Source organism: Collimonas rhizosphaerae (genome assembly GCF_038896935.1).
Classification (GTDB): Bacteria; Pseudomonadota; Gammaproteobacteria; order Burkholderiales; family Burkholderiaceae_D; genus Collimonas; species Collimonas rhizosphaerae.
Map to the genome: position 1 here is coordinate 1784 of NZ_JBANDC010000025.1, position 57671 is coordinate 59454.

Below are 57671 nucleotides of genomic sequence, written 5' to 3' on the forward strand. Positions count from 1 at the left end.
ACGAAGAGACATTACTGTTGGCGGTGCTCAAGCCCGTTGACAAGGAGGCTTCCGCCACCCGTGACGTGCTGATACCCGTTGAAGTGGATGTGGATAACGACGAAACGCTGCTATTGGTAGTGCTCAACCCGGTCGATGTAGACGTCGATAGCGAAGACACGTTGCTATTAGTCGTACTCAAGCCCGTCGAGGTGGAAGCCGACAGCGACGCCACGTTGCTGTTGGTAGTGCTCAGACCGGTCGATGTTGATGTCGACAAGGAGGCGATACCGGTTGACGTGGATGTCGACAACGATGCCACATTGCTATTGGTCGTGCTCAAGCCTGTCGACGTTGATGTCGACAATGAAGCGATCCCAGTTGACGTAGATGTCGATAGCGACACCACATTGCTGTTGGTGGTGCTCAGGCCAGTGGAAGTCGAAGTAGACAACGATGAAACATTACTGCCGACAGTGCTCAACCCCGTAGACAAGGAGGCTTCCGCCACCCGTGACGTGCTGATACCAGTTGAAGTGGATGTAGATAACGATGAAACGCTGCTATTGGTCGTGCTCAGGCCGGTCGATGCCGATGTCGACAGCGATGAAACATTGCTGTTAGTGGTACTTAGACCAGTCGAAGTTGAAGTCGATAGCGAAGCAATACCGGTAGATGTCGAAGTCGACAACGATGAGACATTACTGTTGGTGGAGCTCAGGCCCGTAGACGTCGAAGTGGACAGCGACGAGATATTGCTATTTGTCGCGCTCAAACCAGTCGAGGTTGAAGTCGACAGCGAAGACACGTTGCTGTTAGTCGTGCTCAGACCGGTCGAAGTCGAAGTCGACAGCGAAGCAATGCCCGTAGATGTCGAAGCCGACAACGACGAGACATTGCTGTTAGTGGTACTCAGGCCAGTCGAAGCTGAAGTCGACAGCGAGACGATGCCGGTAGATGTCGATGTCGACAACGATGAAACATTGCTGTTGGTGGTGCTCAAGCCGGTAGATGTAGACGTCGATAGCGACGAAACATTACTGTTCGTTGTACTCAGGCCGGTCGATGTCGATGTCGACAGCGACGAAACATTGCTATTAGTCGTGCTCAACCCAGTCGAAGTTGAAGTCGACAACGAAGTCACGCTGCTGTTGGTCGTGCTCAGACCGGTCGACGTTGACGTCGACAGAGAAGCTATGCCAGTCGAAGTCGATGTGGATAGCGAAGAGACATTACTGTTGGCGGTGCTCAAGCCCGTTGACAAGGAGGCTTCCGCCACCCGTGACGTGCTGATACCCGTTGAAGTGGATGTAGATAACGACGAAACGCTGCTATTGGCAGTGCTCAACCCGGTCGATGTAGACGTCGATAGCGAAGACACGTTGCTATTAGTCGTACTCAAGCCCGTCGAGGTGGAAGTCGACAGCGACGTCACGCTGCTGTTGGTCGTACTCAGACCTGTGGAAGTCGATGTAGACAAGCTGCTGATGCTGCTTGTCGTAGTACTCATTCCCGTACTCAGCTGGTTAACGGTTACGGCATCCTGAGCGGCAGAACCATCTGCTACATTGGTGATGCGACGCAAAGCGGAGGCAGCGCCAACTGATATTTCAGACAGGGGCGCTGTGGTTCCGGTCAAAAAGCCAACACCGGTAGGCGCGGCCGTTCCGGTGACACTGCCCTGTCCAAGAGCCACGCTGTTGGTATATTTTGCATTTGCCCCGACACCAATAGCAACAGCATTGGCGGCGGTGCTAGATACGACCGATAATTGACCAATCGCAATGGATTGCGCTCCTGCAGCACTTGCTCCACCACTGCCGGTACCGGCCCCGCCGCCAATCGCGACCGACGAAGCACCGCCGGCGATGGCATCATCACCCAACGCAAATGCTCCGATACCGCTCGCCTTGGAACCGGATCCAATCGCAGTTGAGCTCCCTCCCGTCGCCGACGAGTTGTTACCGATGGCGATGCTATAGGCGGTAGCCGCGTTTGCTCCATTACCTAACGCGACAGCGGCCGTGTCTCCGGCAATTGCGCCATTTCCCACGGCAGTAGCTTGCTGGCCAGTCGCGGTCGCAGCGCTACCAATTGCAGTACCCCCGGTATTGTTTGCCGATGCCTGTCCACCCGAGGCAGCAGTCCCCGAACCGATAGCGATACCCGTAGAGCCAGTTCCAGTAGTCGTGCCGGAAGTACCGTTGGTATAACTCGCAAATGCAGCTGGGGACATCAATACGGTTGCCCCCAATACCGCAGCGGCAATTGCAGCCCCCACTTTCGAGCTGCTGCGCTTGCCGCGCGCTGCGGTATTTTCGGAAACAGCAACCCAGGCACCAAGTGCTTCGCTGTAGACGGTACGGTAGACTTTATTCATGAAAAGCTCGATTCAAGATGTGGTGAGGCTTGCTGCAAGGGATCAGACTGATCGCGCAAGCGAGATCACATGGAAAAAAATAGGGAAATAATTGAGCGCAGCCAAAGGGATGCAGGCACGGCGTCATTTCGCAGCGGTCTCTGCCGGACCATACTGGTAGCCGACCGGGACCCAGCGCTGGTTCTGCCAGACCAGCGCGACCTTTTCCCAGGCACGTGCTTTGGCATAACCCGATATAAAGGTGACGCTGGAAAATTCGCCGCGAGGCAAGCTGGGGTGATCGATCTGATGCTCCATCGCTTGCCAGATGCGCTTGTCAGGTGCCGCACCGTACTGGCTGTGGGCGGTGGCGATATAGGCGACCCAGGTTTTCCGGTCAGACTGGTCTTTCATCAAGGCAGCGCTTTGCTCCCACATCTGCCCCGCCTGGTCGGCATCGGCCAGAGCCAGCCATTGTTTCGCTGTCTCAATGGCGGCGTCGGCAGATTGCGCCATTGCGGCCGCCGAAAACAGCATGCCGGCGGCAAACAGCGCGGCCAGTTTCACCATCCTGAGTGCGCTGCAGAACCCGCCGCACAAGGGCCGTGCGCCATTGAGCAAGGATTCGATCGATGTCCTCTGATGCAATTTACTCATTTTCCACCTTGAAAATTTGACGTTTCATAACCAAAAAGAACTCGGCTTCATCGCATCAAAGGCAGGGAGTTCAAGTGACTTGGGCACTTGCCTCGGACCTCGATTGAAAAATTTGGAGCTCAGACGACTTGCCAGGCGAGCGGAATCCAGTTCCGCAGTTGCCTTTTTTAAATTAACAATATTGGACTTTAAGTAACATTCGTTGCTACTTTGAGTCCTTCTTGCCAATCACTTTGCTGCATAAAAAAAACAGCCAATTCAAACCGCTATCCGGCTTGTCCTGTCAAAATTGCCGACAAGCAAATGAAGGCGCCGCGATTTGCGCAATACCCATTTTTCCAAGACGCTCAGCACTTCATCCAATGATGTAATTTGGACATCAATAAATGTCCAGATTCATAATTTGATGGAAGTGCCAAATGTTAATTTCAATTAACATTTATGTCATCAAAATAAGTTCCCTAAAGTCGCCAATAAACAACGAATAAATTTGTATATGATGATGAAGTTTTTCAGAAAAATTTCTACTTTTATTGCCTTATTTGCATTATTTTTTCCAAAAAAAACCATACCTCCCTATATAGATAGGGATTTATAAGTTATATAGATTTTGAATATCAAAAATGAGGGGGTTCCTGGAATCAAGGAAAATAGATCGAATTAATTCTCCGCCTTGAAATATAAACTTGCTCAATAGAATCAAATTTGCCATTTATTTCTTCGTGGAAATGATAAATAATGTTTCTTATAATTAATAAATTACAAATGAGAAATTATGTGAACAAACATTAAAATCTGATCATCACAAAGCGATCTGTCGATCGCAGGAAATATCATTTCATCTAGCTTAAATTGCAATTTTTTCCAGAAAAATTAGACACTGCTTCAAAGCTTGACATGACATATGAGGCCAGCAGAGGAACAAAGCTGCGCAGCGTGTTAACGTTGCTTGAGAATTTTTTGTCGTAGCGCAGTGAAATCCTGTACGACAAATGGAAATGTAAAGTTGATTGCCAATTCGACAGCAAAATCCGCCCTATCCTATAACCGCCCGCAGACCGCCCAGGCAATAAAAAAACCCGCAATGACATAGTCATTGCGGGTTCATTGCAGAGCTGGAGCAAGCTACCTGGTATCGTCCTGCCCGTCGCTTTCCGCCTCCGCCTCGGCTTCCGCCTGGCGCCGCGCGATTTCTTCCTGGTGGCGCGCCAGCAAGGCGGCGCGCGTTTGCGGCGTTTCCAGGCTGATGCGGCCTAGCGCTCCGGTACGGTAATCTTGCAGCAAGGTATGCGCGGCCTTTTCCAGATCCAGGTCGCCGCCCTTGAGACGAAATCCCCGCCGCACCGCCACACCTTCGATCACGCTGACGCCGTCGATGCCTTCCGTCTTGATGCCGTAACGCGCAGCCAGCAAGGGCGCGTAGCGAACCAGCAGTTCATCGGCCAGGAACGTGGCGACCTCTTCCTCAATCAATGCGTTGGTGCCTATGGCATGGCTGGCGGCAAGCATCAGGCCGTCGCTCGGGTGGGCAATCTTCGGCCACAACATGCCGGGAGTATCGATCAGCACCATATTGTTGCCCAGGTACAGCCGCTGCTGCACCTTGGTCACGGCCGGCTCATCGCCTACCGCTGCCACACGGCGCTTCAGCAAGGCGTTCATCAATGTCGATTTGCCGACGTTGGGAATGCCCATGATCATCATGCGCAAGGGCTTCAAGGGCGTGCCGCGGTGCGGCGCCAGGGTCAGGCACAAACCCGGGATCTTGGCCACGTCCGAAGGTTTCTTGCAGCTCAGCGCCACTGCGTGGACATTCTTCTGGCTGTTGTAATAGGCAAGCCAAGCCTGCGTCACGGCCGGATCGGCCAGGTCGCTCTTGTTCAGGATCTTCAGGCAAGGGCGCTGACGAAACACGCGCAGCTGTTCGATCATGGGATTGCAGCTGGCTTGCGGCAGGCGGCCGTCGAGCACTTCGATCACGAGATCGACCTTCTCCATGGCTTCCGCCGCCTTCTTGCGGGCGGCGTTCATGTGGCCGGGGAACCATTGTATGGACATGCGTAGTCTTGTCTGGCTAAAATAAACCGCTATTGTACGGACTTATTCCGGTCCTACCTCAATCCCGAGGCCGCGCATCGCATGGCGCAGGACGCAGAACGTCAAACCGCCGCACCTGGCCGGGCCCTCCCGAAGCCTTTTCCCATGCCCCTGCAGCAACATGGTTATTCGAGTTCGGCCAGCACTTTCATGTGCGCGACCACGCTGCGGCCCAGCGCCGACAGGTTGTAGCCGCCCTCCAGGCAGCTGACGATGCGGCCCTCCGCATGTTCTGCGGCGACTGCCATGATTTGCCGGGTAAGCCAGGTGTAGTCTGCCTCGACCAGCCCCATCTGCGCCATATCGTCTTCCCGGTGCGCGTCAAAGCCGGCCGAAACAAAGACCATTTGCGGCCGGTGCGCATTCAACGCCGGCAGCCATTGCTCCGTCACCAACTTTCGTACCACGGCGCCATCGCTGTAGGCCGGCACCGGGATGTTGACGGTATTGTCGCCTTCCGGCTCGGTACCGCAATGCGGGTAAAACGGGTGCTGGAAAAAACTGACCATCAGCACCCGTGGATCATGCGCAAAAATCTCTTCGGTGCCATTGCCGTGATGGACATCGAAATCGACAATCGCCACCCGCTCCAGCCCGTGCGCCTCCAGCGCGTGGCGGGCGGCAAGCGCAATGTTATTGAACAGGCAAAATCCCATGGGGGTGCGAGAGGTAGCGTGGTGCCCTGGCGGACGCACCGCGCAGAAGGCATTGCTGACTTCGCCTGCCAGCACGGCGTCGGTCGCTGCCAGTGCCGCGCCGGCGGCGCGCAGCGCGGCTTGCCAGCTATACGCGTTGACCGACGTGTCGGGATCGAGCGGATAGCAGCCCGCCTTGCCGGCCAGCGCCAGGCTATGCTCTTTGACCAGGGCAATCATGGCAGCGCTATGCACGCGCGCCAGGTCGCTCTCTTGCGCCAGCGGCATGCCGCGGTAATCAAGCAGCTGGTCGATGCGGCTGGCAATCAGCTGGTCTTCGATCGCCTGCAGCCTTGCCGGCGATTCCGGATGACCGGCGCCCATGTCGTGCAGCTTGCAATCGTGATGGGTATAGAAAGCAGTAGTCAATTGATCTCGCCAAAAGTCTTGCTGAAAATGGGGCTGCGATCCTGTTAGTGTACCCAAGAACCGGGGGATGGGTCAGCGTATCCGCCCAATCCCGTCGAATCGGCCCACTGAAATCGCGACTGCTTGAAAAAAACACCGCATTTCTTCAAAGGAACTAGGATAACTCCGGGGAAGTTTGTATGATTCTCTCTCCGTTACGCTACCCTCACCAGACAAACCCATGTTCGCAAAAATCCACGCAGTTGCACAGCAGGTCGGCCAGATCGTCGTCGGCAAGGACCACCAGATCCGCCAGGCATTGGTATGCCTGCTGGCAGGCGGCCACCTTTTGATCGAGGACGTGCCCGGGGTCGGCAAGACCACCCTGGCGCATGCGCTGGCCATTTCCCTGGGCCTGCGCTTTAACCGGCTGCAATTCACCAGTGACCTGCTACCGGCGGATGTGGTTGGGATTTCGGTTTTTGATCGCGAGAAGAGCAGCTTTGTATTTCATCCAGGCCCGGTATTCACCCAGGTGCTGCTGGCGGATGAAATCAACCGGGCCACGCCCAAGACCCAGTCGGCGCTGCTGGAAGCGATGGAAGAACGCCAGGTCACCGCGGAAGGCGTGACGCGCGACCTGCCGGAGCCGTTCTTCGTCATCGCCACCCAGAACCCGGCGCACCAGGTCGGCACTTTCGCCTTGCCGGAATCGCAGCTGGACCGCTTTCTGATGTGCCTGTCGCTGGGTTATCCGGACGCCGCCGCCGAGCGTGCGCTGCTGATGGGAGAAGACCGCCGCGTCTTGCTGAAATCGATCGCGCCGGTGATGCAGGCGGCGGAACTGATCGAAGCCAGGCAAGCATTGAAGCAGATCCATACCTCCGCTTCCTTGATCGACTACGTACAAGCGCTGGCCCATGCCTCGCGCCAGAACGGCCTGTTCGCGGAAGGCATGAGCCCGCGCGCCGCCATCGCACTGCTGCAGGGCGCGCGCGCCTGGGCTGCCATGGAAGGACGCAACCATGTCATTCCAGAGGATGTGCAGGCGGTCCTGGTGCCGGTGACGGCGCATCGCCTGCGCCCGCTCAAGGCGCATGCCGGCAGCACCCTTGGCGCACGCGACCTGGTGCTGCAGCTGATGAAGTCGGTCGCGGTTTAACCGGCGTTTTCATGGCTGCCAGCCTGCCCCCGCCACTATGCTGACATCTCTCCGCCAACGATTCCGAAACTGGCTCGACCAGTCTCTGTTCCAGCTACGCGACGCCGAAGCGGGTGAAGTATTGCTTACCCAGCGGCGCGTGTTCATCGTACCGAGCCGTCCCGGGCTGGCGTTTGCGGTCGTGCTGGTATTGCTGTTTTTGTGCTCGGTCAATTACAACCTGAGCCTCGGTTTTGGCCTGACCTTCTTGCTGGCTGCCTGCGCTGTCATCGACATGCACCTGACTTTCCGTAACCTCGCCTATCTGTATCTGACGGCAGGCAAGGCAGCCGCGGTATTTGCCGGCGAGGACGCGCTGTTCGAGCTGCACCTGACAAACCGCCGCAAGCATGCCCGTTACGCGATCATGCTCGGCTTCATCGGACGCGGCCTGCCCGCCATAGAACGCGCGATGGATGTCTCGGCCCATAGCACCAGCCACCTGACGCTGGCGCTGACCACCACCCACCGCGGCTGGCAGCCGGCTCCCAGGATACGCTTGCGAACCCGCTTTCCGCTTGGCTTGCTGCGCGCATGGAGTTACTGGCAGCCGGACAGCCGGGCCCTGGTCTACCCGCAGCCGGAAGCGTCGGCATCGGCGCCGCCGTTGCCGCTGGCGCCGATCGAAAAGAGCGACGGCAACGGCGTTGCCGGCCACCAGGATTTTGCCGGCGTGCGCACCTACCAGAGCGGCGACTCGCTCAAGCACCTGGCCTGGCGCCAGATCGCCCGGCTGGACACCGATCTCGACGCCAAGCTGATCACCAAGCAATTCGAAGGCGGCGCAGTCAGCGACCTGGCTATCGATTTTGCATCCCTGCCCTATGACATGGCGCTCGAGGACAAACTCTCGCGCATGACGCGCTGGATACTGGAGGCGGAAGCGCGCCAGCTGGCCTATGCATTCCGCCTCGGCGACAGCGTTTATGCTGCAGCGCTGGGGCCGGCCCACCAGCGCGCCTGCCTGCGTGCGCTGGCGCTTTACCAAGGTGCGCCATGAACACCAGGTCCATGCAGCAGATCAAGGCTGAGCTTGAGAGCAAACCCTTGTACCGCATCTCAAGCACATATGTGCACTCCCTGTCGCGCGACAAGAGCGACACCGTATTGCTGCTCAGCGCCTGCGCCATGGTGCTGCTGCCGCATTTCCTGCATCTGACCTGGTGGAACTCGCTGGTCTGCGGCGGGCTGCTGCTGTGGCGCGCCTGGATCACCTTGCGCGGCCAGCGCCTGCCGCCGCTATGGCTGCTGCTGCCGCTGGCGGCGCTCACCATGGGCGGAGTCTATATCGACTACCGCACTTTATTCGGACGCGATGCCGGGGTGGCGATGCTGGCGCTGTTGCTGACGTTCAAACTGCTGGAGATGCGCGCGCGGCGCGATTTGTTCGTGGTGCTGCTGCTGACTTTCTTTTTGCTGCTCACCACTTTCTTCTATTCCCAAAGCATGCTGTCCCTGCTGTGGATGATGGCAACCCTGGTGCTGGTCCTGACGGCGCAGCTTTCTTTCCAATATACCGGCATGGTGCCGCCGCTCAAGCAGCGGCTGCGCCTGGGCGCCACGATACTGGCCATGGCGCTGCCGCTGATGCTGATCCTGTTCCTGCTGTTTCCGCGCATCCAGGGACCATTGTGGGGCTTGCCTGGCGATGCGCACAGCGGACACAGCGGCATGTCGGACAATATGACGCCGGGGAATATCGCGCAACTTGCCTTATCCGACGATATTGCGTTCCGCGTCAAATTCTCCGGCACGCCGCCGGCTCCTGCCCAGCGCTACTGGCGCGGCATAGTGCTGAGCGATTTCGATGGCCGCACCTGGACCCAAGGACGAGCGAGCCGCAATACGGCTGACGCTGAAACCCAGATCCAACCCGTGGCCAGCCCTAACCCGGCAACCGCTGTGCAACAGCAAATCACGATGGAAGCCAATGGCCAGCGCTGGCTGTTTGCCCTGGAAACGCCGCAGCTGGCGCCGACCCTGGATGGCATCCCGGTACTGATGACTGCCGACCACCAGCTGCGCGCAGCGCGAGCGATCAATGAGCGTGTCCGCTACGATGTCGTATCGAACCTGAGACCGGCATCGCCAGACCCGATCACGGCAAGCGGCATGCAGCAGGCGCTGGCATTGCCGGACAACTTCAATCCGCGCACGCTGGAATTTGCCGCCAGCCTGCATGAAAAATGGCCGGACAATGCTGCCTTGGTGAAGGCGGTGCTGAGCTTCTTCCGCAATGAAAATTTCAGCTATACGCTGGAGCCGCCGCTGCTCGGCAAAAATAGCGTCGACGATTTCCTGTTTTCCAGCCGTGCCGGTTTTTGCGAACACTACGCCAGCTCCTTTGTGGTGCTGATGCGTGCGGCAGGCATTCCGGCACGCGTGGTGACCGGTTACCAGGGCGGTGAAATCAATCCGGTCGACGACATGATGACGGTGCGCCAGTCCGACGCCCACGCGTGGGCCGAAGTATGGCTGCCGCCGCGCGGCTGGGTCAGGATCGATCCTACGGCTGCTGTGGCGCCGAACAGGATCGAGACCCAGCTCGGCAATCTGCTGCCGCGTTCCTTCTTCGGCAACCTGCTGGGAGGGCCTGCCGGCCAGGCCAGCTGGTGGTCGAGCCTGAACAACGCGACGGCTCTGCTGCGCGCCAATTGGGAAGCGCTCAGCAATGGCTGGAACCAATGGGTCCTGAACTACACGCCGGCGCGGCAAATGGGATTGATGCGTTGGCTGGGACTGGGTGAGCTGGACTGGCGCAGCCTGGGCGTCGTGATGCTGGCCATAGGCGCGGTGGCAGCCGGCAGCGTCACCCTGCCCTTGCTGCTGGCGCGAAACAAGAGCAACCCGCTCGATACGGTATACTCTGCGCTGTGCGCGCAGATGGCGCGGCGCGGCATGGCGCGCAACAAGCATGAAGGGCCGGCCACTTACGGCCGTCGCCTGTGCGCCGGCGACTCGCCGCTGTCGCCCTCCGTCAAAATGGCGGTCAAGCGCTTCATGGATTTGTACGAGGCCCTGCAGTATGGCGCCGACTACGGGCCGCACAATAAACCGCCGGCGCCTTTGATGGCACAACTAAAATTACTGCTTTCCCAATGTCGATGAAATCAACTCCAGGTCTCCTTACCGTCGCCCAGCTTTGCGCTCTTGCCCTGGCGATCTCTGCCAGTCCCGCTCTGCAGGCCCAGCAAAACAGTTCCGGCAAAGTTACTTCGGCAAAAATCCGCAAAGCGAGCAGCGTTGCCGACGATGGCGAGTTCGCCAATTTCGCCGACTGGAAAGAGGTCTCGGCATTCATCGACCAGATGGTCGAAAAAAACGGCTTCGACCGGAATGAACTGGTCGCCATGTTCAACAAGGTGCGTTACGTCGACAGCGCGATCCAGCTGATGAAGCCGGCTCCGGCCAGCAAACCCAAGAACTGGGCGGCTTACCGTGCCCGCTTTGTCGAGCCGGTGCGGATCCAGGCCGGCGTCGATTTCTGGAATACCTACGCTGACGCCCTTAACCGGGCCGAGGCGCAGTACGGCGTGCCGGCGGAAATCATCGTCGGCATCATCGGCGTCGAAACCGTGTACGGCCGCAATGTCGGCAGCTTCCGGGTGATGGACGCCATCACCACGCTGGCGTTCGATTATCCGAATACGCCAACGCGCGAAGCGCGCATGGCGTTTTTCCGCGGCGAACTGGAAAGTACCCTGCTGTACGCCCGGGAGTCGGGCATCGATCCGTTTACCTTGCTGGGCTCATACGCCGGCGCCATAGGCTGGCCGCAGTTCATGCCGAGCAGCATCCGCCAGTACGGCGTGGATTTTGACGGCAAGGGGAAAATCGACTTACGCAATTCACCGGTCGATGCGATCGGCAGCGTGGCCCATTACCTGGCTGAACACGGCTGGAAAACCGGCCTGCCGGTGGTCTTCCCGGCGACGCTGTCGACCGACACCAGCGCCGAAAACCGCTGGCAGGCTTTTATCGGGCAAGGCCTGGAAGCCAAATATCCGCTGGATGAACTGACCGCGGCCGGCGTAGTGCCTGGCGTAGTGCCGCCGAACGACATACGGTACGGCCTGATCGACTTGCAAAACGGCCAGGCGCCGGCCGAGTACTGGCTCGGCACCGATAATTTCTACGCCATCACGCAGTACAACCGCAGCTTCTTTTACGCGATGTCGGTAGTGGACCTGGGACGTGCGGTGCGGGTGGCGCGCACTGCGCAATAAATCAGGGATTGCTGACGCTGAGTTCGACCTCGACGGTCTGGCCGTTGGCGCTCAGCCAGATCTGCGCATCCTGGATAGTGCACTGCAATTGCATGCTGCGCTGGGCGAAACCGGTCAGGGCCTCGCTGCTGGCGGCAGCAATATTGATGACGGTCAGGTTGCGGGCGCGCGCTACCTTGCTGCTGATCTGGTTCCACCAGATGTGGCTGGTGCTGCTGTAGCTGTAGACCACCACTTGCGCGGCCCGTCCACAGGCTTTGAGGATGCGCTTTTCGTCAGGCTGGCCGACTTCGATCCAGAGATCGATGGCGCCGGTCAGGTCCTTGGCCCACAAATCAGGCTCCTCGGCATCCGATAAGCCTTTGCCGAATACCAGCGCAGCCGAGGCGTGACGGGCGAACGCCAGCAGGCGCACCATCATGCGCTCGTCGGTTTCCGACGGATGGCGGGCCAGCGTCAGCGCGTGCTCCTGATAATAATGACGGTCCATATCCGCAATTTGCAGATCGGCTTTGAAAATAGTTGCTTTAAGGGCCATAACGCCTATTGTTATATATAGTTGAATCAAACCCGGTGTGTCGCAGTCACGGGATCGGAAGAATAACCCGATTTGCGCCGCCTGGAGCACATATATGGGCGCCGGAAGTGCCTGCGGCAACGCTTGATGCCGCCGGATTCATCCTTATATTCATCTAAATTGTTTGTAAATAATGCTTCCCAATCTCATGAAAACTGCTTCATCCACTACCTCCTCAACAGATATGATGCCGTTTTCCGGCGAAGTAATCGCTCACACAAAATTATGGCTGGAGCGTGCCGTGATCGGGCTAAACCTTTGCCCGTTTGCCAAAGCGGTATTTATCAAGGATCAGATTCGTTACGTCGTCAGCAGTGCACAGACGCCGGAAGAGTTATTGGTGGACCTGATGGCGGAGCTGGAATTGCTGCAGCAGGCAGATCCAGAAGCAATCGACACCACCCTGCTGATACATCCTGATGCACTGCGTGATTTCCTGGACTACAACGACTTCCTGGATGTCGCCGATGCAGCGGTCGAGGAGCTTGAACTGGACGGCGAAATCCAGGTTGCCAGTTTCCATCCCGAGTATCAGTTCGCCGGCACCGACATAGACGACATCAGCAACTATACCAATCGCGCGCCTTATCCTACCTTGCACCTGTTACGTGAAATCAGCGTCGAGCGCGCGGTTGATGCGTTCCCCGAGGCCGCCCAGATATTCGATAAAAACATGCGGACCCTGCAACAATTGGGATTAGATGGCTGGCGGAAACTACTTGGGGAGGGGGATCAACAAAAACAGTCTTGATTATTATTTTAACAATATTAGAATGTTGTAAAAATGGTGTTCCTTGCAATTTTTACGGAAAGTTACTAAATAGTAATAGACATCGTAATAAGAAAATTTTAAATTGAGCTTGTGCAACTTATTTGTATATTTGGTCACTAAACAAAGGTAGGTTGTTTGTTACCAATGTAATGTACAACATGCTGTGCAATGTACTTAGCGGTATCAGCTGTCCCATGAAGAAAAAGATAGGGAGTTTCTTTATGATAAATATGTGCTCAAAATCAGTATAAAATACGGCAAGTTGTAGTTTCGCCAATAAAACTGGGAGGTGCACTTGGTAATAGTTCGCTACATATTGCACAAACACTTCCCATATATCAACTAGGATAACGGAATCAATTGATTATGACTAACACTACCCCAGACGCACCGACCAGCAACAAGCTCGATGAGCAGGTAACTTACGATCCGAACCATCTGCTCGACTCTTTGATCGACAAGTTGCACTTGAAAAATGATGCCGCACTCTCGCGCTCGCTCGAAGTAGCGCCACCGGTCATCAGCAAAATCCGCCATCGCCGCTTGCCGGTTGGCGCATCGCTGCTGATCCGCATGCACGAAGTCAGCGACCTGACGATTCGTGAACTGCGCGCCTTGATGGGCGACCGTCGCGAGAAATTCCGTATCAGCGACAAGCAGTTCAAGCCAAAGAGCAAGATCGAAGCCGAAAAGCTGAAGTAATCGGCATGCCAGCCGCGTCCCTGCTTGAAGCCTGCTTCAGGCAGGGAAAACGCCGGTAGACAAATAGCGGTCGCCACGATCGCAGACGACGAAAACGATCGTCGCGTTTTCTACCTGCTGCGAAATCCGTAACGCCACCTCGCAAGCCCCCGCCGCAGATATCCCGCAGAAAATCCCTTCTTCGCTCGCCAGCCTGCGCGCCATATGTTCCGACGCCGCCTGACTGACTGATTCAATCTGGTCTACCCTTGAATGCTCATATATCTTGGGCAAATAGGCTTCCGGCCATTTCCTGATGCCTGGAATCTGCGAGCCCTCTTCCGGCTGCGCACCGATGATGCGGATAGCCTGGTTCTGCTCTTTCAGGTAAGTGGAAACGCCCATGATGGTGCCGGTGGTGCCCATCGCGCTGACAAAATGCGTGATGCGTCCTTCCGTGTCGCGCCAGATTTCCGGGCCGGTGGTTTCGTAGTGCGCGAGCGGGTTATCCGGGTTGGCGAACTGGTCGAGAATCAGTCCGTCACCGTCTTTCTGCATTTTTTCCGCCAGGTCGCGCGCATATTCCATGCCGCCGGTCTTTGGGGTAAGGATGATCTTGGCGCCGTATGCCGCCATGCTCTGGCGCCGCTCTTCGCTCAGGTTTTCCGGCATCAGCAACACCATCCTGTAGCCGCGCATGGCTGCCACCATCGCCAGGGCGATCCCGGTGTTGCCGCTAGTTGCCTCAATCAGGGTATCGCCGGGCTTGATCTGGCCGCGCGCTTCGGCATGTTTGATCATCGACAAAGCCGGCCGGTCTTTCACCGAGCCGGCAGGATTATTGCCTTCCATCTTGCCTAGGATTACGTTATTCCTCTGCTCGGCTTCGCTGCCGGGGATACGTTTGAGTTGTACCAGGGGCGTATTGCCGATTGTGTCTTCGATAGTCAGATAAGGCATAGTGTGATCAAACGTCTTGTGCAAAGAGCCCATTTTAATATGAGACTTTGTTATGCGTATGAAAGCCTGACAAACCGTATGCAACCGCGGCCAGGCAAGCGAGCGAGCGGTCCCGGAAACGAAAAAGCCCTGGAATCCAGGGCTGGGCAAGGCATTTTATCTCCCGGCGGCCACCCGGCCGCCGCTACTTGCCCTTGGCAGCCGGCTTGGCGGCAGTCTTGGGCGCCGCGGGTTCAGCGTCGCCGGTCTTCGGCTTGCCATTCACCAGTAAACCGGCTTGCGACAGCTTGAGCGCATTTTTCTCGCCGATGCCTGATACGCGGCTTTCGAAATCGGCCCAGTCCTTGAAGTTGCCGCCTTTGCCGCGCTCGTCGACTATACGCTTGGCGGTGGCGGTACCGATGCCCTTGATGCCGTGCAGGGCAGTCAGGTCGCCTTTGTTGACATCGACCTGGGCAAAACTGGCGGTGGCCATCAACATGCACAATACCAGCAGTATTTTTCTCAGCATTTCGTCTTTCTCCCATAGGTGTGTGGATGACTGAAAAATTCAATCAGACGCGAAAACGTCCAATTAATTATAGTCAGCCACACATGGAAAATTGACATTTGAACCACAAACAAGACTTCGCTTAACCAGGCGCTCTCGTCATCGATAAAGCCTGTTTACGCAACGCTGCCCAGCAGTTCTTCGCGGCTGACGGTAGCCGTACCGAGCTTGCCGACGACGATACCGCCGGCGCGATTCGCCAGGGCCACGGCGTCGGCAATCGGCAATCCAGCTCCCAGCATCACGGCCAGCGTGGCAATCACGGTATCGCCGGCGCCGGAGACGTCGAACACTTCGCGCGCCATGGCAGGGAAGTGGCGGATTTCATTCTCAGTGTACAAACTCATGCCCTCTTCCGAACGCGTCAGCAGCAGTGCTTCGAGCTGCAGCGAGGCACGCAGTTTTTGCGCTTTTGCGGTGAGCTCTTCTTCATTCTTCCAGCTGCCGACAATGCGGACCATCTCTGACTTGTTAGGCGTGAGGACGGTGGCACCGACGTAACGCGAAAAATCCTCGCCCTTGGGATCGACCAGGATGCATTTGCCGGCTTGCCTGGCGGCGGCGATCATGTCCGCTACGTTGACCAGGCTGCCTTTGGCGTAGTCGGACAAGACCACCACCTGGTATTGCGGCAGCAGGGTGTTGAAACGGGTCAGCTTGTCGCGCAATACGGCGTCGGTAGGCGCTTCTTCAAAATCGATGCGCAGCAATTGCTGCTGGCGGCCTATCACGCGCAACTTGATGATGGTCGAGATAGTCGGATCCCGTGTCAGGAAACTGCTGACGCCCATCTCGCCCAGCATGCTGTCGACGGTGTCGCCGGCCTCGTCCTGCCCCACCACTCCCAGCAATCCCGAGCTGCCGCCCAAGGTAGCGATATTACGCGCCACGTTGGCCGCGCCGCCCAGCCGTTCCTCGCGCTTTTCAACCCGCACCACCGGCACCGGCGCCTCTGGCGAAATCCGGCTGACTTCGCCGAACCAGTACCGGTCCAGCATGACATCGCCGACCACCAGAATCTGCACATGCTCGAAAGAGGCCGGCAACTTATAGGTATGATTAGTCATCGTCTTATCCACGCGCCAGCACCGAACGGCCAATGCCGTAATACTCAAAGCCCAGCTCGCCCATTACTTCCGGCTCATACAAATTGCGGCCATCGAATACGATAGGCGTCTTGAGCAGCGTCTTCACCTGGTCGAAATCGGGACTGCGGAAAGTTTTCCACTCCGTCACGATCACCAAGGCGTCAGCGCTTTGCAGGGCCTCGGTCTGGTTGTCGCAAAACCGTATGCGTTCAAAGGCGCCGGGAGCGCCGGCGAAATCCAGCGCCAATACCCGCTTTGCCTCGGCCATCGCGACCGGATCGTGCACCGCCACCGTCGCGCCGCGTGCAATCAGTTCGCCAAGCAGTACCCGCGATGAAGCTTCGCGCATGTCATCGGTATTCGGCTTGAACGCCAGGCCCCACAGCGCGAAGTGCTTGCCGCTCAGGTCCGCGCCAAAACGCTCGCTGATCTTTTGTCCCAGCACATGCTTCTGGTTGTTATTGACCTGCTCCACTGCGCGCAGGATATGCAATTCCTGGCCATAAGCGCGCGCGGTGCGCTCCAGCGCCTGCACATCCTTCGGAAAACAGGAACCGCCGTAACCGCAGCCGGCATACAGGAAGCTGTAGCCTATGCGCGGATCGGAGCCGATCCCGTGGCGCACGGCTTCGATATCGGCGCCCACCTTGTCGGCCAGGTTGGCCAGTTCGTTCATGAACGAGATGCGGGTCGCCAGCATCGCATTCGCTGCATATTTGGTGAACTCGGCGGAACGCACGTCCATCCAGAAGGTACGCTCGTGGTTACGGTTGAAAGGCAGGTACAGCTGCTTCATCAGCGCCTGCGCCTGCTGGCCTGAAGTGCTTTCGTCGCAGCCGATGACGATGCGGTCCGGCCGCATGAAATCTTCTACTGCGGCGCCCTCTTTCAGGAATTCCGGATTGGAGACAACCGAGAATTGCAGGGGCGCGCCGGCCAGCTTGCGCGCATCCAATTCTTCCTGGATCGCGGCGCTTACCTTGTCCGCAGTCCCGACCGGCACAGTCGACTTATCGACGATCACCTTGAAACCGGTCATGTATTTGCCGATATTGCGAGCCGCCGCCAGCACGTATTGCAGGTCGGCCGAGCCGTCTTCGTCCGGCGGTGTGCCCACTGCAATAAACTGCACCTGGCCATGGGCTACGCTGGCGGCGATATCGGTAGAAAAGTGCAAACGTCCGGCAGCGCGGTTGCGGCCGACGATTTCAGCCAGGCCGGGCTCATGGATCGGGATGCCGCCGCTGTTCAGCAGCGCGATCTTGCTTTGATCCAGGTCGAGGCAGAATACATCGTTGCCCAGTTCGGCCAGGCAAGCGCCTGTGACCAAGCCGACGTAACCGGTACCGATAATAGTAATTTTCATGTTGTTCCGTGAATGCGCTGCACAGCCCGATTGTTTATGGCGGGCCGGCGGGTTTTAGTTCATGACGTTCAGTTCTTCGGTGCGACGCGGCGGATAGGTTTCCCAGCGGCTGCAGCCAGGGCATTGCCAATAGAACTGGCGCGCCTTGAAACCGCAGTGGCTGCACTGGTAGCGCGCCAGCTTCTGGGTATAGCCGTGCACCAGGTTCTTGACCACCGACAGTTCGGTATGCATTTCCGGCGTTATTTTCATCAAGCGCGCTTCCAGCAGCTTATCCAGTCCTAGCAGGGTCGGTGTGCGACGCAGTTCATCGCTCACCAGCTGATTGGTAGCTTCGACGCCATCCAGCTCCAGCACCGCCTTGAACACCACTTCCAGCAAATCGATGGAAGATGCTTCCGCCAGGTAGGAGCGCAGCAGGCTGACGCCTTCATGCGGCCGTCCAACCGCGCGATAGCCATCCATCAGGCGCTGCGCCACCAGCGCCACGTGCGGCACGCTTTGCTGCTCGACCCGGCGCCAGACCTGCAGGGCCGCTTCGACGTCGCCCTGCGCCAGGTGCACGTCGCCCAGGAGCATGGTGGCGCGCACGCTGTTGCGGTCGTTGCTCAATGCTTTTTCCAGCAGGGACATGGCGGCTTCGGGGTGGCCGTCCACCAGTTCATCCTGCGCCAGTTCGCAATAAAACTGTGCGATTTCCTTTTGCCGTCCGCCAGCGCCCGATTGCTGCAAAGTCTGGGCCGCTTCGATCGCCCGCAGCCATTCTTTTTCGCGCTGGTAGATTTCCAGCAGGGCACGTCCGGCCTGCGCGCCGTACTGGCTGCCGGCGAGCAGGTTAAAGCTCTCTTCGGCCCGGTCCAGCAAACCGGCTTTCAGGTAATCCTGGCCCAGCTCATACTGGGCGTGCAAACGATGTTCCTGCGCCAGGTCTGGACGCGCCAGCAGGTTCTGGTGGACCCGGATCGCGCGCTCGGTCTCGCCGCGGCGGCGGAACAGGTTGCCCAGAGCGAAATGCAGTTCCGCGGTTTCGGGATCCAGCTTGACGATTTCGATGAATGCATCGATAGCCTTGTCCGGCTGTTCGTTCAGCAGAAAATTCAAACCCTTGAAATAACCGCGGGGCAAACTGCGTGATTCGGATATCAGCTGATTGATATCGACCCGTGCGGCGATCCAGCCTAATCCAAAAAAGACCGGGATACCGAGTAACCACCAAATTTCAAATTCCATACGGGCTGTTGTGCTTTATGCGTGACCTGAATCTCAGGTGTGAAAATGCCGGCAAGCTGCCGCCGTGACATTACGGCGGTGCAGCCAGTTAGATACCTAGCGGCATTATATATTCTTGATGCTGTCCGGTTGCGGTGCTTGTGACTCTGCCAGACGCTGTGCTTCTTGTTCTTTTTGCATCGATGTCAGGGCTTTTTTGGTTTTTGATGCATTGCGGCGGTGCCGGAATACGGACGGCGCCATCGCCAGCACGCCAAGGATCGCGCCAAAGACAAAGAAGCCCAGCAGAAACAGCACCAGCGGCCCTTGGATGGTTGTGCCGGGGAAGAATTGCAGGTCGACGTTGCCTTTGTTCTGCAAGGCGAAGCCGAAAAATACAACAAAGAGCAAGATCGAAAGAATTCGGGAAATGATTTTCATGATGCCTTTCCGTTTGATTGGGTAACAGTGGGCAGCATACGAGCTGTTCTGCAGTTGGCTGATTTTACTCTTGCCATTTTCGCAAATCCACGACTCACACAAACAATATTAACTTTAAATGATGCGAAATTGTACGTGAAAAAAAACGGCATCCGAAGATGCCGTTTCGATTTTGCTTACGCACAAACTATAACTCAGTCCTCTTGAATCGGTTGCCCGACCATCGCGTCGACTCGTTCGCGCAATTCCTTGCCTGGCTTGAAATGCGGCACCCGTTTTTCGGGCACCATCACTTTGTCGCCGGACTTGGGATTGCGCCCGATCCGCGGTGGCCGCCGATTCAGCGCAAAACTGCCGAATCCACGAATCTCGATACGCTGTCCGGTCGCCAAGGCATCGGCCATCGCATCGAGTATGGTTTTCACCGCGTAATCCGCATCCTTAGCTACCAGTTGCGGATAACGTTCGGCCAAGCGGGCAATCAGCTCCGACTTTGTCATTAGCTTTACTCGATTACTCTGCTTAGTTCTTGTTGTCGAGTTTTGCCTTCAGCAACGCGCCCAGGCTGGTCGTGCCGGAAGCTGCATTGGAGTCCGAAGCCGAAGACAGCTTTTGCATTGCTTCCTGGGTTTCAACATTGTCTTTCGCCTTGATCGACAGCTGGATGCTGCGAGCCTTGCGGTCGATGTTGATGACCATGGTTTCGACGGTGTCGCCAACCTTCAGGTGGGTACCGGCATCTTCCACGCGGTCGCGGGAGATTTCGGATGCACGCAGGTAGCCTTCGACTTCTTCCGACAACTGGATCACTGCGCCCTTAGGCTCGACCGACTTGACCGTACCGGAAACCAGTGCGCCCTTGTCGTTCATTGCAGCGAAGTTGTTGAATGGATCGCCTTCCAGCTGCTTGACGCCCAGGGACACGCGCTCACGCTCAACGTCGATTGCCAGAACGATGGCTTCCAGCTCGTCACCCTTCTTGAAGCGACGCACGGCTTCTTCGCCGGTTTCAGTCCAGGACAGGTCCGACAGATGCACCAGGCCGTCGATGTTGCCGGCCAGGCCGATGAACACGCCGAAGTCGGTGATCGATTTGATTGCGCCCTTGACCTTGTCGCCCTTCTTGTGGGTAACAGCGAAGTCATCCCAAGGATTAGCCTTGCATTGCTTCATGCCCAGGCTGATACGGCGGCGGTCTTCGTCGATTTCCAGGACCATGACTTCAACTTCGTCGCCCAATTGAACGACTTTGTTTGGCGCCACGTTCTTGTTGGTCCAGTCCATTTCGGAAACGTGGACCAGGCCTTCGATACCTTGTTCGACTTCGACGAATGCGCCGTAGTCGGTGAGGTTGGTGACTTTACCGAACAGACGGGTGCTTTGCGGGTAACGACGCGACAGACCGGTCCAAGGATCGTCGCCCAGTTGCTTGACGCCCAGGGAAACGCGATTCTTTTCTTGATCGTACTTCAGAACCTTGGCAGTGATCTCTTGACCGACTGTCAGCACTTCCGAAGGATGACGCACACGACGCCATGCCAGATCGGTGATGTGCAGCAGGCCGTCGATACCGCCCAGGTCCACGAATGCGCCGTAGTCGGTGATGTTCTTGACCACGCCGGTGACGATGGTGCCTTCTTTCAGGGTTTCCATCAGCTTTTGGCGCTCTTCGCCCATCGAAGCTTCGATAACCGCGCGACGCGACAACACGACGTTGTTACGCTTGCGATCGAGCTTGATGACCTTGAATTCCATGGTCTTGCCTTCGAACGGCGTGGTGTCCTTGACCGGACGGGTGTCGACCAGCGAACCCGGCAGGAAGGCACGGATGCCGTTGGTCAGGACAGTCAGGCCGCCCTTGACCTTGCCATTGACAGTACCGGTAACGATCTCGCCGGACTCCATCGCTTTTTCCAGCGAGAGCCACGATGCCAGACGCTTGGCCTTGTCGCGCGACAGGATGGTGTCGCCGAAACCGTTTTCCAGCGATTCGATAGCGACGGAGATGAAATCGCCGACAGCTACTTCGAGTTCGCCGTTGTCATTTTTAAATTCTTCGATTGGAATGAAGGCTTCCGACTTGAGGCCTGCGTTGACGATAACGAAGTTATGGTCAAGGCGCACGACTTCAGCAGAAATCACTTCACCAGAACGCATGTCTTGACGTGACAGCGATTCTTCAAACAGCGCGGCGAAAGCGTCAGCGCCGGCAGATGCAGGGGACAGAACAGTGATGGACATAGTTTTGACTAGTTGGCCAGTATTGCCGCGCAAGGTGCTTACTAGGATGCGGTCAATAAAGGGTTAGGTTTTTCAACGTCCGGCCAGACTTTGCGTCAGGCCGAACACCAAGGTGCAGCAAAAAAACAACGTATTTGCATGTTTTTATTCATGCTTGAGACTCAACACCTCTCGCATAACTCATTCAGGCAGGCTTGGAAGCGGCATACCACCCGAGCACTTGCGCGACCGCCTGATCGACAGTCATTGCAGAAGTATCCAGCAAATACGCCCCTTCCGCGGCCTTTAACGGCGCCGAGCTGCGGTTGCTATCGCGCGCGTCACGCTCCGTCAAATCCTTTGAGAGGTCTTCCATATTAGCAGAAAAACCCTTGTCAATCAATTGCTTATAGCGCCGCTGGGCCCTGGCCTCGACACTGGCGGTCAAAAACACTTTCAGGCCTGCATGCGGGAAAATCACCGTGCCCATGTCGCGGCCGTCGGCAACCAGCCCGGGATGTTGCCGGAAACTCAACTGCAGGCCAAACAAGGCTTGCCTGACAGTTGGTATTGCAGCAATTTTAGAAGCCAGGTTGCCCACTGCCTCGGCCCGGATATCGTTCGATACGTCCTCGTTCGCCAGGAAAATGTGGGCGCCGTTGAAATGGCAATGCAGATGCTCGGCAGCCTTGGCCAAAGCGTGCTCATCGTCGAGCGGGATATCGCGCCGCATCACGGACAGGGCCGTCAGGCGATACAAGGCCCCCGAATCAAGATAATGAAAACCCAGGTGCTGCGCAACCTTCTGCGCGACAGTGCCTTTGCCGGATGCCGTCGGACCATCGATCGTGATGACAGGGATGTGGGGATTGGGCATAGGAGTACTCGATGGTTATGAATGAAATTATTGCCCGTGCAGAACTTGTCCGTCACTCGGCCAAGGGCGCAAAGATTGCCTGCAAGTCGTCTTGCGTCAATCCGATATTCTGGGTTTCGCCTTCGGGGGACAGCATGGCTTGCGCCAGGTCGGCTTTCTTCTGCTGCAGCAGCTGGATGCTTTCCTCTACCGTACCCTTGGCGATCAGCTTGTACACAAACACCGGCTTGTCCTGGCCGATGCGCCAGGCGCGGTCGGTCGCCTGGCTTTCCGCCGCCGGATTCCACCAAGGATCGTAGTGGATCACGGTATCCGCCGCGGTCAGGTTGAGGCCGACGCCGCCGGCCTTGAGGCTGATCAGGAACACCGGCACTTCGCCGTCCTGGAAGCTGCGCACCGCCTCTGCCCGGTCCAGCGTGGCGCCGGTCAGCATGGCGTAGCCGATATCGCGCTGGCGCAGCTCGGCGGCGATCAGCGCCAGCATGCTGGTAAATTGCGAAAACACCAGGATACGCCGGTCTTCCTGGCGCAGTTCGTCCACCATTTCCAGCAGTTCCTGCAGCTTGGCCGACGGCACCTCGGCCGCTTCTTTCCCGTCTTCCGCTTCCGGCACGCCGGTCTTGAGCAGGCGCGGGTCGCAACAAGCCTGGCGCAGTTTCAGCAAGGCTTCGAGGATCACGATATGGCTACGCGCGACGCCCTTCTTGGCGACTTCTTCGCGCACCTTCTTGTCCATCACCAGGCGCACGTTTTCGTACAGGTCGCGCTGCGCCCCGCTCAGCGTCACCGAGCGCAGCATTTCGGTTTTCGGCGGTAACTCCTTGGCTACCTTGTCCTTGGTCCTGCGCAGCAGGAAAGGCTTGATGCGGCGGCCCAGCAACGCGCGCCGGGCGGCGTCGCCATGCTTCTCGATCGGCTGCCGGAAATCGCGGTTGAAAGCTTTTTCGTCGCCCAGCAAACCCGGCAGCAGGAAATGGAATTGCGCCCACAGTTCGCCCAGGTGGTTTTCCACCGGCGTGCCGGTCAGGCAGAGGCGATGGCGGGCATTCAGCAACGCCGCGCTTTGCGCCACCTTGGAGCGGGGATTCTTGATGTAATGCGCTTCGTCCAGTATCAGCAAATGGAACTCATGCCGGCGCCAGTGCTCTTCGTCGCGCGGCAGCAAGGCATAGGTGGTCAGGACCAGGTCGAACCGGCCGATCTGATCAAACTGCTCCAGCCGCTGTTTTCCTTGCAGCACCAGCACCCGCAGTTCAGGCGCAAAACGCAGCGCTTCCTGCTGCCAGTTATCCATCAGGCTGGTAGGCGCGACCACCAGCGCCGGCGCAGTCAGGCGTCCGCTTTGCTTCTCGACCAGGATATGCGCCAAGGTCTGCACCGTCTTGCCCAGGCCCATGTCATCGGCGAGGATGCCGGCCAGCTCGTATTCGCGCAGGAACTGCATCCATGCCAGGCCTTCCAGCTGGTAATCGCGCAGTGTCGCCTGCAGGCCGGCTGGCGCCGCAATCTTCTTGACGCCGCCAAAGGTGTGCAGTTTTTGTCCCATGCTGCGCAGACGGTCGCCGCCCACCCAGCGCAGCTTGGCGCCAGCGTCCAGCTCCGCCAGGCGGGCGGCGTCGAGCGCCGATAACCGCACCTGGCTATCCGATTTTTCGGCGAAATACAGCTCGCCCAGGGTATTCAGGATGGGCTTGATGCGGCCCCATGGCATGGCGACATGGATGCCGTCGGACAAACGCACCAGCAGCTCGTCCTGGTCGTCGCGCAGCGCCATGTTGCGCGGATCGAAATCCTGGGGGGCGTGGCGGATCAGGTCGACCAGCAAGGGCAGCAAAGGCACGCGCTGGTGATTGACGACGATGCCCAGCTCAAGGTCAAACGCCGCATTGGCAGGCTGGTCTGCCGCCTCGTCGATCTCGGCATACCAGTCTTCCACCGCGGCCACGTCAAAACGGTATTCCGCCCGCTTGTCGATCTGCCAGCCCTGGCTCGCCAGGCTCGGCAAACCTTCTTTCGCAAAACGCAGCCAGGACGACTGGTCCGACTGCATGAACATGCCGGGCATCATCGCCAGCGGGTGCTGCGTGCCCTCGAGCGGCAGCATGCCGAGCGCGATCAGCGCCTGCCTGAAAACCGTTTCGGCGTCCTGGTCGCGCACGATCTGTTCGATGCCGGCCGGCGTGTTGCGGCTCAGCGTCGCGGCAAATTGAGTGGATACGATTTCACCGTCATAACGGAAATGCAGTTCGGCGAAATCCTGCATCAGCGGATTGCTGACGCTGGGCAAACTCCCAAGCACCAGCAGCGGCTGCGGCCTGATGTCCTTGCGGATCGTCTGCGGCACCTGCGGCGGGAACGGGATCACATCGTTCAAGCCTTGCGTCAGCAATTGCTGGGCAACCGCCAGACGATCGTCGGGATCCAATAGCGGCGCCTGTATCACCAGGTCGTTGAGCGCCTTGCTGGAAATCCTGGCGTCGCGCTGCGGCAGCACCAGTTCCCCGCATGACAGGTTGTCGATATACCAGGGCGGCTCGGTCGGCAACAGGTAATCGACATGCTTGCGCGCCTGGCTGGACTTCCCTTCGGCTTCTGGCTCCGCTTCGAATTGCCAGCCCAGCTGCCACATGTCGCGCACCACGTCGCGGCTATCCTCCACCGTTTCATACCAGGCCAGGCTGGCCCGGCGGGTGGCGGCAAGCTGCAACGGATAGGCGGTGCCCTTGGCCAGGTCAGCCAGCGAATTGGCCCATAACAGGCGCTGTTGCTGCAACAGGGCGCGCAGCAGTTGCGCGCCGAGCTTGCCGCTCAATTCGCAAGCCGCATGCTGCGCATGGTTGCCGTCGTTCTGGGCGACGAACAAACCAATCAGGTCACGATCTTCCGGACGCAAGAACACTGCGGGATCGGACAACAGGCGCGGCACGTCGGTCGCCGGCTGGGCAGAGACAAACTGGCCGTTCGGACGCTGCTGCGCCTTGCATAAATGCAGCACGGCTTTCTTGCCGTTATAAGCGGCAGACAATACGAACAATACCTGGTGGGTAGCTGCTTTCTGGCGCAAACCCGAGGGCTGCGCCGGCGCTGACCCGGCCGCGGAGACTTCGCCTTCTACCCGCGTCAGCCAGGCTTCCATAGGCCGCGCCAGTGCTTGCACCTGTGGGGTTTTGGGCGCGGCGGCCGGCTTTACCGCCGCCGGTTGCGGCGGCGCGGGCCTGGCGGCAGGGATTGCCAGCTGGTCGGTGGACGGCCGCTGCAGGTATTCAATCAAGGCCGCTGCCACATGCTTGCAATTGGAGCCGACCGGGCAAGAGCATACGCTGTCGATATCGGGCGTATCGCGAAATACGGACAGCGTGATTTCCTGCTGGTAGACGTTGCTGCCGCTGCCCTGGACCGTCGCGTTGAGGACGTCGCCATCCTGCTCCACCGCAAGCACCCGGCGCTGGCGGACGTATTCCTGGCCGCGATCATAGGTTGCCTGGTGCAACACGTCGCGCACATCGGCAAGTGTCAGATTCATGCGCGGCCCGCTACCTACAATAAAATCTGCTCGGCGATCTGCCCGAACACGGTGAAATAATCAGGGAAGGTCTTGGCGACGCATTGCGGATCATTGATGCGCACCGTGGTGCCGCGCAATGCGGCGCCATCCAGCGAAGCCAGCGAAAAACACATCGCCATGCGATGGTCGTCATAGGTATCGATGGTTGCCGCATGCAATTGCGCCGGCGGCGTCACGCGCAGGTAATCGCTGCCCTCTTCAATCGTTGCTCCCAGCTTGCGCAACTCGGTGGCCATGGCGCTGAGCCGGTCGGTTTCCTTGACGCGCCAGCTGGCGATATTGCGCAAAGTGCTAGGGCCGTCGGCATACAAGGCAGCGACAGCAATCGTCATCGCGGCGTCGGGGATATGGTTGAAATCGGCGTCGATGGCTTTCAATACGCCGCTCGAAGACGCTTCAATCCAGTTGTCGCCCATCGTGATGACGGCGCCCATCTGCTGCAGGGCTTCGACAAACCGGACATCGCCCTGGATACTGTTGCTGCCGACGCCTTCGACCCGCAGCGGCCCGCCGGTTATCGCTCCGGCCGCCAGGAAATAAGACGCGGAAGAAGCATCGCCTTCGACGTGGATGGTCTTCGGGCTCTGGTACTGCTGCCCGGCCGCGACGGTAAACGACTGCCAGCCATCGCGCTCTACGCTGACGCCGAAACGCTGCATCAGGTTCAGGGTAATTTCAATATAAGGCTTGGAGATCAGCTCGCCGACCACCTCGATCGTCACCGCCTCATGTTTCGCCATCAGCGGCGCTGCCATCAGCAGCGCTGTCAGGAACTGGCTGGAAACGTTGCCGCGCACCTGCATACGCTGGGTGTGCAACTGGCCGCGCTGGATATGCAACGGCGGATAACCGGCAACGCCGGTGTAGGCGATACGGGTGCCGACGGCATTCAAGGCGTCGACCAGGTCGCCGATCGGCCGCTCATGCATGCGCGCCACGCCGTGCAAGGTATAGTCGCCGCCCATCGCAGCCAGGGCCGCGGTCAGCGGACGGATCGCGGTGCCGGCATTGCCCATGAACAGGTCGGCCTGGTGCACCGGAAAACTGCCGCCGCTGCCATGCACGGTATAAGCCTGCGTGCCTTCTGCCTGTTCCCATGCCACGCCCAATTGCTTGAGCGCCATCAGCATGACCAGCGTATCGTCGGATGCCAGCAAATCAAGAATCCTGGTAGTACCGTTGGCCAGCGCCGCCAGCAGCAAAGTGCGGTTGGAAATGCTTTTGGAGCCCGGCAGCCGGACCGTGCCCTGCACCCGCGCTACCGGATGCAGATCGATGTATTTCGGATAGTGCTGCTTGCGTTGCATAGTCATTAGTCGCCGCCTTCTTTATTCTGTTGTTCCGCCGCCTCTATGGCGCTGATCCAGTTGTGCCTTGCCTGTTGCGCATTGCTGTAGACGGCTTCCAGCGCCTGGCCGTCGCCGGCCGCCAGCAAGCCGCGCAAGCGGGTCAATTGCAGCAGGTAAGCATCCAGTTCGCCGAGCAAGGCTTCCTGGTTTGCCAGTGAAATATCGCGCCACATTTCCGGCGACGAGCCGGCGATCCGGGTGAAGTCGCGAAAACCGCTGGCCGCGTATTGAAACAGCGATGCCGCATGCGGCTTGTTGGCGATATCGTCCACCAGCGCATACGCCAGCATATGCGGCAGATGGCTGACCGCGGCAAAAATGGCGTCGTGCTGTTGCGGCGACAAGCGGTGAATCAAGGCGCCGCACTGTTGCCACGCGGCGGCGACCTTGGCCACATCCTGTTCGGCATTTTCCGGCAGCGGCGCCAGCACCACTTTTTTGCCGGCATACAGCTCGGCCAGTGCTGCTTCAGGACCATTCTGCTCGCGCCCGGCAATCGGATGCCCTGGCACAAACTGGGCAATCTTGGCGCCCAGCGCCGTCCGCGCAGCCAGCACCACATCGGACTTGGTGCTGCCGGCGTCGGTAACGACAGTGCCTGGCTGCAGATGCGGCTCGATGCTGGCGAGGATAGCGCCAGTCTGCGCTACCGGCGCCGCGATCAGGATCAGGTCGGCGCCGGCAACGGCGTCGGCGGCAGACGTGGCAATGACATCGATGATTCCCAATTCGCGCGCGCGCTGCAAGGTCGCGAGCTGACGGCCTGCCCCGACCACCTGTTCCGCCGCGCCGGCTTTTTTCAAAGCCAGGGCAAATGAACCGCCGATCAGCCCCACACCAAATATTGCGATTTTCTTGAACACGAATGATGCTTTAATAAAAATTAGTCGAAGCTAAAGTTAACGTCGATGTCAGCTCAGCAGTTTTTTCAGCGCATCGATGAACGCCGCGTTTTCATCCGGCAAGCCGATCGTGACGCGCAGCCACTGCGGCAAGCCATAGTTGGCGACCGGACGCACGATGATGCCCTGCTTCAGCAGCGCCAGGTTGACACGGGCGCCGGCGCCCTCGTCTTCACCTACCTTGACCATGACGAAGTTGCCGAACGACGGCACGTATTCCAAACCCAGTGCGTCGAAGGTCTGCGTCAGCTGGCGATAGCCGTCGCGGTTCAGCTGCGCGCTGCGCTGCAGGAAAGCGGTGTCGTTCAAGGCCGCCACCGCGGCGGCTTGCGCCAGCGAGTTGACGTTGAACGGCTGGCGGATCCGGTTCAGCAGGTCGGTTATCGCCGGCTGGGCGATGCCGAAGCCGATGCGCAAGCCGGCCAGTCCATAGGCTTTCGACATCGTGCGCGAGACCAGCAGGTTCGGATACTTGCGCACCCAGGAGATCGACTCGTATTGCAGCTCCGGCGGCAGGTACTCGTTGTAGGCTTCATCCAGCACCACCACGATTTGCGGCGGCACGCGCGCCAGGAAAGCCTCGAGTTCGGCGGCCGGGATGAAACTGCCGGTCGGGTTGTTCGGATTGGCGATGAAGATCAGCTTGGTATCATCGGTAATGGCGGCAGCCATGGCGTCGAGGTCATGGCCGTAGTCCTTGGCTTTGACCACGATGGCGCGCGCGCCCACGGCCTGGGTCGCCAGGGCGTACACCACAAAAGAATATTCCGCATACATCGCGGCTTGGCCCGCCTGCACGAAAGCGTGGGTAGCCAGTTCAAGGATATCGTTGCTGCCGTTGCCCAGCGTAATCCACTCAGCCGGCACATCGTATTTGGCGGTGATCGCGGCTTTCAGGTCGAAACCGTTGGCGTCCGGGTAACGGCCGATATCGGCGACTGCCTTTTGCATTGCAACCTTGGCGGATTCCGGCATGCCCAGCGGATTTTCATTGGAGGCCAGCTTGATGATCTTGGCTTCGTCCAGGCCAAACTCGCGCGCGACTTCGGCAATCGGCTTGCCGCCCTGGTACGGGGCGATAGCGCGTACATATTCTGGACCAAATTTAATTGACATTGTCTGCTTTCGAAATGTGTTGTTGATTGCTTATCGGCTACTTGCTCAGAAACTGCGCGGATACGATCCCAGCAGCTTGTAGAACGCGGCGTTTTGCTGCAACTCCGCCAGCGCCTTGGCTACCTTGTCGTCTCCCGCATGTCCCTCGACGTCGACATAGAAATAATATTCCCATGCGCCCATGCGCGCCGGCCGCGACTCGAAGCGCGTCATTGAAACGCCGTGCTTGGCGAGCGGCGCCAGCAACTTGTAAACGGCGCCGGCCTTGTTCGCCACAGACAGCACCAGCGACGTCTGGTCTTTGCCGCTGGCGCCGTTTTTCAGGCGGCCGACCACAGCGAAGCGGGTGCGGTTGTGCGGATCATCCTGGATGTGGGCACTGACGATTTGCAGATCGTATTTTTGCGCAGCGATTTCGCCGGCAATTCCCGCCACCGTGGCGTTTTCACTGGCCATGCGCGCCGCCTCGGCATTGGACGCAACCGCCTGCCGTTCGATATTCGGATAGTGCTGGTTGAGCCAGGCATTGCATTGCGCCAGCGCCTGCGAATGCGCGCAAATGCGGGCCACGCCATCCATCGTGCCGGCTTTGCTCATCAAGCTGTGATGGACCGGGATCGACACTTCGCCACTGATGCTGAGCGTGGTCTGCAACAGCAAATCAAGGGTGCGGTTGATCACGCCCTCGGATGAATTCTCGATAGGCACCACGCCGAAATCCGCTGTGCCGGCTTCGGCCGCACGGAACACTTCGTCGATCGACACGCAGGCCAGGCCTTCCACTGCGTGGCCGAACTGCTGGTACACCGCCTGCTCGCTAAACGTGCCGGCCGGCCCCAGGTAGGCAACCGTGACGCGTTTTTCCAAGGCGCGGCACGCCGACATCACTTCGCGGAAAATGGTTTGCACATCGCTGCCTTGCAGCGGGCCTGGATTGCGCTCGGCGACTTTTTGCAAGACTTGCGCCTCGCGCTCCGGGCGGAACACCGGCGCATTGTTCTCGGCCTTGACGTGGCCGACTTCTTGCGCAATCTGGGCACGGCGATTCAGCAAGGCCAGGATTTCGGCATCGATCGCATCGATCTGCTGACGCAGCGGGAGGAGTTTGTCTTCGCTCATATTTCTATCTTTGGTTCTGTTGCTTGGCTAAGCAGGTCATCAAAACAAGCTGTGGTCGGCAACGGGCTAACCGTGCTGCTTTTCGAATTCTTTCATGTAGGCCACCAGCGCTTGCACGCCAGCCAGCGGCATCGCGTTGTAGATCGACGCACGCATGCCGCCAACCGACTTATGCCCCTTCAACTGCAGCAAGCCGATCTCTTTGGCGCCGGCCAGGAAAGCGTCGTTCAGCGTTTCATCCGCAAGAAAAAAGGGTACGTTCATGCGCGAGCGGCAGTTGCTGGCGATCTTGGTCCGATAGAAACCGGTCGAGTCCAGGTAGTCATACAACAGCGCTGCCTTGGCGATATTGCGCTGTTCCATCGCAGCCACGCCGCCCTGCTTCTTGAGCCATTGGAACACCAGCCCAGCGATATAAATCGCATAGGTCGGCGGCGTGTTGTACATGGAATCGTTGTCGGCCACGATTTTCCAGTTGAACGCGGAAGGACAAGCCGGCAAGGCATGGCCAAGCAAATCTTCGCGCACCACTACCAGGGTCAGCCCGGCCGGCCCGATATTCTTTTGCGCGCCGCCGTAGATCACGCCGTATTTGGAAACATCCACCACACGCGACAAGATGTGCGACGACATGTCGGCAACCAACGGCGCGTTATTGGTTTCAGCAGCGATATCGGGCGTGAATTGATATTCAACGCCGTCAATGGTTTCATTGGTGCAGATATGGACGTAGGCCGGATCTTTGGACAGCCGCCAGCTGTCGCGCTCAGGTATCTGCGCGAAATGGCTATCTTCGGAAGAGGCGGCGACGTTGACGTTGCCATAGCGCCGCGCTTCCTTCAGCGACTTGGTCGACCAGGAACCGGTATTGATGTAATCGCTGGTGGCCGGCTGGGCACGGCCGTCGCGGCCCAGCAGGTTGAGCGGCACGATCGCGTTCTCGGCAATCGCTCCGCCCTGCATGAACAGCAGCTTGTAATTGTCCGGCACGGCAAGCAGCTCACGGAAATCGTGCTGCGCCGCCGCCAGGATAGACATGAATTCTTTGCCGCGATGGCTCATTTCCATCACGGACATGCCGCTGCCCTGCCAGTCCAGCATTTCGGCGGCAGCTTGCTGCAGCACCTCTTTCGGTAACACAGCGGGGCCAGCAGAAAAATTATAGATAGGCATGATGAATAGCGTCAGATAAAAAACCGAGATTGACTACGAACCAACAGATGGCGTTACTGTGCTGCTACTGCTACAAATATTCAAATCCAAACCATGCGCGCCCCGCCTGCGGGCCGGGGCGCGGTGCTGTCTTTACTCCGCAGCCGGATCGGTCGGGCCGCGATCGGTCGGGCCGCCACCTTCTTCGGTGTTGCCGCCGGCATCGGCGTCTGCTTCGGTTTCCACCTCGGCGTCAGACTCGACCACCCGCTGCAAACCGCTCAGCTTGTTGCCGTCTTCCACCGCGATCAAGGTCACGCCCTGGGTCGCACGACCCATTTCACGGATCTCGGCAACCCGGGTACGGATCAGGATGCCGCCGGTGGTGATCAGGATGATTTCATCGCTAGGCTCAACCAGCGTGGCGGCGACTACCTTGCCGTTGCGCTCGCTGGTCTGGATCGCGATCATGCCCTTGGTGCCGCGGCCATGGCGGGTGTACTCGGTGATCGGGGTACGTTTGCCGAAGCCGTTTTCAGTGGCCGTCAACACCGATTGCTGTTCGTTTTCAGCGACCAGCAAGGCGATCACCTGCTGGCCGTCTTCCAGGTTCATGCCGCGCACGCCGCGCGCGGTACGGCCCATCGGACGCACGTCGTTTTCGTCGAAACGCACTGCCTTGCCGGAATCGGAGAACAGCATGACGTCATGCTGGCCGTCGGTCAGCGCGGCGCCGATCAGGAAATCGCCCTCATCGAGGTCGACCGCGATGATCCCGGCCTTGCGTGGATTGCTGAAATCCGACAACGGAGTTTTCTTGACTGTGCCCAGGCTGGTCGACATGAAGACATAACGGTCTTCCGGAAAACTGCGGTTGGCGCCGGACAGCGGCAACACCACGGTGATCTTCTCGCCATCCTGCAGCGGGAACATGTTGACGATAGGCTTGCCGCGCGAGTTGCGCGAACCTTGCGGCACTTCCCAGATCTTCAGCCAGTACAAACGGCCGCGGTTGCTGAAGCACAAAATGTAATCGTGGGTATTGCCGACGAACAGCTGGTCGATCCAGTCGTCGTCCTTGGTGGCCATGGCCTGCTTGCCGCGGCCGCCGCGTTTTTGCGCACGGTATTCGGACACCGGCTGCGCCTTCATGTAGCCGGTATGCGACAAGGTCACCACCATGTCTTGCGGCGTGATCAGGTCTTCGGTGCCGAGATCGGTAGGATTGTGTTCAATCTGCGAACGGCGCTCATCCTTGTTGCCGATGCCGTATTCATTCTTGGCCGCGGTCATTTCGTCGGTGATGATGACGGTGACGCGTTCCGGCTTGGCCAGGATGTCCAGCAGGTCGGCGATCTGCGCCATCACGTCTTTGTACTCGTTGACGATCTTGTCTTGTTCCAGGCCGGTCAGGCGCTGCAGGCGCATCTGCAGGATTTCCTGCGCCTGGTCGTCCGACAGCTTGTATAAGCCGTCAGTCTGGATGCCGTAGTGCTTAGGCAGGTTTTCCGGACGGAAGGATTCGATGCCGCCGATGTTCTCGTCGCCGGTGCGGGCCAGCATTTCGCGCACCATGGACGAATCCCAGGCGCGCGCCATCAGCTCGGTTTTTGCAACCGGCGGCGTCGGCGCGGCTTTGATCAGGGCGATGAAATCGTCGATATTGGCCAGCGCCACTGCCAGGCCTTCCAGCACGTGGCCGCGTTCGCGCGCCTTGCGCAGTTCGAACACGGTGCGGCGCGTAACGACTTCGCGGCGGTGCGACAGGAAGCATTCCAGCATCTGCTTCAGGTTCAGCAGTTTCGGCTGGCCGTCGACCAGCGCCACCATGTTCATGCCGAAGGTATCCTGCAGCTGGGTCTGCTTGTACAGGTTGTTCAGCACGACTTCAGCGACTTCGCCGCGCTTGAGCTCGATCACCACGCGCATGCCGGATTTGTCCGATTCGTCGCGCAGGTCGGAAATGCCTTCCAGCTTCTTGTCGCGCACCAGTTCAGCGATGCGTTCCAGCAAAGCCTTCTTGTTTACCTGGTACGGCAGTTCGTCGATGATGATCGCGGTGCGGCCTTCACGTCCGAATTCTTCGAAGTGGGTCTTGGCGCGCATCACCACGCGGCCGCGGCCGGTGCGGTAGCCATCGCGCACGCCGGACACGCCGTAGATGATGCCGGCGGTCGGGAAGTCCGGCGCCGGGATGATCTCGATCAGCTCGTCGATGGTGCAATCGGCATTGCGCAATACATGCAAGGCGCCGTCGATCACTTCAGTCAGGTTGTGCGGCGGGATGTTGGTCGCCATGCCGACCGCGATGCCGGACGAACCGTTGATCAGCAGGTTCGGGATGCGCGTCGGCAGCACCGACGGTTCTTTTTCCTTGCCGTCATAGTTAGGCACGAAATCGACGGTTTCCTTGTCGAGGTCGGCCAGCAGCTCGCCGGCGATCTTGTCCAGGCGGCACTCGGTGTAACGCATCGCTGCCGCGCCGTCGCCGTCGATCGAACCGAAATTGCCCTGGCCGTCGACCAGCATGTAGCGCAGCGAAAACGGTTGCGCCATGCGCACCAGCGTGTCGTAGATCGAAGCGTCGCCGTGCGGGTGGTACTTACCCATGGTCTCACCGACCACGCGCGCGCACTTCACGAACGGGCGATTCCAGACATTGTTCATTTCGTGCATCGCGAACAAGACCCGGCGGTGCACCGGCTTGAGGCCGTCACGCACATCCGGCAGCGCACGGCCGACGATCACGCTCATCGCGTAATCGAGATAGCTCTTGCGCATTTCTTCTTCGAGGGAAATTGGGATTGTTTCTTTAGCGAATTGATCCATTAGCGAGTCGGCGAGTCTTTAATTTTTCTAATTGCGGGACAGAGCCGCCCGGGTAGGGTTTAAGAGCCACCGCAGCGTGGCGAATTACCCTACCCGGGCGGCTCTGTCCTCAACTAATCAGATAAAACGGTTAAGTTGCAAAGAACAGCAATTGTGGCCAGAGTCGTGACCAATGCAGCGCGGCGGATTTCTCCAGTACTCTGTCCCCTATTACCAAGGCTACCCAGAATGATAGCCATAAGACATACGATTTTAGCACGCGGGGCGGCCGGTTCAGGCTTTTCAGGGAGCGCGCAAGATCCTGGGCGGCGCGGCAGAAAATCTGGCCGCCGGAAAAAATATGTTTAAATGCCGCCTTGCCCGGCAATCAGGCGATTTTGAATATAGTCCCGCCTCGACATTTCTTTCAGGAAACAATTTATGCGCCATACCATCGTGCTGAGTCTATTAATAGGCTCGGCTTCCGGCTTCGCAGCCAATCCCGGCTTCGCCCAGACCGCCCCGGCTCAGGCTGCTCCTGAAAACAGCGCTTATCTGCAGGACGGACGCGGTCCGGTCGTGCGCAGCCAGGATGGTTTGTGCTGGCGCTCCGGCTACTGGGACCAGAATGACGCGATCACCGGTTGCGACGGCGCCCTGGTGGCGCCGGTCATGAAGGCCAGTGCGCCTGCCCTGGTCGCCGATCCGATGATCGCCAGCAATGAAATCGCTCCTGCTGCCGTGACCGCGCGATGCAATGCCAGCGTGACGCTGGCGAGCGACCAGACTTTTGGTTTCGGCAAGGCAATACTGACCAATGCCGCCAAGCAGCGCATCGACCAGCAAGTAATTACCGAACTGACAAACTGCGGCAGCGCCGACCTGATATTGGTTACCGGCCATACCGACCGCCTCGGCTCAGAGAAATATAACCGGAAGCTATCGATGCAACGCGCCGCCAACGTCGCCAGCTATTTGAAGAGCAAAGGCGTGACCAGCAAAATAGAGATTGCCGGCGCCGGCGCATCGGATCCGATATTGCAATGCAGCAATAAACTGAGCCGCAAAAAACTTGTCAATTGCCTAAGCCCTAACCGCAGAGTCGTAATAAAAATGCAATCAAATTAAAATAAAATAGATAGTTCTGTTGCGCCGATGTAAGATGACGCCCGTGGTGATGTTTTCATAGTGTTATGTTGTATGAAAACAACGAAGCAGGCAAAACGTGGGCTGGATCATTTGGCATCCTTCGCTAGCGCTTGCAGCCTGTGGCAGAATGGTGGTCAAGTTCATTGCGTGTGGTCAATCCCACATGTAACGGCCTGAACCACGTGGTACTATCCAATTTTTGATGTCGTATATTAGTTGCGCAGTTAATCTGCGGATATCTCAACCGAGAGGAGAAACATGAATAAATTAGCAAAACTCGTCTTCGCTGCGTCCGCAGTCGTCGCACTCTCTGCCTCTGCGCAGGAAATCAAAGATATCCAGGCAAACACTCCTAACAGTGCTTACGTGCAAGATGCACGTGGTGTAATCGCACGTGACCCGTACGGTCTGTGCTGGCACACCGGCTACTGGACACCAGCTGACTCGGTTCCAGGTTGCGACGGCGAAATCGCTCAAGCTGCTCCAGCTCCAGTTGCTCCAGCTCCAGCACCAGTCGTCCCAGCTCCAGCACCAGTTTCGCAAAAGGTTACTTTTGCTGCTGACGCATTCTTTGACTTCGACAAAGCTGTCCTGAAGCCAGAAGGCAAAGCAAAACTGGATGACCTGACATCGAAGCTGGGCGCAATCAACCTGGAAGTCATCATCGCTGTTGGTCACACTGACTCGGTCGGTTCTGTTGCTTACAACCAAAAACTGTCGGTCCGCCGCGCTGAAGCTGTCAAGGCATACCTGGTACACAAGGGTATCGAAGCTAACCGTGTTTACACCGAAGGCAAGGGCAAGTCGCAACCGGTCGCTGATAACAAGACCGCTGCTGGCCGCGCTAAAAACCGTCGCGTTGAAATCGAAGTTGTTGGTACAAGCAAGTAATCGACCCAACCTCGTCGACTAAACCTCGATCAAAGAACCCCGCCTCGGCGGGGTTTTTTTTCGTACAAAAAACCAGCGCCAAGGGCCAGTCCGGAAACTTTCGGCGATGGTTTTTAATCAGACAACAAACCGCAACGCTGTACTTCCAGCTATGATTCAACCTATGAACGCAGACCCATCAGAACTCAAGAAATTCAGCGACCTGGCGCACCGTTGGTGGGATCCGGAATCGGAATTCCGCCCTCTGCATGAAATCAATCCCTTGCGCCTGGAGTGGATCAACTCGCGCGCCGCGCTGGCCGGCAAGAACGTGCTGGATATCGGCTGCGGCGGCGGCATCCTGGCCGAATCCATGGCGCGCAAAGGCGCTACCGTCACCGGCATCGACCTGTCCGACAAAGCCCTGAAGGTCGCCGACCTGCACAGCCTGGAATCGGGCATCCAGGTGCGTTACGAGAAAATCGCCGCTGAAGAGATGGCCAGCCGCGAAGCCGGGCAATTTGACGTGGTGACCTGCATGGAAATGCTGGAGCACGTACCCGATCCGGCATCCATCGTGCGCGCCTGCGCCACGCTGGTGAAACCTGGCGGGCAAGTGTTTTTCTCCACCTTGAACCGCAACCTGAAAGCCTACCTGCAAGCGGTACTAGCGGCCGAATACCTGCTGCGCATGCTACCCAAAGGCACGCACGACTACGCCAAGTTCATCACACCGGCCGAACTGGCGCAGTTCGTCCGCAACACCGGACTGGCGGTGGATGTCATGCGCGGCATGAGCTACAACCCGCTGACCCGGATCTATTCGCTCAACCAGGACACCAGCGTCAACTACCTGATGGCTTGCACCCGGCCAGGCTAATTGCTTCGGGCCGGCGCTGTACTCGATCAGCGCCGGCCGTTTTCTCGTACTTTAGGAACCACCCATGCCCTTGCCAATGCCGCGCGCCATCCTGTTTGATCTTGACGGTACGCTTGCCGACACTGCTCCGGACCTGGCTGCCGCACTGAACCGATTGCGCCGCGACCGCGGCTTGAGCAGCACCCCATACGAACAACTCCGGCCGCATACCTCGGCCGGCGCGCGCGGCATGATAGGCGCCGCCTTCGGCCTGAAGCCGGGCGATCCCGACTATGAAGAACTGCGGGTCGGTTTCCTCGACCACTACGCCGCAGCACTGGCGGTCGACAGCACCTTGTTCGACGGCATACCTGCCTTGCTCAACGACCTGCGCCAGCGCCGCCTGGGCTGGGGCGTAGTCACCAACAAGGCCGCCAGGTTTACCGATCCCCTGGTTTTCCAGATCGGCCTGGCCGATGCGGATTGCGTCATTTCCGGCGACACTACCGCCCACGCAAAACCCCATCCGGAACCGCTGCTGGAAGCCGCCCGGCGCCTCAAGCTGCAGCCGCAGGAATGCTGGTATGTCGGCGACGACCTGCGCGATATCCAGGCCGGCCGCGCGGCCGGCATGGTGACCGTTGCGGCGGCCTGGGGTTATTGCGGCGAGAGCGCACCGGAATCCTGGGATGCGGACGCCCTGATCGATGCTCCACATCAATTGCTGGCTTTGCTGCCGCAAGCAGTCTCGAAGAATTGAATTAATCAGCGGGCAATACTGTCTGGCGGTATATTGTGGACATGCTTGCCCATAAGGAATAAAAATGGCAAATATCCCTCGTCCTTCCTGGCTGCCGCGCGCAATGCGCTGGACCGGCATCACAGTCATCGTGCTGCTGGTGCTGGCGCTGATCAGCTGGCTGGCGGTGCCGCCTGTCGCCAAGCACCTGGTCGAACAACAGATCGAAGCCCAGCTCGGGCGCAAGGCAACGGTCGGCAAGGTCGCCTTCAACCCTTTCAACCTGGCGCTGACGGTATCTGATTTCACGCTCTACGAGCAGGACAAGACTACCACCGCATTCTCGGCAAAAACGCTGCTGGTCAATGCCTCGTCAGCCTCGCTGTTCCGGCTGGCGCCGGTGCTCAATGAAGCCAAGCTGGTCGATCCCAGCCTGCATGTCGTGCGCACCAGCGCCGACGGCATCGGCCGCTACAATTTCTCCGACATCATCGACCGTATCCTGGCGATGCCGAAGAGCGACAAGCCGACCCTGTTTTCGGTGTCCAACATCCAGCTCGAAAACGGTAGCATCAAGTTCGACGACAAGGTAACCAACAAGCTGGTCGACATCCAGGCGCTCAACATCGGCGTGCCCTATGTCTCGAACTTCCCGAGCAAGGTCGACACCTTTGTGCAGCCGCACCTGTCAGCCAAAGTCAACGGTACGCCGTTTGACCTGAGCGGCCGCAGCAAGCCATTCGCAGGCAGCCTGGAAACCTCGCTGGCGATCGATATCGACCAGCTCGATGTCGCCAGCTTCGTGGCGTTTTCTCCGGTGGCGCTGCCGCTAGCGATCCAGAGCACCAAGCTGTCGACCAAGCTCGACCTGACTTTCGTGCGCAACAAGGACAAACCCGAAGTATTGCTGTCGGGCGCCATCAAGCTGGCCGACGTCGCCCTCGCCGACAAGAATGCAGCGCCGCTGCTCAAGGCACAGGCGATCAATGCCCAGATCAATAAACTCAACGTCCTGACCGGCGCCGCCGCACTTGACCAGATCGACATCCAGCAACCGGAAGTCTGGGTCAACCTGAACGCCAACGGCAGCCTGAACTGGGCGGCGCTGAGCACTCCGGCTGCGAAGCAGGAAATCACCAAGGATGCCGCCAAGGACGCGCCGAAAAAACCAGCCGGCCCGGCACCGCAGATGACGCTGGCCAAACTCAGCATCCACGACGGCACCGTCAACTGGCTGGATGCCGCCAACGCCTCGCCGGCGCTGAACCTGCAGGTCAAGAACGTCGCGCTGGATGCGAGCCGGCTGTCGCTGGCCGCTGACGCCAAACCGGCGACCGTGACCCTTTCCAGCGGCACCGAAAACGACCAGCGCATCCAGTTCATCGGCCAGATCACTCCTGCCAAAGGCATCGTCGCCGGCAAGGCCAGCATCAACGCCTTGTCGCTGGCGCCGTACCAGCCTTATGTCAACCGCTCCCTGGCGGCGGTATTGTCCGGCCAGCTGTCGCTCAGCACCTTGCTGGCGATCGATGGCAGCCGCATCCGCCTGCACCAGCTGGGCATCGATGTAGATGATCTCAAGGTAGCAGCAAAAACCAGCGCGGGCGGCAGCATAGGGGCCAAGAAAATCAGCCTGGAAAACGCCAGCGTCGACACCGAAGCTCACACTTTCAACGCCGATGCATTGCACCTGGCAGGCATACAAGGCGATGTGCGGCGCGACGCCCAGGGTAAACTCAACCTGCAGCAATTCATTGCCAACACCGGCGGCGCCAGCAAGGCTGCCCCTGCCGCGCCCGCCAAGCAGAGCGGGCCTGACTGGGTCGCTACCCTGGGCAAGTTTGCCATCAGCGACAGCAGCCTGGCTTACCAGGACGACGCGGTAAAACCGGCCGTCAAGCTGCGCGCCGACGGCCTCAACCTGAGCGCCGAAAACATCTCCAGCAAACTCGATAAACCGATCAAGGTTTCCCTGCGCACCCAGCTTAACAAGACCGGCAAGTTGTCGGCCGACGGCAGCGTCGCCGCGCAAATGAAATCCATCGCCCTCGACCTCGACGCGCAAAACCTGCCGGTGGCCGCTTTCCAGCCGTATTTCACCGACTACGTGAACGTTAACCTGACTTCGGGCCAGGCCAGCACCAAAGGCAAGTTGTCGCTGACGCCGCCCAGCGGCCGCCAGGAACTCGCCACCAGTTATAACGGCAACCTGCGCCTGGCTAATTTCCGCGTGCTCGACAAGGAAACGTCGGCCGATTTCCTGAAATGGAAACTGCTCGACGTCAGCGGCATCAACGCCAATATCGGCGGCCCGCGCCAAAACGTCACGCTGGCGAAGATTGCGCTGACTGATTTCTATGCGCGCATCATCTTGTCCGAATCGGCCAAGCTGAATTTGCAGGATATCGTTGTCTCGAAAAACGCCCCGGCCGGCGCGCCGGCGCCATCCCTGACTTCCGCGGAGGCCGGTGAAGGCATGGGCCAGGGGACGCAAAAAGTCACCAAGTCCACTGCCGAAGGCAAGGTCACCGTGGCCCCCATCGCTGCCGCGCCGCCTAAAGAGAACGCACCGGTGATCAAGATCGGCCAAGTGGTCATCAAGGGCGGCAACATCAACTACACCGACAACTTCGTCAAGCCGAACTACACCGCCAACATGACCGGCATGAACGGTACCGTCGGCGCGATTGCTTCCGACAAGCCGGCGCCGGCGCCGATAGACCTCAACGGCAAGATCGACAACGACGCTCCGGTCGCCATTTCCGGCTCGCTCAATCCTTTGTTCAAGCCGATGTTCCTCGACATCAAGGCCAGCGCCAACGGCGTCGAATTGCCGCGCCTGACCCCGTATGCCGCCAAGTACGCCGGCTACGCCATCGAAAAGGGCAAGCTGTCGATGGATGTCAGCTACCACATCGAAAACGACAAGCTGGTGGCGCAGAACAATGTGCGCATCGACCAGCTCACTTTCGGCAACAAGATCGACAGCCCTACCGCCACCAAGCTGCCGGTGCTGCTGGCCGTCGCCTTGCTGAAAGACCGTAACGGCCAGATCAACATCAACCTGCCGATTTCCGGCACCTTGTCCGATCCGGAATTCTCGATAGGCGGCATCATCGTCCGCATCTTCATCAACCTGATCGTCAAGGCTGTCACTTCGCCGTTCGCGCTGATCAGCTCGGCCTTCGGCGGCGCCGGCGGCGACGATCTCGGCTACGCTGAATTCGCGCCCGGCTCGGCTACCCTCACAGCCGCTACCCAAAGCAAGCTGGACACCCTGGCCAAGGCCCTGACAGACCGCCCGGCGCTGAAGCTGGACCTGATCGGCCGGGTTGATCCGAAAAGCGATACCGACGGCGTCCGCCAGCAAATCCTCAACCGCAAGCTGAAAGCGCTGAAGCTCAAGGATTCGGTTGACGGCAGCGACGATACGCAATCGGACGACGTGGCCTTGACCGATGCCGACAAAGAGAAATACATGGGCAAGGTATATGGCTCGGAAAAATTCGACAAGCCGCGCAACGTGATCGGCCTGTCGAAATCGCTGCCGACCGCGGAGATGGAAAAACTGATCGTCGCCAACACCGCGGTGACTCAGGACGCCTTGAGCGCGCTGGCGACCCGGCGCGCCGAAGCCGTCCGCAAATACCTGGAGACCAAGGGCCAGATCCCGCTGGAACGGATCTTCCTGATCGCACCGAAACTGACTGCCGACGGCATCAAGGACAAGGGCCAGCCGAACCGGGTCGATTTTGCGCTGAAATAGAGAGATTCCGGCAAGAGGAAAATTTCCTCTTGCCGGAAGAACGACGGGAACATCACACGCGTTGCAGTCCCAGTGAAAACACCACGCCGTCCGCCACATTCAATGCCGTAATGGTTCCGCCCATCTTGGCCATATACGTCTTGGCCACAAAAAGCCCTTGTCCCCGGCTGCCGTTCGCACCAGCCTCAAGCTGATCCGATACGCCGTATTCGAAAATCTTGTCGATCAGTCCTTCAGCGATATTCGGCCCGTAGTTATGGATGGCGATGGTGGCTGCGGTTTCCGTGGTTTTGAGGTCGATGGAAATCATGGAACCCGGCTGGCGGCAGCGATCGGCATTGCGCAAGACATGCGTTACCACATCCTCCAGCGAGTAATCATCGGCCCTGACCATCACGCCCTCCTGGCCGCCGAAAAACCTGACGTCTGCGATCCCGACCAGCGGCGCATTGTCCGCCACGTTGCCGAGAAAAGCGCCGATGTCGATCGCCGTCACCTGCAACACCGTGGATTGAAACGCTTCGCTGGGAGAGGCGCTGCCATACAGCACCCGCACCGCCTGCTGCATGCGGTTGATGTAGCGGCTGCTCTGGCTGTCGGCCGTGCCGTGCAAGGCCATCAGCGACTGCAGCGGCGACATGATTTCATGGCCCACCGCATGCCACATTTCCTTTTCCTGCTCGGCGCGGATTTCCTCCCGCTCGACATCTTCCTTGACGCGCCTCAGCAGGTCATGCAGACAGCTTGCCAGCACGCCAAGCTCATCGGCGCCGCGCAGGTCGGTCAGGTTGAACTGGTCCAGCCCGCCTGAACCCTTGACGATCTTCGACACCTTGGCGGCACGCCGGGTCAGCATCGTGATGCGGCGAATGATGCCGATCTCGATGATCAGCCAGGCCACGAACAAGGCCAGCAGCATCGCCCCGACAAACCACAATACCCGCGCCGCCACGACGCCCAGGCTGCGATTGACGCTGCGTTCGTCGCCGATCAGGGTCACGTCATAGATCCCCGCCGACGTCACTACGGATTCCCTGCTTTCGTTCGGCGCGCCGATTTCGTCCACGGGAAGACGGCGCACCAGGCGGCTTAGCAGGCGCGAGGTATCGTCCGGGTGATCTTCGGCGCCGGTCAGGCTGACCAGGTCAGCGCCGCCTGCCGCGCCGCGCTTCCTGATGCGCAAGCTCTCGCCCGGCAACAGCAGCGAGGCCAGGTCGCCCACCGAAAATGCCCGTGCCGCAGCGGCGCTTTTACTGTCGAAAAGCAGCGGGCCATCGCCCGGGGGCAGGACCTCGATGCGCACCTGGATGTTATCCAGGTCGGCCGGCGGCCAGACCGGATTTTTTTCCTGGAACAAGGCATCCTGCAAGACACCCACCGGCAGGCGCAGCGAGAAAAATGAACTGCGCGGACAATCGGCATCGCCGTCGCCCTCCCCGGGCTTGCTGCATAAGGTGCTTTGCCAGATCCAGCCGCGGAAATCCTTGACCGGCCTGGATCCCACACGGCCGCTATCGTCATCGAGAAAACCAGTCAGGCGGCCATGCGCGCCACGCGTTTGCACGGCATTCGGATCGCCGTTCTTTTCAAACGGCGCAATCCAGCGATAGGTCTGCCCGCGCAGCGTCACTGTCACCCGCACGCGATGCGCGTCGCCGATATCCTGCTCGCCGCGCTGGTGCGGCATCAGTTCGCCGCTGACGAAACTGCCGGCAACATAAATGAAACCGCCGGCCCACGGGTTGTTGCCGACGGCCACGCATAGCGCGCCGTCGTCGCCATACTGCACCAGGCAGCCAGACATGGTGATGGCTTGCCGCACTTTGTTCTGGTCGTCGAAATCAAGCGAGGGAAACGGCAGCAATACCGGGTGCAGCACAGCCGCGCCGCCATTTTCAGTGCGTGGATTCAACAGCGCCAATTGTCCGGCAGGATGGCGCAAGGTCGCCAGGATCTGGTCGCCGGTCTTGCGGAAACTGGCCTGGTAATTCTTGTAGCTCAGCTGCTTTTCCTGCTGCAGCACGTACAGCGCCAGCGCAACGGTAGCCACCGCCAGCAGCAGGAAGGCGCCGCGAAACAGGATGCGCAAACGGTATTGGGCGATATTCGGAAAGCTGATCTTCATGTGCAGTCATCCCCGCGGTTGAAGTGGCCGCACATCATTTTTCCTGGTCAACCCAGCGAAAGCCGCGCATCGGGATATTTTCAATGCAGGCAAACTCTGCGTCGACCTCGCGGAATGCATCGCGGATGGTGCTGACGTGCTTGCGGATATTGTCGCGATTGCGCCCGCTCTTGACCACCTGGAACAGCTGCTCATAGGTCACAACCTGGCCGCGATGCTCGTACAGCGCGGCCAGCAGGCGCTGCGCCGTCAGCGGCAGGTTGATGCGTTGCGCGCGCCAGATCGGGGTCTTCTGGCGCAGCGGGTCGATCGACAGTTCGTTGCTGCTGGCCGCGGGCGCACTCTCCCTCGTGCTGTTGCGGTCCTTTGCGGCGCGCAGGATTTCCAGGAAGGTATCGATGAAATCGGATTCTTCGAAGGTTGCCTTTTGCAGGTAATCCCAGGCATCCAGCGCCTTCATGATGCTGCGGTAGATGGTGGCCGGCATGGCCGACACCACCAGCACCGGCGTTGCCTGGCCCTTGTTGATGGCATTGATGATGGCGACGCCGGCATGGCGCTCGCGCCCCAGTTCGATGTCAAGCACTACCAGGTCATAGTTCTCGCGCGCCAGCGCCGCTTCGGCGTCGTCGCGCGTATACCACTGGTCGACGTGGATGCCAGGCTTGGCCGATTCGATCCAGCCCTTGAGCTGGTTGCTGGTCGGGATGTCGTCTTCGATCACCGCTACTTTTTGTGCCTGCTTTGACATTTTTTCTCCGCTACATCCGCTATCAATGACGCCCCTCGTCCCGCCCCTTTTCACGGCTTGCCCGCTGCCCCTGTGCATCTGCAGGGAGAGGGCGCCCGCTTGCAGGACGCAGGGTCATGAAAGTATCCACGCTTTCCCATGAAATGTCTGCGCCGCGCTGTGAGTATTTCTTCACACGGCTTACCTGACTGCGACGTTGCGGAGCATTCACCGCCCCCGGATAACGCGACTGCCCCGGCCTGGCCATTGTTACTTCCGCTGCCTGGAGCGCAAGATTCTTCCCAGGGAAAAGCATTGCGTGCCGCTCCCAACCATCGAATTACTACATCAACCGGGGGAAATATCATGTCTGAACGGCTCGAATCACTGGCGCAGGGCTTGCTTGCACTGCTCACCACAACCATTTCGGCAATCGGCGCTGCGCTGGTCGGCCTGGCCCGCGCTGCGCGGCGTGCCTGGATACTGTTGCTGGCGCTCGCGCTGATAGGCGGCAGCGGCTACGAATTGATTACCCACCCGCCGTTCAAGACCTTGGAACCCGGCGAAGTCGGCATCCGCGCCAACAAGCTCACCGGCGGTACCACCGAAGTAAAAGACGGCCTGGTGGTGGTCATCCCCGGCCTGCATGAACTGCGGCGCTACTCGCTGCTCGATCAGGTCTACCGCCCGGTCCGCAGCAGCAAAGCGAATGGCGAAGCGCCGTTCCAATCGATCGAGGGCCTGTCGCTGGGCGTGGACCTGACCATACGCTACGCCATCGACCCGGCCAGGCTGGCCGCTATCGCAGAAAAACTGCCTGCCGACATCAACGGCGAGATCGTCGAGCCGATGGTGCAGGGCGTGATTTACAAATCCTTCACCCGCTATTCGGTGCGAGACATCTTTTCCACCAAGCGCGGCGAAATCCAGAAAGAAATAGAAAACGAATTGAAACCGAAACTGGCGGCCGACGGCATCATCCTGCGCGGCGTACAGATGGGCCAGGTCGACCTGCCGCCTGAGTACCGCCAAGGCATGGAAAAATTGCTGGCCGAAGAACTGGAAACCGAAAAAATGAAATACACGCTGGAGCTGAAGAGCAAGCAAGTACGGCAAACCGAGCTGGAAGCCGAAGCCGACAAGGTCAAGCGCGAAAAATCGGCGGAAGCGGCCGGCAACGAACAAATCATCGCCGCCAAGGCCCAGGAAGAGGCCATGAAGCACGTGTTGCCGTTCAAGCAAAAGCAGATCGAGCAGCGCCAGTATGAAGCCGAGGCAGAAAAGGTATCGCGCATCAAGACCGCCGAGGGCAGCGCAGAAGCGCGCCGCATTGAAGCTACCGGCGAGGCCGATTCACGCCACAAGCTGGCCGACGTCGAAGCCTACCGCCTGGAAACCATCGGCAAGGTCACCAGCGCCCAGCTTGAACGCGACGGCGCGCTGATCTCGAAGAACCCCTTGCTGATCCAGAAAACCATGGCCGACAAACTGTCCGACAAGATCTCGGTGATCATCGCCGCGCCCCCGGCCAACGGCGGCTTCATCGGCTCTGCCTTGCTCGGCGGCGGCCAGGCGGTTGCCTCGCAAAACTCGCAAACCAGCGTTACCGCAGCTCAGGAGACACAGCAATGATGCTCGCCGCCCTGGCCTTGGTCGCCATCGTCACCCAGGATAGTGCCGCCCTGCGTGCCGCCCCCCGTGAATCGGCCCAGCAGCAAGCCGTGCTCTGGCAAGGCGACAGCCTGGAAGTGCGCGGCGAGAAGATGGACTACCTGCAGGTGTACGATCACCGCCGCGAACGCGGCGGCTATATCCGCGCTTCGCAAGTACGCACCCAGTCGCTGGAACCGAAAGACGCCCCCGACCTGCTGGCGGTGGTACGCTTCCTGCGCGACACGCCGGGAGCCGAGGCGCTCGGCATCAGCTACGCGGCGGCCTACCTGAAAGCGGCGCCGGCCGAAGCCATCGGCCCCGAGCCATTCGATGCGCTCGGCACCATGGCAGAACGGCTGGCGCGCCGCGCCTCAGCCAAACGCGGAAAAACCGACGACACCGTATTGGCGGCCCATCTTGAAGTGGCATCCAGCTACGGCATCAGCATGCAGGGCTTCGAGCGCGAAGGGCGCATCCAGCTTTGCTACAACGGTGAAGCCTTCCGCCGCGTATTGGCCATGAAATCGGACGATGGGCAGCGCGCCCGCGCCGCCCTGGCGCTGACCCGGCCCGAGTGCGTAGACCCCAACCTCACCCCCACCGACCGCAACAGCCTCGACGCCTGGCGCGGCGACATCCTCGACCGCGTGCAATTGACCAACCTGCCCGAATACGAAAAAAACCTCCTGCGCCTGCGCCGCGCCGGCGTCTGGGCCAGCATCGCCTTCGAACGCGCCAGGCAGCGCCTGCCGGCCCAGGAAGCCGCCAACCGCGCCTTGCAGGAACTGGCCGGCGTCAACAAGGAAGAAATCGCTGAACCGGACGCAGCCGCCTATACCGATGCCGCCGTGCGCGTCGCTGCCTCGCGCTGGGCGGCAGAACCGGAACCGGCGACCGGCAGCGGCCTGGCGGTCCTCACCGCACCAGGTGAAACCGGCGAAACCTGCGTCACGCTGGTAGACGCCAAACACGATCAAAAGAACCCGCTCTTCAAGCGCTGCACCTACGGCCTGGTCTGGAAAGCCTCGGCCAGCGTCAACGCCCAGCAAACCGCATTGGCGCTCGCGGTGCAACCGCTCGACTCATGGCGCGAGCTCTGGGTATTCCATCAAGGAGATAAGGGCTGGACCATCGACATCCTGCCGCCGGCCGCGAACGCGCCCGATGTCGGCTACCTGGAATTCGCCGGCTGGGTGCCGGGCAGCGCGAAGATGCTGGCGGTACGCGAAGCGCGCGTGGACGGCCGCTTCAAACGCAGCTTTGAAGTGATCCGGATGGATACCATGGATGTCGAGAAACAGGCTGACAGCCCGCGCTCCCTGAGCCTGTTTTACCGCTGGCAGGACCCGGCCTGGAAGAGAGGGACCTTGAGCATGCGGTGACGGCGGATGCGCAAGCCGGGCTGGAAAGCCCGGCATGGCGCCAGGCAAGAGCCGGGATGCGAGCTGGAAATCCGCGCCATTGGCTCCAAGCCAGTCAGGCGCTCGGGATGCCCGTCTCGGATCGAGCGATAAAGTGCTATACTGACAGCTGCTTTACCGTCGGGGGCGACCTGGTTTCGACGTGGGTTACAAAGCAGCGCAGGGCATACCGAGGACCGACTACCTCGTAAATACAATCGGAATAGATCTAACTGCAAACGATAACTCGTACGCACTAGCCGCTTAATAACCGGTTAGCTCTACACCATCTCGTCCCTGGGGTGGGCTGGTAAAACAGCAGTAGAGTCATTTACAGGGAATCGCTTTTAGTCGGGTTACTTGGCTGAAAGTTAAATTTAGGTGACTCGCCTGAACGAAGCGTGTGCGTCCGCGTCGGCTGGGTTAAATCAAATGACAGCACTAAGTATGTAGAACTGTCTGTAGAGGACTTGCGGACGCGGGTTCGATTCCCGCCGCCTCCACCAATATATCGTTTCAAATCAAAGACTTAAAAATATAATGCTGTCATGTGTGTGGTGTTTTGGAGCTGTTTTGGCTCCAGAATGACAACATAATGACAGCATTTCTTTTTTCATCTAACGAGGCGGATTCGATTTCCGCCACCTCCCCTATTACAAACCACGCCAGGCCACCGCAAACCTCGTAAATACTGGGGGTTACAATGACTGCGAGGTCTGGCGATGGCTCAAATAGTCTCCATTTCCGCCCAAATTTCGCCCACGTTTGCGACTTAGCGACAACGCTGTTACCCATCTCGCACACACCAATAATCGCACTCATGAATCGGCGTCAGTCAATACTGACGCCGATCGTCATTTTGGGCCGGCATTTTTTTTGACAATATCGGCATGTGTTGTTTATTTACAATATTTGAATGTCAAATATTGTCACATATTGTCATGTGGCAATGTAATCCTGAGAAAATTAATTGTTAAATCAAATTCAGATTTAACAGCATATCCGAGGATTTTTAGAATTCAAAACGTTAAATATCATCTTGCATTGTTAATTTTTCAATGTGAGCCACAAACACGAAATGTTAAATCTATAAGCGCCAACAAAAAAAATGCCCCAACCTATTCACTATCGTCTAGTTCTTTCTGCCGCCTCTTCCCTTGTGCTAATACCTGCGCTGAGTGTGGTACCGGGAACAGCCTACGCAGCGTGCAACACTTCTGGTCAACTCACAACCTGCGATGCCACCGCGACCAATCCCTGGATTACGACAGTGGGGACCGGCAATCTGCCCGCCGAGGATGGTCGAACCGTCACCGTCGGGACAGGCAGCCAGCTCGCAGTCGGCGATGCAAACGCCATCAGCCTGCGTGACAATGCGAACGTAACGGTCCAGAACGGCGGTACGGTGAGCGCCAAGGGGGTCAACAACAATGGGCTGTACAGCACCGGCGCCAATACAGTCGAATTCCGCAACAACGGCACATTGACGATCGATCAAGGAGGCCAAGTTCTCGCAACCGGCACGCAAGGCAGTGCGGAAGCCATCAATCTGCAAGGCGCAGGCAACGTCATCACCAACAATGGCACGATCAAGGCAGATCATGCCGCCGCCATCTGGTTTCAGAATACAAGTGGCCTGAACACGATCGTCAATAATGCAACGGGAATCATCCAGGCGCCAGGCAATGTGATCGGCGCGTCAGGAAACGGTGCGGTCGACTTTACCAATAGAGGACAAGTCATCGGCAATCTCGTTTTTGCCGGTGGCAATGATACGTTGCGGCTCTATACGGGGTCGGTCATTACGGGCAATTTCAATGGCGGCGGCGGCAATAACACCATTTTCTTGAGCGGCACCGGAAGTTCGTCTCTGTCTGGCAATATGGTTAACTTCTCATCGCTTATCAAAAACGATACGGGAACCTGGACGCTAACCGGCACCATCACGGGGGCCACTGTCGCCGAGGTTCAGCAAGGCACACTGGCGCTCACCGGCAACAACAGCGCGTATACCGGCAAGATAACCGTCGATGCGGCAGGCACGCTTGAGGCGCGGGCGCAGAGTTTGCCGTCTAGCGTCATCGACAATGGCCTGGTGCGCTTTGTACAGCCTGACAGTGGCACTTATGCCGGTCTCATTTCAGGCACCGGTGCGGTCGAAAAGACCCAGGGCGGCACCTTGGTGCTGGCGCCGACAGCTGCCGGCGGCAATACCTATTCCGGCGGCACCACGCTCACCGCCGGCACCGTTGCCGTCGGCGCCGACAACGCACTGGGTGCAAACACCGGTGGACTGACATTCAACGGCGGCACACTTCAGCTTCAGCAGAGTTTTGATCTCGCCAGCACACGTGCGGTAACCATCAATGCGCCGGGCGGCACCATCGACACACAAGGATTTGCATCCACGCTGTCGCAAGGCATGACCGGTTCCGGCAGCTTCAACAAGGCAGGATCTGGCAGCCTGACGCTTGCAGGAGACAATACCTATGCCGGCGGCACGACAATTTCGGCCGGTACGCTACAGCTGGGTAACGGCGGCACCACCGGCAGCATCGTAGGCGATGTTGTCAATAACGGTTCTCTTGTCTTTAACCGCTCCGACACACAGCCGTTTTCTGGAACGATTTCAGGCACAGGCGCGGTTAGCCAGGCTGGCAGCGGCACCACGGTGTTAACCGGGAACAGCACCTATAGCGGAGGAACCAGTATCTCGGCCGGTACGCTGCAACTTGGCGGCGGTGGTACAACAGGTAGCATCGTGGGCGATGTTACAAACAATGGTGCGCTGGTCTTCAACCGTTCCGACGACGTCATTTTCCCTGGCACGATTTCCGGCACCGGCTCGGTTACGCAGGCCGGCGCCGGCATGACCGTGCTGAACACCGACAATCCCTATACCGGAGGAACGATCGTCGCAGCCGGAACACTGGCAGTGGGCGACGCCTCGCACACTGCGGCGGCATTGTCCGGCGGCGGTAATACAACCGTCGCCTCAGGCGCCACGCTCGGCGGCTACGGCAGCGTCACAGGAACGGTGACCAACAACGGCACGATTGCGGTGGCCAATGCCTTGCCTCAGTTTGCCGGCTCGGGCAACGGCAGCTTTACGATCAACGGACCATTGACCAACGCCGGCCTGCTGCAAATCGGCGGCCAAGGAGTTGGCAACCGGCTCACTGTTGTCGGCAACTATGTCGGCCAGAATGGCAGCATCGCCCTGAACACCTACCTCGCAGGCGATGGCGCAGCGTCGGATCGCTTGGTGATCAACGGTGGTGCCGCCAGCGGATCGTCCAGCTTACGTATCACGAATGTCGGTGGGCCCGGCGCGGCCATAGTCGCCGACGGTATTGAAGTGGTGCAGGCCGTGAACGGCGCGACGACCGCCGCAAGCGCTTTTGTGCTGGCGGGACCGGTCAAGGCTGGCGCCTATTCCTACTATCTCGCCAAAGGCGGCGTGAGCGGCGGCACCTCGGAAAACTGGTATCTGCGTAATACCGTGGCGCAAACTCCAACACCGCCCGTCGTTGTGCCTCCAAGCACGCCCACAGGTACGCCCCCGGCCGGGGCGCCGACCACCCCGTCGGTTACTCCTGCAGACCCAACGCCGTCGGCCGGCTCTGGAGCAATCCCACTGTATCGCCCCGAGGTCCCTGTCTATGCGGCAGTTGCCAGCGTCGCCCGGCAAGTCAATATTCAGCAACTCGATAATTTTCATGACAGGCAGGGCGAGCAGTCGCTGCTGATCGAGAACGGCGAACTGCCGGCGGCCTGGGGGCGTGTCTGGGGCAGCCATACCAAGCAACGTCAGGATGGCACTGTCACGCCCCAGTTCGATGGCTCAATGACGGGAATGCAGGTCGGTCACGACATCTACGCAGACACCAGCGCCAGTGGCCAACGCAACCATTACGGTCTGTTTGTCGGCTTCGCGCATGCCACCGGCAAGGTCAACGGTTTTGCGATGGCTGTGCAGAATCTTGATGTCGGCAATCTTGCTGTCGACGCATACAGTCTTGGCGGCTATTGGACCCACGTCGGCCCGAGCGGCTGGTACACGGATGCAGTCCTGATGGGAAGTTCACTATCGGCGGATCCGCGCTCGCACGATGGCGTGGGCGCGCACACCCACGGCAGCGCGCTTATCGGATCGATTGAGGGCGGCCTTCCCATTCCACTCGGCGCGGATGTGATCATCGAGCCTCAGGCGCAAGTGATCTGGCAAAATCAATCCTTCAATAACTTGAATGATGGTGTCTCGACTGTGAGCTTCAACAACGGCAATACCTTCCTCGCTCGCCTCGGAGTGCGCTTGCAAAGCCGTTTTGACGCAGCTGCCGCGATCTGGCAGCCATATCTGCGGCTGAACCTGCTGCGCAGTTCCGGCTCCCATGACACCACCACTTTTGACGGTACTACCGTGATTTCCAGCGGTACGAATCAGACAGCAGGCCAGCTGAACGCGGGTCTGGTTGCCACGATCAACAAGTCGACCAGTGCGTTTGTGACCGGAACTTACACGACCAATCTCGGCGGAGCGCAACAGCGCACGGCGATGGTGGATGCCGGCATGCGATGGAGCTGGTAAGCATGGCGACAATGCCTGGCGTGTCTTCATGCAATTGCGGAACGGATGATTCTCAGGTAGTTTAATGTGCCGCAACGAGGATACTTGATGGTGAGGGTGATACATTCACTTTCACCATTTTTTACGTTTCCGCTATCGACTCAAGCTGTGTAAAAACGAAGCGCCGTCGCGCCCTCCCCATGAATTAGGAATTTTTGGATCCCGATATAAACGAGGTCAGTTCTGAAACGTAGAATAGCTATCCCATACACGTTAATGGTACGCAGATGAAAAGGTTAGTTCACGGCGTGGAATGAGACTGTAGGCCCGCACCAGCTATGTTTATCCTGCTCTGCTGTAGCAAATTTGTAACAGTTGTTTTTGGCGATACATCACCAAGGGCATAAGATGAGCACTGAGTTTTTTATTTTAAAAAATCCCCGAGGCATGCTGGAGAAAACTATCCTATGCGTAGTTCTTCTGACGATGTGTCAATACGTTCATGCTCAATCTTTGCTCGTCACAGCGGAATATCCACAACCCTGGCCGACCACTAAACGAGATACGTCTGAACATATGCTGCGTTCGATGGACGGTCACCAAACGCCTGAATCTCCCTTCGCACGCGCAATAGCACGCTCTGCGACAAAGAGTTTTATTGAACTTGGTATCGAAGCATCGACAAAGGCGCTTATTGATTGCCAAAAGGAAACGTCAGGCACACTGACAACGCCCTTTGGGAGAGGGGAAAGCCAACAAGCCCACTGCTTTCGGTTTTAGTGGCAACCTAATGGGGCACAGCATTTATCAATTTAATCCGTTCACCTAAGGAACGCCAGGTGTGATGACAATGCATCTCCTAGTTCAATGGATAGAACGAGTGCCTCCTAAACGCTAGATACAGATCCGATTGGCAAGATAAAATCACGACACTGAACAACTGAATTTGACCTGACAACGGCACACGTCAAACCGGGGAATGTCAGATCAGGTCGCGACTACTACACTTGAAATCATCGGAATGCCAATTCATCGCATCTGAAAATTCACTTAGATGCGGTTTCTTTCCTGGCGCGGTATCACTGATCACGACGCCATGCCTCAAATGTAATCGGATGCTTGCTGTTGGCCTTCGTGACATGAACGGGATCTAGCTCCAAGGCATCCCCTCCAGGATCAGAGTTCAAATGCCAGCTTTGCACGATTTCCTTGTGGAACAGCCAGTCGTGCCGCTTCTCGTCGTAATGGAACGTAATGTAATCAGTCCAGTGCTGACCGCAGGCAACGCTATGCTGAACAGTGAAATAACGATCCTTGATTGCCAGTCCATTGTCTTCGCTATCTGTGAACGGGTCGCACTGCCCTCCTTCGTCGGCGCGCATTACAAGCGTGTCATTCCTTGTCGCAAGCCTGAACGTTCCGTCGGGATTCTGGGTGAAGATAAGCAGGGGGCGCAGTGAAGGTTGCAGCCTCGTATCGACAGGATGATGAACGACCACCAGATAATCCTGAAGATTATCGTCATTAAGCTGACCCACCGCGTAGCTTAATACCTCATATCCTTTTGGAATGAGCCTAACGATGTTTGCGGGAAATTCGGCTGCACGAAGTGCGCCAGAGGCAAACAGTGCAAGAACAAAAAGGTATTTCATGTGTTTGATGGGAATTACTATTGATCGGAGATTTTTCTTCAGAATTAGTTATGGTTGAGTATCATTCATACCCATGCAAATTGAAAAATTCTTTTTGGTCTTTTTCTTCAATAAAATTAGAGGCTGCGGCAGTATCGCCATAAAAATCTTTTGTAGGCTAGCCGATCAACGGTCGCCGACTTTGGCGGTCAACTTTGCCGGCATACGCAGAAATGACAGCATTATGCCAACCATCAGGCCAAAAGCCGCATAAACTCCAGGTTTAGGGCGGGTTCGATTCCCGTCGCCTCCACCATTATTTCATTGGAAACAATGACCCCGGCATATGCGGCCTCCAGAAATGGGGGCCGTTTTGTTTTGCGCTTCAAAACCGGGAACCCAGATCCCGTCCGATGAGACAAGGAAACAACAAAACGTCTCCGATTCGACGCGTTTTTCCAAGCCATTTCATGCACTCTGCCAACAGTTTTTTTGTAAATTCGCAGGAAAGAAACAGCGCGACACAATTCCCGATTATTCCGTATACAAACTTTCTGCCCAGACATAGAATCCTGTGCGTAACAATCGTTGCGGCAGTATTGTGAGCCATTGAAAAATGGACATGGGTTCGTTCAATTGATTCTGGGAGTCTTCTTGTGAAGCGTTACGCCGGTGTATTTGCATGCATTCTTGTCTATTCCGTTGCCTTGGCGACCACCCTGTTGCCGGCCCATGAGAGCCGCGCCGATGCACTGGAAGACGTGCAGAACCGCCGTGCGATCCGCATCGCCGTGCCCAAGGATACGCCGCCTTTCGGCTCGCCCAATCAATACAAGTCGCTGGAAGGATTCGATGTCTCGATCGCCAGGATGATTTCACTGGAACTGGGCGTCAAGCTGGACATGGTGCCTATGGATAGCGCCGAGCGCATTCCTTCGCTATTGAATCGGCATGTGGACCTGGTGATCTCCAGCCTTGGCAAAAATCCGGAGCGCCAAAAACAGATCGACTTTTCGCAAGCTTACGCACCGTTTTATCTCGGCATCTTCGGCGCGCAGAGTGTCGAGGTCAAGAACGCGGCTGGCCTGGCAGGCAAGTCCATCGCTGTGCTCAAAGGTTCGATCGAAGATGGCGAGTTGAGCAAGGTTGCGCCGGCATCGGCCAATATCAAGCGTTTCGCCACCGAACCGGAAGCGGTCAAATCGTACGTGCAAGGCGAGTCCCAGTTGCTGGCCGCGGGTAACGTGCTGATTTCCGCCTTTACCAAAGAACAGGCGGAAGCAACCCGGCTGAAAATCGTGCTGAAGGACTCGCCCTGCTTTATCGGCGTCAACAAGAACGAAACCGCCTTGCTCGGCAAGGTGAATGCGATGCTGAGCCGCATCAAGCAAAACGGCATGCTGAACGTCAATGCCCAGCGCTGGTTCAAGGCGCCACTGCCTGACAGCGTGCTGCAGAGCGGTATCGAGTAAGGTTGCCGAGCCGCTCGGCACCGGACTGAAAAAGGGATCCCGCAACCGGGATCCCTTTTTTCGTTGTAAGGTAAGCTGTGCAAAGCTGGCGTCGCAACGACTGCCGCGGCCTGAACCGACACTTGTGAAACCAGACGATGAGCCAACCTCAGATTCCAGCGGCAGCAGACATCGGATTGCCGCCGTCCCCGGTCAGCTTTCGCCAAGCGTTCATGTTCTGGCTCAAGCTGGGCTTCATCAGTTTCGGCGGACCTGCCGGACAAATCTCCATCATGCACCAGGAGCTGGTCGAGAACCGGCGCTGGCTTTCCGAACGGCGTTTCCTGCACGCGCTGAATTACTGCATGCTCTTGCCCGGACCGGAGGCGCAACAGCTTGCCACCTATATCGGCTGGCTGATGCACCGTTCATGGGGCGGCATTGTGGCCGGGGTCTTGTTCGTATTCCCCTCGCTGCTGATCCTGATCGGCCTATCGTGGCTATATATTGCCTTTGGCAACCTGCCGCTGATCGCCGGCCTGTTCTATGGCGTCAAGCCGGCAGTGACTGCCATCGTGCTGCAGGCCGCTCACCGCATCGGCTCGCGGGCGCTCAAGAACAACGTGCTCTGGGCGATCGCGGCAGCGTCGTTCGTCGCCATCTTCGCCTTGAGCCTGCCTTTTCCACTGATCGTCGCAACTGCCGCCCTGATCGGCTACATCGGCGGCCGCATCGCGCCGGAGCGCTTCAAGACCGGCGGCGCGCACGGCAAGGCAGACCAGTCGTTTGGGCCGGCGTTGATCGATGACGATACGCCGACGCCGGACCATGCTCGCTTTCGCTGGCGCAGCCTGCTGCGCGTGGCCATCGTCGGCGCATTGCTATGGGCGGTTCCGATGGGATTGCTGACCGCGGCCTACGGCTGGCATGACACCTTGACGCAAATGGGCTGGTTCTTCACCAAGGCGGCCATGCTGACTTTCGGCGGTGCTTATGCCGTATTGCCGTATGTGTATCAAGGCGCGATAGAACACTACAACTGGCTGACGCCGGCACAAATGATCGACGGCCTGGCGCTGGGCGAAACCACGCCCGGGCCGCTGATCATGGTGGTGGCTTTTGTCGGTTTCGTGGGCGGCTATGTGAAAGCCCTGTTCGGACCGGACAGTCTGTTTCTTGCCGGTGCAGCCGCTGCCGCATTGGTAACTTGGTTCACTTTCCTGCCATCGTTCCTGTTCATCCTCGCGGGCGGACCACTGATCGAAGCCACTCACCACGACCTCAAATTTACCGCTCCCCTCACGGCCATCACCGCCGCCGTGGTTGGCGTGATCCTGAACCTGGCGGTATTCTTCGGGTATCACGTACTCTGGCCGCAGGGTTTTAACGGCGCCTTTGACTGGATATCGGCACTGATTGCGCTGGCCGCAGCCGTCGCCCTGCTCCGTTTCAAACGCAACGTGATCCATGTCATTGCGGCATGTGCGATCTGCGGCCTGATCCTGAAAATATGGATACTGTGAAACGATGGACGCAACTTGTCGCGGCAAATGTGATAAGTTCGGCAAACGATCTGGAATTCAAGCAGGAGAAACATCATGCCAAGCGCCCGCCTGAACGGCGAAATCATCACCGACTGGGATAGTTTCCACACCGAATCCGCGCAGGCATTCGGCTTTCCCGAATTCTATGGCCGCAACATGAATGCCTGGATCGATTGCCTCAGCTATCTGCGCGACGAAGATGGCATGAGCAAGTTCCGGCTGCAGGAAAACGAAGTGTTGAATATCGAGATACTGCACAGCGAAACACTGCGCCGGCAGGCGCCCGAGATCATCGAGGAACTTGAGTTCTGCATCGCCGCCATCAACGAACGCTACGACGACTACGGCGAAAAGCCGGCGCTGAAACTGACGCTCCGCTAGGGCCTGGCCTAATCAATCAGATTGTCGCCATCGTAGAACGGATACGGCCCGTCAAACTCGCCGACATAGGCGGTATGGCTGATCAGGCCGGCCTCCGCATCCCACAGGTGCAGCTGGAATGCCGGCGGTTCCATGACGAATTGCGATGCCGCCTGCGGGCTCAGGTCCAGCGCCACCTGGTGCGCGACGCCGGGACAGGTAGAGGCGATCGTACCGCCGAAGCGCACCTGGATCGCTCGGTGCAAATGACCGCAAAGAATGCGCTCGACCTGAGGATGGCGGCACACCACGTCGGCCAATGCCTGCGGCTGCGCCAACGCAATCTGGTCCATATGGCCGATGCCGGTCTTGAACGGCGGGTGGTGCATCACGATCACCGTCGGCTTGTCCGGTTGCGTCTGTAATACCCGGTCCAGCCAGGCCAGGCTGGCCGGCGCCAGCGCACCGCTGCTGGCGCCCGGAATGACGGTGTCCAGCGCGACAATGCGC

The 57671-nt window shown here is 58.5% G+C and carries 42 protein-coding genes, 1 other RNA gene and 2 pseudogenes (1 of these 45 cut by a window edge); 18 read left to right on the forward strand and 27 right to left on the reverse strand.

What is annotated here, in order from left to right:
- From V8G57_RS26315 to V8G57_RS24025, 5 genes and pseudogenes are all read right to left on the reverse strand, one after another.
- Nucleotides 1-1903: pseudogene (locus V8G57_RS26315) on the reverse strand (ESPR-type extended signal peptide-containing protein); the annotation flags it as partial.
- A gap of 324 nt (nucleotides 1904-2227) precedes the next feature.
- Nucleotides 2228-2359 (reverse strand): annotated as a pseudogene (locus tag V8G57_RS24010) (ESPR domain-containing protein); the annotation flags it as partial.
- Between the two features lie 123 nt (nucleotides 2360-2482).
- Entirely contained in the window at nucleotides 2483-2995 is a 513-nt protein-coding gene (locus V8G57_RS24015) for a DUF4019 domain-containing protein (protein WP_342831514.1), read from the reverse strand.
- 1125 nt (nucleotides 2996-4120) lie between these two features.
- On the reverse strand, nucleotides 4121-5053 hold the full coding sequence (gene ylqF / locus V8G57_RS24020; protein WP_342831516.1) for a ribosome biogenesis GTPase YlqF: 933 nt from the start codon (nucleotides 5051-5053) through the stop codon (nucleotides 4121-4123).
- 164 nt (nucleotides 5054-5217) lie between these two features.
- The gene (locus tag V8G57_RS24025; RefSeq protein WP_092400444.1) at nucleotides 5218-6156 is read right to left on the reverse strand and encodes a histone deacetylase family protein; all 939 of its coding nucleotides are present in this window, start codon (nucleotides 6154-6156) and stop codon (nucleotides 5218-5220) included.
- Between the two features lie 220 nt (nucleotides 6157-6376).
- On the opposite strand from V8G57_RS24025, the gene V8G57_RS24030 reads away from it, so the two are divergent.
- The 4 genes from V8G57_RS24030 to mltB are packed head-to-tail and all read left to right on the forward strand — an operon-like array spanning nucleotide 6377 to nucleotide 11562.
- Nucleotides 6377-7297: an AAA family ATPase gene (locus tag V8G57_RS24030; protein ID WP_092400442.1), complete on the forward strand. Its 921-nt coding sequence runs from the start codon at nucleotides 6377-6379 to the stop codon at nucleotides 7295-7297.
- A 37-nt stretch (nucleotides 7298-7334) separates the two neighbouring features.
- Entirely contained in the window at nucleotides 7335-8336 is a 1002-nt protein-coding gene (locus V8G57_RS24035) for a DUF58 domain-containing protein (RefSeq protein WP_342831519.1), read from the forward strand.
- Nucleotides 8333-10444, forward strand: coding sequence for a transglutaminase TgpA family protein (locus tag V8G57_RS24040; protein ID WP_342831520.1), 2112 nt, complete (start codon nucleotides 8333-8335; stop codon nucleotides 10442-10444). Before V8G57_RS24035 ends, V8G57_RS24040 begins: the two co-directional genes overlap by 4 nt.
- Nucleotides 10435-11562 (forward strand): lytic murein transglycosylase B, encoded by a 1128-nt coding sequence (gene mltB / locus V8G57_RS24045; RefSeq protein WP_342831521.1) that lies wholly within the window; start codon nucleotides 10435-10437, stop codon nucleotides 11560-11562. Before V8G57_RS24040 ends, mltB begins: the two co-directional genes overlap by 10 nt.
- A 1-nt stretch (nucleotide 11563) precedes the next feature.
- Here mltB and V8G57_RS24050 read toward each other — a convergent pair whose 3' ends face one another.
- The gene (locus V8G57_RS24050) at nucleotides 11564-12100 is read right to left on the reverse strand and encodes a YaeQ family protein (RefSeq protein ID WP_092400434.1); all 537 of its coding nucleotides are present in this window, start codon (nucleotides 12098-12100) and stop codon (nucleotides 11564-11566) included.
- 187 nt (nucleotides 12101-12287) lie between these two features.
- On the opposite strand from V8G57_RS24050, the gene V8G57_RS24055 reads away from it, so the two are divergent.
- Together V8G57_RS24055 and V8G57_RS24060 are read left to right on the forward strand one after the other, a co-directional pair.
- Nucleotides 12288-12890 (forward strand): DUF1415 domain-containing protein, encoded by a 603-nt coding sequence (locus V8G57_RS24055; protein WP_342831523.1) that lies wholly within the window; start codon nucleotides 12288-12290, stop codon nucleotides 12888-12890.
- A 387-nt stretch (nucleotides 12891-13277) separates the two neighbouring features.
- Nucleotides 13278-13613 carry a hypothetical protein gene (locus tag V8G57_RS24060; RefSeq protein WP_038492934.1) on the forward strand — a complete coding sequence of 112 codons (336 nt, stop codon included), beginning with the start codon at nucleotides 13278-13280 and terminating at the stop codon, nucleotides 13611-13613.
- A 36-nt stretch (nucleotides 13614-13649) separates the two neighbouring features.
- Here V8G57_RS24060 and cysM read toward each other — a convergent pair whose 3' ends face one another.
- The 16 genes from cysM to gyrA form a co-directional block, all read right to left on the reverse strand.
- Nucleotides 13650-14552, reverse strand: coding sequence for a cysteine synthase CysM (gene cysM / locus V8G57_RS24065; protein WP_342831524.1), 903 nt, complete (start codon nucleotides 14550-14552; stop codon nucleotides 13650-13652).
- Between the two features lie 184 nt (nucleotides 14553-14736).
- Complete coding sequence (locus V8G57_RS24070; protein ID WP_342831525.1) at nucleotides 14737-15063, reverse strand: ComEA family DNA-binding protein; 327 nt, start codon at nucleotides 15061-15063, stop codon at nucleotides 14737-14739.
- A 155-nt stretch (nucleotides 15064-15218) separates the two neighbouring features.
- Nucleotides 15219-16169 carry a D-glycero-beta-D-manno-heptose-7-phosphate kinase gene (rfaE1, locus tag V8G57_RS24075; protein WP_092400424.1) on the reverse strand — a complete coding sequence of 317 codons (951 nt, stop codon included), beginning with the start codon at nucleotides 16167-16169 and terminating at the stop codon, nucleotides 15219-15221.
- A gap of 4 nt (nucleotides 16170-16173) precedes the next feature.
- Nucleotides 16174-17556, reverse strand: coding sequence for a UDP-glucose dehydrogenase family protein (locus V8G57_RS24080; protein WP_342831526.1), 1383 nt, complete (start codon nucleotides 17554-17556; stop codon nucleotides 16174-16176).
- 54 nt (nucleotides 17557-17610) lie between these two features.
- Nucleotides 17611-18786: a lipopolysaccharide assembly protein LapB gene (gene lapB / locus V8G57_RS24085; protein WP_092400420.1), complete on the reverse strand. Its 1176-nt coding sequence runs from the start codon at nucleotides 18784-18786 to the stop codon at nucleotides 17611-17613.
- A gap of 105 nt (nucleotides 18787-18891) precedes the next feature.
- Nucleotides 18892-19206 carry a LapA family protein gene (locus V8G57_RS24090; protein ID WP_092400418.1) on the reverse strand — a complete coding sequence of 105 codons (315 nt, stop codon included), beginning with the start codon at nucleotides 19204-19206 and terminating at the stop codon, nucleotides 18892-18894.
- A 194-nt stretch (nucleotides 19207-19400) separates the two neighbouring features.
- Complete coding sequence (locus tag V8G57_RS24095; RefSeq protein WP_038492951.1) at nucleotides 19401-19706, reverse strand: integration host factor subunit beta; 306 nt, start codon at nucleotides 19704-19706, stop codon at nucleotides 19401-19403.
- Between the two features lie 22 nt (nucleotides 19707-19728).
- On the reverse strand, nucleotides 19729-21447 hold the full coding sequence (gene rpsA, locus V8G57_RS24100; RefSeq protein WP_092400416.1) for a 30S ribosomal protein S1: 1719 nt from the start codon (nucleotides 21445-21447) through the stop codon (nucleotides 19729-19731).
- Between the two features lie 184 nt (nucleotides 21448-21631).
- A complete protein-coding gene (cmk, locus tag V8G57_RS24105; RefSeq protein WP_092400414.1) occupies nucleotides 21632-22303 on the reverse strand; it encodes a (d)CMP kinase in 672 nt (223 codons plus the stop codon).
- Between the two features lie 52 nt (nucleotides 22304-22355).
- Complete coding sequence (locus V8G57_RS24110) at nucleotides 22356-25826, reverse strand: DEAD/DEAH box helicase (protein WP_342831527.1); 3471 nt, start codon at nucleotides 25824-25826, stop codon at nucleotides 22356-22358.
- Nucleotides 25827-25840: 14 nt separating this feature from the next.
- Entirely contained in the window at nucleotides 25841-27175 is a 1335-nt protein-coding gene (gene aroA / locus V8G57_RS24115; protein WP_342831548.1) for a 3-phosphoshikimate 1-carboxyvinyltransferase, read from the reverse strand.
- Between the two features lie 5 nt (nucleotides 27176-27180).
- Nucleotides 27181-28080: a prephenate dehydrogenase gene (locus tag V8G57_RS24120; RefSeq protein ID WP_342831529.1), complete on the reverse strand. Its 900-nt coding sequence runs from the start codon at nucleotides 28078-28080 to the stop codon at nucleotides 27181-27183.
- A 48-nt stretch (nucleotides 28081-28128) separates the two neighbouring features.
- A complete protein-coding gene (gene hisC / locus V8G57_RS24125) occupies nucleotides 28129-29235 on the reverse strand; it encodes a histidinol-phosphate transaminase (RefSeq protein WP_342831530.1) in 1107 nt (368 codons plus the stop codon).
- Between the two features lie 45 nt (nucleotides 29236-29280).
- On the reverse strand, nucleotides 29281-30354 hold the full coding sequence (gene pheA / locus V8G57_RS24130; RefSeq protein WP_342831531.1) for a prephenate dehydratase: 1074 nt from the start codon (nucleotides 30352-30354) through the stop codon (nucleotides 29281-29283).
- A gap of 66 nt (nucleotides 30355-30420) precedes the next feature.
- Nucleotides 30421-31527: a 3-phosphoserine/phosphohydroxythreonine transaminase gene (serC, locus tag V8G57_RS24135; protein ID WP_342831532.1), complete on the reverse strand. Its 1107-nt coding sequence runs from the start codon at nucleotides 31525-31527 to the stop codon at nucleotides 30421-30423.
- Between the two features lie 132 nt (nucleotides 31528-31659).
- Nucleotides 31660-34335 carry a DNA gyrase subunit A gene (gyrA, locus tag V8G57_RS24140; protein ID WP_342831533.1) on the reverse strand — a complete coding sequence of 892 codons (2676 nt, stop codon included), beginning with the start codon at nucleotides 34333-34335 and terminating at the stop codon, nucleotides 31660-31662.
- A 420-nt stretch (nucleotides 34336-34755) separates the two neighbouring features.
- On the opposite strand from gyrA, the gene V8G57_RS24145 reads away from it, so the two are divergent.
- The 5 genes from V8G57_RS24145 to V8G57_RS24165 all read left to right on the forward strand — a co-directional run bounded on the left by V8G57_RS24145 (nucleotide 34756) and on the right by V8G57_RS24165 (nucleotide 41697).
- A complete protein-coding gene (locus V8G57_RS24145) occupies nucleotides 34756-35442 on the forward strand; it encodes an OmpA family protein (RefSeq protein WP_342831535.1) in 687 nt (228 codons plus the stop codon).
- A gap of 279 nt (nucleotides 35443-35721) precedes the next feature.
- Complete coding sequence (gene ompA, locus V8G57_RS24150) at nucleotides 35722-36354, forward strand: outer membrane protein OmpA (RefSeq protein ID WP_092400396.1); 633 nt, start codon at nucleotides 35722-35724, stop codon at nucleotides 36352-36354.
- Between the two features lie 163 nt (nucleotides 36355-36517).
- Nucleotides 36518-37213, forward strand: coding sequence for a bifunctional 2-polyprenyl-6-hydroxyphenol methylase/3-demethylubiquinol 3-O-methyltransferase UbiG (gene ubiG / locus V8G57_RS24155; protein WP_342831536.1), 696 nt, complete (start codon nucleotides 36518-36520; stop codon nucleotides 37211-37213).
- Nucleotides 37214-37277: 64 nt separating this feature from the next.
- The gene (locus tag V8G57_RS24160; RefSeq protein ID WP_342831537.1) at nucleotides 37278-37952 is read left to right on the forward strand and encodes an HAD family hydrolase; all 675 of its coding nucleotides are present in this window, start codon (nucleotides 37278-37280) and stop codon (nucleotides 37950-37952) included.
- 64 nt (nucleotides 37953-38016) lie between these two features.
- Nucleotides 38017-41697, forward strand: a complete 3681-nt coding sequence (locus V8G57_RS24165) for a DUF748 domain-containing protein (RefSeq protein WP_342831538.1) — start codon at nucleotides 38017-38019, stop codon at nucleotides 41695-41697.
- A gap of 52 nt (nucleotides 41698-41749) precedes the next feature.
- Here V8G57_RS24165 and V8G57_RS24170 read toward each other — a convergent pair whose 3' ends face one another.
- Together V8G57_RS24170 and V8G57_RS24175 are read right to left on the reverse strand one after the other, a co-directional pair.
- A complete protein-coding gene (locus V8G57_RS24170; protein WP_342831539.1) occupies nucleotides 41750-43822 on the reverse strand; it encodes a sensor histidine kinase in 2073 nt (690 codons plus the stop codon).
- Nucleotides 43823-43856: 34 nt separating this feature from the next.
- Nucleotides 43857-44573, reverse strand: a complete 717-nt coding sequence (locus V8G57_RS24175) for a response regulator transcription factor (protein WP_342831541.1) — start codon at nucleotides 44571-44573, stop codon at nucleotides 43857-43859.
- A gap of 345 nt (nucleotides 44574-44918) precedes the next feature.
- On the opposite strand from V8G57_RS24175, the gene V8G57_RS24180 reads away from it, so the two are divergent.
- The 4 genes from V8G57_RS24180 (at nucleotide 44919) to V8G57_RS24195 (ending at nucleotide 52196) form a co-directional block, all read left to right on the forward strand.
- A complete protein-coding gene (locus V8G57_RS24180) occupies nucleotides 44919-46184 on the forward strand; it encodes an SPFH domain-containing protein (RefSeq protein ID WP_254785190.1) in 1266 nt (421 codons plus the stop codon).
- A complete protein-coding gene (locus V8G57_RS24185; RefSeq protein WP_342831542.1) occupies nucleotides 46181-47587 on the forward strand; it encodes an SH3 domain-containing protein in 1407 nt (468 codons plus the stop codon). Before V8G57_RS24180 ends, V8G57_RS24185 begins: the two co-directional genes overlap by 4 nt.
- A 161-nt stretch (nucleotides 47588-47748) precedes the next feature.
- Nucleotides 47749-48111, forward strand: a transfer-messenger RNA (tmRNA) gene (ssrA, locus tag V8G57_RS24190).
- Nucleotides 48112-48875: 764 nt separating this feature from the next.
- The gene (locus V8G57_RS24195) at nucleotides 48876-52196 is read left to right on the forward strand and encodes an autotransporter family protein (RefSeq protein WP_342831543.1); all 3321 of its coding nucleotides are present in this window, start codon (nucleotides 48876-48878) and stop codon (nucleotides 52194-52196) included.
- A 26-nt stretch (nucleotides 52197-52222) separates the two neighbouring features.
- On the opposite strand, the gene V8G57_RS26320 is transcribed toward V8G57_RS24195, so the two are convergent.
- Nucleotides 52223-52297 (reverse strand): Com family DNA-binding transcriptional regulator, encoded by a 75-nt coding sequence (locus V8G57_RS26320; protein WP_139220147.1) that lies wholly within the window; start codon nucleotides 52295-52297, stop codon nucleotides 52223-52225.
- A 957-nt stretch (nucleotides 52298-53254) separates the two neighbouring features.
- Nucleotides 53255-53827 carry a hypothetical protein gene (locus V8G57_RS24200; protein WP_092400378.1) on the reverse strand — a complete coding sequence of 191 codons (573 nt, stop codon included), beginning with the start codon at nucleotides 53825-53827 and terminating at the stop codon, nucleotides 53255-53257.
- A gap of 635 nt (nucleotides 53828-54462) precedes the next feature.
- On the opposite strand from V8G57_RS24200, the gene V8G57_RS24205 reads away from it, so the two are divergent.
- The 3 genes from V8G57_RS24205 to V8G57_RS24215 all read left to right on the forward strand — a co-directional run bounded on the left by V8G57_RS24205 (nucleotide 54463) and on the right by V8G57_RS24215 (nucleotide 57182).
- The gene (locus V8G57_RS24205; RefSeq protein ID WP_092400374.1) at nucleotides 54463-55278 is read left to right on the forward strand and encodes a transporter substrate-binding domain-containing protein; all 816 of its coding nucleotides are present in this window, start codon (nucleotides 54463-54465) and stop codon (nucleotides 55276-55278) included.
- 137 nt (nucleotides 55279-55415) lie between these two features.
- Nucleotides 55416-56780, forward strand: coding sequence for a chromate efflux transporter (chrA, locus tag V8G57_RS24210; protein ID WP_342831544.1), 1365 nt, complete (start codon nucleotides 55416-55418; stop codon nucleotides 56778-56780).
- Between the two features lie 75 nt (nucleotides 56781-56855).
- Entirely contained in the window at nucleotides 56856-57182 is a 327-nt protein-coding gene (locus V8G57_RS24215; RefSeq protein WP_342831545.1) for a barstar family protein, read from the forward strand.
- Between the two features lie 8 nt (nucleotides 57183-57190).
- Here V8G57_RS24215 and V8G57_RS24220 read toward each other — a convergent pair whose 3' ends face one another.
- Nucleotides 57191-57671 carry the 3' portion of a phosphodiesterase gene (locus tag V8G57_RS24220; RefSeq protein WP_092400369.1) on the reverse strand. Its footprint extends 338 nt past the window's final position, so 481 of the gene's 819 nt are visible here — the last part of the coding sequence; its start codon lies beyond the right edge, outside the window — the gene reads right to left on this strand; it ends in the stop codon at nucleotides 57191-57193.

Excerpts from the sequence above, each read along its gene's own strand:
- ylqF (WP_342831516.1), bottom strand. The coding sequence starts at position 5,053 with ATGTCCATACAATGGTTCCCCGGCCACATGAACGCCGCCCGCAAGAAG.
- cmk (WP_092400414.1), bottom strand. The coding sequence starts at position 22,303 with ATGCCCAATCCCCACATCCCTGTCATCACGATCGATGGTCCGACGGCA.
- V8G57_RS24145 (WP_342831535.1), top strand. The coding sequence starts at position 34,756 with ATGCGCCATACCATCGTGCTGAGTCTATTAATAGGCTCGGCTTCCGGC.
- V8G57_RS24175 (WP_342831541.1), bottom strand. The coding sequence starts at position 44,573 with ATGTCAAAGCAGGCACAAAAAGTAGCGGTGATCGAAGACGACATCCCG.
- mltB (WP_342831521.1), top strand. The coding sequence starts at position 10,435 with ATGTCGATGAAATCAACTCCAGGTCTCCTTACCGTCGCCCAGCTTTGC.
- V8G57_RS24215 (WP_342831545.1), top strand. The coding sequence starts at position 56,856 with ATGCCAAGCGCCCGCCTGAACGGCGAAATCATCACCGACTGGGATAGT.
- rpsA (WP_092400416.1), bottom strand. The coding sequence starts at position 21,447 with ATGTCCATCACTGTTCTGTCCCCTGCATCTGCCGGCGCTGACGCTTTC.
- V8G57_RS24180 (WP_254785190.1), top strand. The coding sequence starts at position 44,919 with ATGTCTGAACGGCTCGAATCACTGGCGCAGGGCTTGCTTGCACTGCTC.
- ubiG (WP_342831536.1), top strand. The coding sequence starts at position 36,518 with ATGAACGCAGACCCATCAGAACTCAAGAAATTCAGCGACCTGGCGCAC.
- pheA (WP_342831531.1), bottom strand. The coding sequence starts at position 30,354 with ATGAGCGAAGACAAACTCCTCCCGCTGCGTCAGCAGATCGATGCGATC.
- serC (WP_342831532.1), bottom strand. The coding sequence starts at position 31,527 with ATGCCTATCTATAATTTTTCTGCTGGCCCCGCTGTGTTACCGAAAGAG.
- V8G57_RS24160 (WP_342831537.1), top strand. The coding sequence starts at position 37,278 with ATGCCCTTGCCAATGCCGCGCGCCATCCTGTTTGATCTTGACGGTACG.
- V8G57_RS24165 (WP_342831538.1), top strand. The coding sequence starts at position 38,017 with ATGGCAAATATCCCTCGTCCTTCCTGGCTGCCGCGCGCAATGCGCTGG.
- V8G57_RS24080 (WP_342831526.1), bottom strand. The coding sequence starts at position 17,556 with ATGAAAATTACTATTATCGGTACCGGTTACGTCGGCTTGGTCACAGGC.
- hisC (WP_342831530.1), bottom strand. The coding sequence starts at position 29,235 with ATGTCAATTAAATTTGGTCCAGAATATGTACGCGCTATCGCCCCGTAC.
- lapB (WP_092400420.1), bottom strand. The coding sequence starts at position 18,786 with ATGGAATTTGAAATTTGGTGGTTACTCGGTATCCCGGTCTTTTTTGGA.
- V8G57_RS24015 (WP_342831514.1), bottom strand. The coding sequence starts at position 2,995 with ATGAGTAAATTGCATCAGAGGACATCGATCGAATCCTTGCTCAATGGC.
- cysM (WP_342831524.1), bottom strand. The coding sequence starts at position 14,552 with ATGCCTTATCTGACTATCGAAGACACAATCGGCAATACGCCCCTGGTA.
- V8G57_RS24050 (WP_092400434.1), bottom strand. The coding sequence starts at position 12,100 with ATGGCCCTTAAAGCAACTATTTTCAAAGCCGATCTGCAAATTGCGGAT.
- aroA (WP_342831548.1), bottom strand. The coding sequence starts at position 27,175 with ATGCAACGCAAGCAGCACTATCCGAAATACATCGATCTGCATCCGGTA.
- V8G57_RS24035 (WP_342831519.1), top strand. The coding sequence starts at position 7,335 with ATGCTGACATCTCTCCGCCAACGATTCCGAAACTGGCTCGACCAGTCT.
- V8G57_RS24185 (WP_342831542.1), top strand. The coding sequence starts at position 46,181 with ATGATGCTCGCCGCCCTGGCCTTGGTCGCCATCGTCACCCAGGATAGT.
- V8G57_RS24040 (WP_342831520.1), top strand. The coding sequence starts at position 8,333 with ATGAACACCAGGTCCATGCAGCAGATCAAGGCTGAGCTTGAGAGCAAA.
- V8G57_RS24110 (WP_342831527.1), bottom strand. The coding sequence starts at position 25,826 with ATGAATCTGACACTTGCCGATGTGCGCGACGTGTTGCACCAGGCAACC.
- ompA (WP_092400396.1), top strand. The coding sequence starts at position 35,722 with ATGAATAAATTAGCAAAACTCGTCTTCGCTGCGTCCGCAGTCGTCGCA.
- V8G57_RS24170 (WP_342831539.1), bottom strand. The coding sequence starts at position 43,822 with ATGAAGATCAGCTTTCCGAATATCGCCCAATACCGTTTGCGCATCCTG.
- rfaE1 (WP_092400424.1), bottom strand. The coding sequence starts at position 16,169 with ATGACTAATCATACCTATAAGTTGCCGGCCTCTTTCGAGCATGTGCAG.
- V8G57_RS24030 (WP_092400442.1), top strand. The coding sequence starts at position 6,377 with ATGTTCGCAAAAATCCACGCAGTTGCACAGCAGGTCGGCCAGATCGTC.
- V8G57_RS24070 (WP_342831525.1), bottom strand. The coding sequence starts at position 15,063 with ATGCTGAGAAAAATACTGCTGGTATTGTGCATGTTGATGGCCACCGCC.
- V8G57_RS24200 (WP_092400378.1), bottom strand. The coding sequence starts at position 53,827 with ATGAAATACCTTTTTGTTCTTGCACTGTTTGCCTCTGGCGCACTTCGT.
- V8G57_RS24090 (WP_092400418.1), bottom strand. The coding sequence starts at position 19,206 with ATGAAAATCATTTCCCGAATTCTTTCGATCTTGCTCTTTGTTGTATTT.
- V8G57_RS24095 (WP_038492951.1), bottom strand. The coding sequence starts at position 19,706 with ATGACAAAGTCGGAGCTGATTGCCCGCTTGGCCGAACGTTATCCGCAA.
- V8G57_RS24060 (WP_038492934.1), top strand. The coding sequence starts at position 13,278 with ATGACTAACACTACCCCAGACGCACCGACCAGCAACAAGCTCGATGAG.
- chrA (WP_342831544.1), top strand. The coding sequence starts at position 55,416 with ATGAGCCAACCTCAGATTCCAGCGGCAGCAGACATCGGATTGCCGCCG.
- V8G57_RS24055 (WP_342831523.1), top strand. The coding sequence starts at position 12,288 with ATGAAAACTGCTTCATCCACTACCTCCTCAACAGATATGATGCCGTTT.
- gyrA (WP_342831533.1), bottom strand. The coding sequence starts at position 34,335 with ATGGATCAATTCGCTAAAGAAACAATCCCAATTTCCCTCGAAGAAGAA.